General features: G+C 64.2%; 54 protein-coding genes (2 of these 54 running past the window's edge). 42 read left to right on the forward strand and 12 right to left on the reverse strand.

What is annotated here, in order from left to right; translation table 11 throughout:
• Both HQR01_RS13615 and HQR01_RS13620 read left to right on the forward strand, forming a co-directional pair.
• A protein-coding gene (locus HQR01_RS13615) for a nuclear transport factor 2 family protein (RefSeq protein WP_173215463.1) crosses the window boundary here: on the forward strand, positions 1–155 show its final stretch. 331 nt of this gene lie to the left of the window's left edge; the window shows 155 of its 486 coding nt (coding positions 332–486); the start codon falls outside the window, past its left edge; the stop codon is at positions 153–155.
• A 545-nt stretch (positions 156–700) separates the two neighbouring features.
• Positions 701–913, forward strand: a complete 213-nt coding sequence (locus HQR01_RS13620; protein WP_173215465.1) for a hypothetical protein — start codon at positions 701–703, stop codon at positions 911–913.
• A 150-nt stretch (positions 914–1,063) separates the two neighbouring features.
• Here HQR01_RS13620 and panB read toward each other — a convergent pair whose 3' ends face one another.
• Entirely contained in the window at positions 1,064–1,870 is an 807-nt protein-coding gene (gene panB, locus HQR01_RS13625; protein ID WP_173215467.1) for a 3-methyl-2-oxobutanoate hydroxymethyltransferase, read from the reverse strand.
• A gap of 259 nt (positions 1,871–2,129) precedes the next feature.
• Between panB and HQR01_RS13630 the strand changes: the two genes are divergently transcribed.
• The 19 genes from HQR01_RS13630 to HQR01_RS13715 all read left to right on the forward strand — a co-directional run bounded on the left by HQR01_RS13630 (position 2,130) and on the right by HQR01_RS13715 (position 21,584).
• Positions 2,130–2,708, forward strand: coding sequence for an OsmC family protein (locus HQR01_RS13630; protein ID WP_173215469.1), 579 nt, complete (start codon positions 2,130–2,132; stop codon positions 2,706–2,708).
• Positions 2,709–2,887: 179 nt separating this feature from the next.
• Positions 2,888–4,138: a flavin-containing monooxygenase gene (locus HQR01_RS13635; protein ID WP_173215471.1), complete on the forward strand. Its 1,251-nt coding sequence runs from the start codon at positions 2,888–2,890 to the stop codon at positions 4,136–4,138.
• An 11-nt stretch (positions 4,139–4,149) separates the two neighbouring features.
• Positions 4,150–5,310 carry an NAD(P)/FAD-dependent oxidoreductase gene (locus HQR01_RS13640; RefSeq protein ID WP_173215473.1) on the forward strand — a complete coding sequence of 387 codons (1,161 nt, stop codon included), beginning with the start codon at positions 4,150–4,152 and terminating at the stop codon, positions 5,308–5,310.
• Between the two features lie 82 nt (positions 5,311–5,392).
• Positions 5,393–5,740 (forward strand): group I truncated hemoglobin, encoded by a 348-nt coding sequence (locus tag HQR01_RS13645; protein WP_234030180.1) that lies wholly within the window; start codon positions 5,393–5,395, stop codon positions 5,738–5,740.
• Between the two features lies 1 nt (position 5,741).
• Complete coding sequence (locus tag HQR01_RS13650) at positions 5,742–6,788, forward strand: adenylate/guanylate cyclase domain-containing protein (protein WP_173215477.1); 1,047 nt, start codon at positions 5,742–5,744, stop codon at positions 6,786–6,788.
• Positions 6,789–6,802: 14 nt separating this feature from the next.
• Positions 6,803–8,689, forward strand: coding sequence for a hybrid sensor histidine kinase/response regulator (locus HQR01_RS13655; RefSeq protein ID WP_173215479.1), 1,887 nt, complete (start codon positions 6,803–6,805; stop codon positions 8,687–8,689).
• 1 nt (position 8,690) lies between these two features.
• A complete protein-coding gene (locus tag HQR01_RS13660; RefSeq protein WP_173215481.1) occupies positions 8,691–9,401 on the forward strand; it encodes a response regulator in 711 nt (236 codons plus the stop codon).
• A gap of 118 nt (positions 9,402–9,519) precedes the next feature.
• A complete protein-coding gene (gene cysK / locus HQR01_RS13665; protein ID WP_234030181.1) occupies positions 9,520–11,049 on the forward strand; it encodes a cysteine synthase A in 1,530 nt (509 codons plus the stop codon).
• On the forward strand, positions 11,046–12,455 hold the full coding sequence (locus tag HQR01_RS13670; protein ID WP_173215483.1) for a pyridoxal phosphate-dependent decarboxylase family protein: 1,410 nt from the start codon (positions 11,046–11,048) through the stop codon (positions 12,453–12,455). The genes cysK and HQR01_RS13670 overlap by 4 nt, the downstream gene beginning before the upstream one ends.
• 126 nt (positions 12,456–12,581) lie before the next feature.
• Positions 12,582–12,707, forward strand: coding sequence for a hypothetical protein (locus HQR01_RS15350; protein ID WP_267905493.1), 126 nt, complete (start codon positions 12,582–12,584; stop codon positions 12,705–12,707).
• Positions 12,708–12,883: 176 nt separating this feature from the next.
• Positions 12,884–13,498, forward strand: a complete 615-nt coding sequence (locus tag HQR01_RS13675; protein WP_173215485.1) for an outer membrane protein — start codon at positions 12,884–12,886, stop codon at positions 13,496–13,498.
• 65 nt (positions 13,499–13,563) lie between these two features.
• Positions 13,564–14,493, forward strand: a complete 930-nt coding sequence (locus HQR01_RS13680; RefSeq protein ID WP_173215487.1) for an AraC family transcriptional regulator — start codon at positions 13,564–13,566, stop codon at positions 14,491–14,493.
• Positions 14,494–14,609: 116 nt separating this feature from the next.
• Positions 14,610–15,152: a carboxymuconolactone decarboxylase family protein gene (locus HQR01_RS13685; protein ID WP_173215489.1), complete on the forward strand. Its 543-nt coding sequence runs from the start codon at positions 14,610–14,612 to the stop codon at positions 15,150–15,152.
• Between the two features lie 390 nt (positions 15,153–15,542).
• Complete coding sequence (locus HQR01_RS13690; protein ID WP_173215491.1) at positions 15,543–16,139, forward strand: uracil-DNA glycosylase family protein; 597 nt, start codon at positions 15,543–15,545, stop codon at positions 16,137–16,139.
• Positions 16,140–16,229: 90 nt separating this feature from the next.
• Positions 16,230–17,705, forward strand: a complete 1,476-nt coding sequence (locus HQR01_RS13695; RefSeq protein ID WP_173215493.1) for an amidohydrolase family protein — start codon at positions 16,230–16,232, stop codon at positions 17,703–17,705.
• A gap of 11 nt (positions 17,706–17,716) precedes the next feature.
• Positions 17,717–18,232, forward strand: a complete 516-nt coding sequence (locus HQR01_RS13700) for a hypothetical protein (protein ID WP_199800339.1) — start codon at positions 17,717–17,719, stop codon at positions 18,230–18,232.
• A 241-nt stretch (positions 18,233–18,473) separates the two neighbouring features.
• Complete coding sequence (locus tag HQR01_RS13705) at positions 18,474–19,388, forward strand: aldo/keto reductase (protein WP_173215497.1); 915 nt, start codon at positions 18,474–18,476, stop codon at positions 19,386–19,388.
• A gap of 124 nt (positions 19,389–19,512) precedes the next feature.
• Positions 19,513–21,012, forward strand: a complete 1,500-nt coding sequence (gene glpD / locus HQR01_RS13710) for a glycerol-3-phosphate dehydrogenase (protein ID WP_173215499.1) — start codon at positions 19,513–19,515, stop codon at positions 21,010–21,012.
• On the forward strand, positions 21,009–21,584 hold the full coding sequence (locus tag HQR01_RS13715; RefSeq protein ID WP_173215501.1) for an NADPH-dependent FMN reductase: 576 nt from the start codon (positions 21,009–21,011) through the stop codon (positions 21,582–21,584). The genes glpD and HQR01_RS13715 overlap by 4 nt, the downstream gene beginning before the upstream one ends.
• On the opposite strand, the gene HQR01_RS13720 is transcribed toward HQR01_RS13715, so the two are convergent.
• The 4 genes from HQR01_RS13720 to HQR01_RS13735 all read right to left on the reverse strand — a co-directional run bounded on the left by HQR01_RS13720 (position 21,581) and on the right by HQR01_RS13735 (position 25,798).
• The gene (locus HQR01_RS13720; RefSeq protein WP_173215503.1) at positions 21,581–22,243 is read right to left on the reverse strand and encodes a TetR family transcriptional regulator; all 663 of its coding nucleotides are present in this window, start codon (positions 22,241–22,243) and stop codon (positions 21,581–21,583) included. The two genes, HQR01_RS13715 and HQR01_RS13720, sit on opposite strands and share 4 nt — an antisense overlap.
• Positions 22,240–23,397, reverse strand: a complete 1,158-nt coding sequence (locus HQR01_RS13725) for a CaiB/BaiF CoA transferase family protein (protein WP_173216433.1) — start codon at positions 23,395–23,397, stop codon at positions 22,240–22,242. The genes HQR01_RS13720 and HQR01_RS13725 overlap by 4 nt, the downstream gene beginning before the upstream one ends.
• Positions 23,397–24,953: an acetyl-CoA acetyltransferase gene (locus HQR01_RS13730; RefSeq protein WP_173215505.1), complete on the reverse strand. Its 1,557-nt coding sequence runs from the start codon at positions 24,951–24,953 to the stop codon at positions 23,397–23,399. Before HQR01_RS13730 ends, HQR01_RS13725 begins: the two co-directional genes overlap by 1 nt.
• Positions 24,954–25,030: 77 nt before the next feature.
• On the reverse strand, positions 25,031–25,798 hold the full coding sequence (locus HQR01_RS13735) for an SDR family NAD(P)-dependent oxidoreductase (RefSeq protein WP_234030182.1): 768 nt from the start codon (positions 25,796–25,798) through the stop codon (positions 25,031–25,033).
• Positions 25,799–25,917: 119 nt separating this feature from the next.
• Here HQR01_RS13735 and HQR01_RS13740 point away from each other — a divergent pair, with 119 nt between their 5' ends.
• On the forward strand, positions 25,918–27,699 hold the full coding sequence (locus HQR01_RS13740; protein WP_173216435.1) for a tetratricopeptide repeat-containing sulfotransferase family protein: 1,782 nt from the start codon (positions 25,918–25,920) through the stop codon (positions 27,697–27,699).
• A 155-nt stretch (positions 27,700–27,854) separates the two neighbouring features.
• Complete coding sequence (locus HQR01_RS13745) at positions 27,855–30,290, forward strand: TonB-dependent receptor (RefSeq protein WP_234030183.1); 2,436 nt, start codon at positions 27,855–27,857, stop codon at positions 30,288–30,290.
• A gap of 56 nt (positions 30,291–30,346) precedes the next feature.
• Here the strand turns inward: HQR01_RS13745 and HQR01_RS13750 are convergent, their stop codons facing one another.
• On the reverse strand, positions 30,347–30,943 hold the full coding sequence (locus HQR01_RS13750; protein WP_173215509.1) for a TetR family transcriptional regulator C-terminal domain-containing protein: 597 nt from the start codon (positions 30,941–30,943) through the stop codon (positions 30,347–30,349).
• Between the two features lie 39 nt (positions 30,944–30,982).
• Here HQR01_RS13750 and HQR01_RS13755 point away from each other — a divergent pair, with 39 nt between their 5' ends.
• From HQR01_RS13755 to ftsH, 13 genes are all read left to right on the forward strand, one after another.
• On the forward strand, positions 30,983–32,149 hold the full coding sequence (locus HQR01_RS13755; RefSeq protein WP_173215511.1) for an aromatic ring-hydroxylating oxygenase subunit alpha: 1,167 nt from the start codon (positions 30,983–30,985) through the stop codon (positions 32,147–32,149).
• 5 nt (positions 32,150–32,154) lie between these two features.
• Positions 32,155–33,375: an FAD-dependent oxidoreductase gene (locus tag HQR01_RS13760; RefSeq protein ID WP_173215513.1), complete on the forward strand. Its 1,221-nt coding sequence runs from the start codon at positions 32,155–32,157 to the stop codon at positions 33,373–33,375.
• Positions 33,372–34,979: a phytoene desaturase family protein gene (locus HQR01_RS13765; RefSeq protein ID WP_173215515.1), complete on the forward strand. Its 1,608-nt coding sequence runs from the start codon at positions 33,372–33,374 to the stop codon at positions 34,977–34,979. Before HQR01_RS13760 ends, HQR01_RS13765 begins: the two co-directional genes overlap by 4 nt.
• A 62-nt stretch (positions 34,980–35,041) precedes the next feature.
• Positions 35,042–36,439 carry a M20/M25/M40 family metallo-hydrolase gene (locus HQR01_RS13770; RefSeq protein WP_173215517.1) on the forward strand — a complete coding sequence of 466 codons (1,398 nt, stop codon included), beginning with the start codon at positions 35,042–35,044 and terminating at the stop codon, positions 36,437–36,439.
• The gene (locus HQR01_RS13775; protein ID WP_173215519.1) at positions 36,436–37,701 is read left to right on the forward strand and encodes a metal-dependent hydrolase family protein; all 1,266 of its coding nucleotides are present in this window, start codon (positions 36,436–36,438) and stop codon (positions 37,699–37,701) included. The genes HQR01_RS13770 and HQR01_RS13775 overlap by 4 nt, the downstream gene beginning before the upstream one ends.
• A gap of 72 nt (positions 37,702–37,773) precedes the next feature.
• Positions 37,774–38,643 carry an HpcH/HpaI aldolase/citrate lyase family protein gene (locus HQR01_RS13780; RefSeq protein WP_173215521.1) on the forward strand — a complete coding sequence of 290 codons (870 nt, stop codon included), beginning with the start codon at positions 37,774–37,776 and terminating at the stop codon, positions 38,641–38,643.
• Between the two features lie 82 nt (positions 38,644–38,725).
• Positions 38,726–39,814 carry a CaiB/BaiF CoA transferase family protein gene (locus tag HQR01_RS13785; RefSeq protein ID WP_173215523.1) on the forward strand — a complete coding sequence of 363 codons (1,089 nt, stop codon included), beginning with the start codon at positions 38,726–38,728 and terminating at the stop codon, positions 39,812–39,814.
• 29 nt (positions 39,815–39,843) lie between these two features.
• Positions 39,844–41,259 carry an aldehyde dehydrogenase family protein gene (locus tag HQR01_RS13790; protein ID WP_173215525.1) on the forward strand — a complete coding sequence of 472 codons (1,416 nt, stop codon included), beginning with the start codon at positions 39,844–39,846 and terminating at the stop codon, positions 41,257–41,259.
• Positions 41,259–41,711 (forward strand): MaoC family dehydratase, encoded by a 453-nt coding sequence (locus HQR01_RS13795; RefSeq protein ID WP_173215527.1) that lies wholly within the window; start codon positions 41,259–41,261, stop codon positions 41,709–41,711. Before HQR01_RS13790 ends, HQR01_RS13795 begins: the two co-directional genes overlap by 1 nt.
• Before the next feature lie 76 nt (positions 41,712–41,787).
• Entirely contained in the window at positions 41,788–43,710 is a 1,923-nt protein-coding gene (locus tag HQR01_RS13800) for a DUF3604 domain-containing protein (protein WP_173215529.1), read from the forward strand.
• On the forward strand, positions 43,707–44,492 hold the full coding sequence (locus HQR01_RS13805; RefSeq protein ID WP_173215531.1) for a peptidyl-prolyl cis-trans isomerase: 786 nt from the start codon (positions 43,707–43,709) through the stop codon (positions 44,490–44,492). Before HQR01_RS13800 ends, HQR01_RS13805 begins: the two co-directional genes overlap by 4 nt.
• Positions 44,489–45,463 (forward strand): HupE/UreJ family protein, encoded by a 975-nt coding sequence (locus HQR01_RS13810; protein WP_173215533.1) that lies wholly within the window; start codon positions 44,489–44,491, stop codon positions 45,461–45,463. The genes HQR01_RS13805 and HQR01_RS13810 overlap by 4 nt, the downstream gene beginning before the upstream one ends.
• A gap of 81 nt (positions 45,464–45,544) precedes the next feature.
• Positions 45,545–47,500, forward strand: coding sequence for an ATP-dependent zinc metalloprotease FtsH (ftsH, locus tag HQR01_RS13815; RefSeq protein WP_173215535.1), 1,956 nt, complete (start codon positions 45,545–45,547; stop codon positions 47,498–47,500).
• 61 nt (positions 47,501–47,561) lie between these two features.
• Here the strand turns inward: ftsH and HQR01_RS13820 are convergent, their stop codons facing one another.
• Together HQR01_RS13820 and rpoZ are read right to left on the reverse strand one after the other, a co-directional pair.
• Complete coding sequence (locus HQR01_RS13820; protein WP_173215537.1) at positions 47,562–48,647, reverse strand: DUF3667 domain-containing protein; 1,086 nt, start codon at positions 48,645–48,647, stop codon at positions 47,562–47,564.
• 106 nt (positions 48,648–48,753) lie between these two features.
• Positions 48,754–49,098, reverse strand: a complete 345-nt coding sequence (rpoZ, locus tag HQR01_RS13825) for a DNA-directed RNA polymerase subunit omega (protein ID WP_173215539.1) — start codon at positions 49,096–49,098, stop codon at positions 48,754–48,756.
• A gap of 111 nt (positions 49,099–49,209) precedes the next feature.
• On the opposite strand from rpoZ, the gene HQR01_RS13830 reads away from it, so the two are divergent.
• Positions 49,210–50,397: a phospholipase D-like domain-containing protein gene (locus HQR01_RS13830; RefSeq protein ID WP_173215541.1), complete on the forward strand. Its 1,188-nt coding sequence runs from the start codon at positions 49,210–49,212 to the stop codon at positions 50,395–50,397.
• A gap of 1 nt (position 50,398) precedes the next feature.
• Here HQR01_RS13830 and HQR01_RS13835 read toward each other — a convergent pair whose 3' ends face one another.
• Positions 50,399–51,919 carry a replicative DNA helicase gene (locus HQR01_RS13835; RefSeq protein ID WP_173215543.1) on the reverse strand — a complete coding sequence of 507 codons (1,521 nt, stop codon included), beginning with the start codon at positions 51,917–51,919 and terminating at the stop codon, positions 50,399–50,401.
• Between the two features lie 176 nt (positions 51,920–52,095).
• Here HQR01_RS13835 and HQR01_RS13840 point away from each other — a divergent pair, with 176 nt between their 5' ends.
• The 4 genes from HQR01_RS13840 (at position 52,096) to HQR01_RS13855 (ending at position 54,757) form a co-directional block, all read left to right on the forward strand.
• Entirely contained in the window at positions 52,096–52,599 is a 504-nt protein-coding gene (locus tag HQR01_RS13840; protein ID WP_173215545.1) for a UPF0262 family protein, read from the forward strand.
• Between the two features lie 61 nt (positions 52,600–52,660).
• Positions 52,661–53,326: a glycoside hydrolase family 25 protein gene (locus HQR01_RS13845; protein WP_234030184.1), complete on the forward strand. Its 666-nt coding sequence runs from the start codon at positions 52,661–52,663 to the stop codon at positions 53,324–53,326.
• A gap of 10 nt (positions 53,327–53,336) precedes the next feature.
• A complete protein-coding gene (locus HQR01_RS13850; RefSeq protein ID WP_173215549.1) occupies positions 53,337–53,741 on the forward strand; it encodes a cytidine deaminase in 405 nt (134 codons plus the stop codon).
• Entirely contained in the window at positions 53,738–54,757 is a 1,020-nt protein-coding gene (locus HQR01_RS13855; RefSeq protein WP_173215551.1) for a S66 peptidase family protein, read from the forward strand. Before HQR01_RS13850 ends, HQR01_RS13855 begins: the two co-directional genes overlap by 4 nt.
• Here HQR01_RS13855 and HQR01_RS13860 read toward each other — a convergent pair.
• Positions 54,754–55,161, reverse strand: a complete 408-nt coding sequence (locus HQR01_RS13860) for an ArsI/CadI family heavy metal resistance metalloenzyme (protein WP_173215553.1) — start codon at positions 55,159–55,161, stop codon at positions 54,754–54,756. The genes HQR01_RS13855 and HQR01_RS13860 overlap by 4 nt on opposite strands.
• The gene (locus HQR01_RS13865) at positions 55,158–55,481 is read right to left on the reverse strand and encodes an ArsR/SmtB family transcription factor (protein ID WP_173215556.1); all 324 of its coding nucleotides are present in this window, start codon (positions 55,479–55,481) and stop codon (positions 55,158–55,160) included. Before HQR01_RS13865 ends, HQR01_RS13860 begins: the two co-directional genes overlap by 4 nt.
• A gap of 277 nt (positions 55,482–55,758) precedes the next feature.
• On the opposite strand from HQR01_RS13865, the gene HQR01_RS13870 reads away from it, so the two are divergent.
• Positions 55,759–55,932, forward strand: coding sequence for a hypothetical protein (locus HQR01_RS13870; RefSeq protein WP_173215558.1), 174 nt, complete (start codon positions 55,759–55,761; stop codon positions 55,930–55,932).
• Positions 55,933–55,947: 15 nt separating this feature from the next.
• Here HQR01_RS13870 and HQR01_RS13875 read toward each other — a convergent pair whose 3' ends face one another.
• On the reverse strand, positions 55,948–56,266 hold the 3' portion of the coding sequence (locus HQR01_RS13875) for a M14 family metallopeptidase (protein WP_173215560.1). The gene runs 821 nt beyond the window's last position; the window shows 319 of its 1,140 coding nt (coding positions 822–1,140); the start codon falls outside the window, past its right edge; the stop codon is at positions 55,948–55,950.

Consider the following 56,266-nt stretch of genomic DNA (forward strand, 5'->3'; position numbering starts at 1 on the left):
ATGCCATCGCTTATGGAGCGGAAAACCGAATACGAAAGGACGTGGAAGGCAACGAGGCATTGCGATGCCAAATCTGGACCGACACATGGCTTAAACGTGATGGGCGGTGGCAAATCATCGCTTCTCACGACACCGTTGTCACGTGTCCCCAATAATCAATGTCCGCTTTCCATCCACAATCGGACATTCGCGCCAAGAGGCTCGCTTCTCGAAAGCCGACCGGCAGCTAAAGGGCATATCTCACCAGAAGCGGGAATTCCGCTAACGACCCGGTTGCGGACATTAGGACTTGGTCAGCTGCGCCACCCTTATCGCGATACTCGCAAGCAATGCGCCTATCAGGGTCCCTATGGCTGACCACATCAAGATGAGAAGGACGTAAAACAACCATTCAATGATTGGTTGAAAAGGTGGGCCTACAAATACAGGCGATGCCAAAAGGGATGAAACAGCCAAGGGCCAAACCAGTCTAGGGCGGGCCTTCCTCCTCAATGCAGCCACAATGCAAAATGCGAACGCAATTATCACGCTGAATGGCAGGAGGAGGATGATCGAAAAGTCCACTCGCTTCCAATACCTTAAGGAACGTCCGCTTTCCACCCATCTGACGACGGTTTCACCGAGCTAGCAATGTGCCAAGAGCGGTCGGGCTGCTAACGACCCGATTGCGGACTGCGGCGAGGAAACGTATGCGCTCTCAATGACAGAAAACGAAGAGCGGCTGCTCGGCAAACTCGCATTGATGTGCGAACAGTACATCGGCGGCGGCCAAGCGGAGTTTCTTGACCACGAATGTATTAGCGCAGGGGAGCGCGCAATCGAAGTCCTCGCAGAGTACGGGTTAGTTGAGGTCACGTCCGTTCGAGGCGGGAAGTGGACCGACGCTGGAAGAGCGCTCTTAGATCGCGCCTAATAGATATGTCCGCTTTCCACCCACAACCGGACCTTCAACGATGAGTCCCGGATTCCAAAACCGGCCAGTCCGCCAGTGACCTGAAAGCTGTCCTCCTGAGTGGACGGCGCTGTCATTGAATAGCCTGCGCGAGAGCCCAAGCGCGGATATTCAATAGCAGTGCTGTTGGGTCGGGAATGCCTTGCCCCTGACAGCCTCGGCATAAGCAGCCGCTGCCTCGTCAATGCGCGTGGCGAAATCGTCGAAGCGGCGGACAAACTTCGGATTGCGGTCGAACATGCCCAGCATGTCGTCGACCACGAGCACTTGCCCGTCGCATTTCACCGATGCGCCGATCCCGATCGTCGGGCAGTTGATCGCTTCCGTAATCGAGATCGCCAGCTCTTCGACCACGGCTTCCGCCACGACCGAAAAGGCACCCGCCTCGGCCACCGCAATCGCGTCGTCCATGATGCGCGAGTAATCGAGGTTGCCCTTGCCGCGGGCGGCATAGCCGCCGAGCACATTGACCGCCTGCGGGGTCAGGCCGACATGCGCCATCACCGGAATGCCGCGCTGGGTGAGATAGCTGATGGTTTCGGCCATCGCCGTCCCGCCTTCGAGCTTGACCGCGCCGGCGCCGGTCCGATCCATGATCTGCGAGGCGGTGGCGAAGGCCTGCGCGGGGCTTTCCTCATAAGTTCCGAAGGGCAGGTCGACGACGACAAGCGCGCGGCTGGATCCGCGAACGACCGCCTCGCCATGGGCGATCATCATTTCGAGCGACGCAGGCAGGGTCGAGCCATGTCCGTAGATCACCTGCGCGACGCTGTCGCCGACCAGCAGGACATCGCAATGCCGATCGAGCAGTTCGGCCATCCGCGCCGTATAGGCGGTGAGCATGACGATCGGCTTTTCGCGCTTGCGCGCCATGATCTGGGGGGCGGTGATGCGCTTGGGCGGCTTCAGATAGGTCATGTCTTCACTCCGAACTGGATCGACGCTGCCTCCCGATACCCCAGCGCGGGGACCTCTAGGGTGCCCCGCCCAAATGAGCAACTCCTTGGCCGGCTGGCCCGCCATTCCGACCTGCCACGGCGATCCCGCCTGCCCTGAAACGATTGAAACCCAATTGGCGGCTGTGCGGTATCCTGCAGAAACAATCGCACTCCAAAACGCCCTTCGTTCTCCCGCCGTTGTGGCCGGGAAGCACGATGGATCAATTGGAGTAGATTGCATGTCCGAAGTTATGACCAAGCCCGCCCGCGTCGCCATGAACGGCGTCGACGTCCCCACTTTCATCGCCACCCTCGGCGCGGTCGACGCGCAGCGCGAAATCGCCCGCTTCACCTTCCGCGCAAATGGCCAGTGGCTGGCCGGCACGCACAGCCGCATCGCGTTCAAGGATTTCTACGGCGCCTGCGCCGAGAACGACCACCGCCAGCCCTACACGATCGAAGGCGATCACCCCGAAGTGCTGTGCGGCACCGACAATGCCCCGACCCCGGCCGAGCTGCTGCTCGGTGCGCTTTCGGCCTGCCTCACCGCCGGCATCGGCAACATTGCCTCGATGCGCCAGGTGAAGCTGGAATCGGTCGAATGCACCGTCGAAGGCGATATCGACCTCAACGGCATCCTCGGCCTCGACCCGCAGACCCGCAACGGCTTCCAGGGCGTTCGCGTCACCGTGGCGATCAAGGGCGATGCCGATGATGAAACGCTCGAGAAGATCGTGCGCCAGTCGGTTGCCCGTTCGGCAGTGTTCGACGTGATGACCAACGGCGTTCCGGTTGCGGTTGCCGCCAAGGTCGGCTGACGCCTCTCCCCCCGATACCTCTCCGTCAGCCCGGGCCCGTCGCACCTCGCGTGCGGCGGGCCTTCCTTTGGCGCTGCCGCGGCGGCTGAAACGATTGAAACGTAATTCCGCTGCGCACGGCACACGCCCGATACATTCGGCGGCGATAGCCGGGGGACGGAATTTACGGAGTTTGTCCCATGGCACAGTTCATCGATTGCCTGATTATCGGCGGAGGCCAGGCTGGCCTCGCGATGAGCCATTGCCTGCAGCAGGCGGGTGTCGAGAACCTCGTGCTCGAACGGGGCTCGATCGCGCATCGCTGGACCAGCGCCCGCTGGCCATCGCTGCGCCTGCTGACGCCCGGCTGGATGACCCGCCTGCCCGGACAGCAGCTGGCCGATGCGGCGGACGGCTTCCTGGGCGCGGGCGAGCTTGCGGCCCGGCTGCAAGGCTATGCCACCGGCCATTGCCTGCCGGTGATCGAGAATATCGACGTGCTCGCGCTAGAACCGCTGGGCGAGCGCTTTCGTGCCGTTACCTCGCGCGGGACCTGGGTTGCGCGCAGCGTGGTGATCGCCACCGGCGCCTGCGACCGCCCGCGCCTGCCGCGTTGGGGCGCACAGCTTTCGCCGGCGATCCACCAGCTCGTCTCAAGCGATTATCGCGGCGCCGATGCACTGCCGGAAGGTGGCGTGCTGGTCGTCGGGGCATCGGCAACCGGCGTCCAGCTCGCCAGCGAGATCGCGGCCTCCGGGCGCACAACCATGCTCGCCGCGGGCAGCCATGTCCGCTCGCCGCGCCGCTATCGCGGGCGCGACCTGTTCGACTGGCTCGATGCCAGCGGCTTCCTGACCGACCCTTCGCCTGCCAATCGCACCCCGGCACAGCTCATCGCGCAGCCTTCGATGCAGCTGGTCGGCAGCGACGACCACCGCGAGATCAGCCTTGCCGGACTTGCCGACCAGGGTGTCGCGATCGCCGGCCGCGCGATCGGCGCGCTGGGCTCGACCGTCGCATTCGCAGACGACCTGACGGCCAATATTCGCCGGGCCGAGCAACGTCGCGAAGGCCTGCTGGCGCGGATCGATGCCTATATCGCCGCCGAGAGGATCGATGCGCCGGAGGATGACGCCGCGCGCCGCCAGCACGGCGTGCTGGTCCCGTTCAGGGGCGCGGTCGACCTCAAGGCGCGCGGGATCTCCACCATCGTCTGGGCGACCGGTTACCGCCGCGATTATTCCTGGCTGCACTTCGACGCCTGCGACGCGCAGGGCGAGCTGCGCCAGGCGGGCGGCATCTGCGACATCCCCGATCTCTACGCGCTGGGCCTGCCCTTCATGCGCCACCGCGCTTCGAGCTTCATCGACGGCGTCGGCCGCGATGCCGAAGCGCTCACCCCCATCATCGCCGCCCGACTGGGCGCCACCAACAGCCTGCGGGCAGCCTGAGGAAAGCCGTCATGTCCATTGTCCACCAGACCCGAAGCTACGATGCCGTCATCGTCGGCGCGCGCTGCGCAGGCGCGGCTACCGCCATGCTCATGGCGCGCCACGGCGGCAGGGTCCTGCTGATCGACCGCGCGGAAGAGGGTAGCGACACGCTGTCGACCCATGCGCTGATGCGCGGCGCGGTGATGCAGTTGCAGAATTGGGGCGTGCTGCTGCCGATCATCGCGGAGAATACTCCGCCGATCCGCCGGACCTCCTTCATCTATGGCGAGGCGCCCGCGATCGATATCGACCTTTCGGAAAGCCACGGCACGCAGGCGCTCTATGCCCCGCGGCGGACCGTGCTCGACCGCAACCTCGTCCGCTGCGCGCGCGAGGCGGGCGTCGATACGCTGTTCGGCGTGACGATGACCGGCGTGATCAGGGGACCGCGCGGCAGCGTCCGCGGCGTCACCCTGCGCGACAAGGCGGGCGAACATGAAGTCCGCTGCGAGCTGGTGGTCGGCGCTGACGGGCGCAATTCGCCGCTCGCCCGCCATGTCGGGGCCGGGCTGATCAAATGCGGCACCAATGCCTCGCAGGTGGTGTTCGGCTATTTCTCCGGCCTGCGCGACTGCGGCTACCGCTGGTATTGGGGCAATGGCGCTGCGGGCGGGATCATCCCGACCAACGATGGCGAAGCCTGCGTCTTCCTCTCCGTCTCGCACGATGGCCCGCATGATTTGCTCGGCGCGATGCGCGGGGGCGATCTTGGCGCGATGGCGGACCGGCTGGTTCCGGCGATGGGGCGCGACCTTGCGGGCGCCAAGCTCTCGGGCAAGCTGCGCGGCTTCGCCGGACAGGTCGGGCACCTGCGCGAAGCCTGCGGCGACGGCTGGGCGCTGGTCGGCGATGCGGGATATTTCAAGGATCCGATCACCGCGCATGGCATCACCGACGCACTGCGCGATGCGCAGTTGCTGGCCGATGCCTGGTCGCGCAGCCGGCTCGACGACTATCCGGCGATCCGTGACGCGCTGTCGCGCGACATCTTCCGCCTGTCGGACAGGATCGCCGGGTTCGACTGGAGCATGGAGGAGGTCGCCTCGCTCCACCGCTCGCTCAACACCGCGATGCAGGCCAACCAGCACTGGATCGCGGACAATCTCTACCGCCGGCGCGAGGCCGCCTGAGCCCACGCCTTGATTTAACCGGCCTCCCGGCGCAGCATGCCCGGCAGGTGGGATGGAGTTTGCGAAAATGGCGCAACAGTCGATGTTCGACAAATACGGCGGCTTCTCGGTGGTCAGCAAGATCGTGCTCGACCTCTACGAGCGGCTGCTCGACGATGATGACCTTGGCCCCTTCTTCGACGATGTCGAATTCGCCAAGATCGTCGATCACCAGACCAAGTTCGTTTCGTCGGTCATGGGCGGCCCCGCAGCCTATACCGACAACCAGATCGAGAAGCTGCACAGCCACCTGGCGATCAGCGGCGGGCACTTCGACCAGCTCGCGGCGATCCTGGCGGAGGTGCTCAAGGACCACGGCGTGGCCGATGAGGATGCGGCCGAGATCGTTGGTGCCTTCGCCGCGCGGCGCCACCTGGTGGTGAACCGCTGAGATGTCGATCGAAGCCATCAACGAGCAACTGCTGCGCGCCATCGGCGTCGGTGTCGCGCTGCTGGACCTGTCGGACCTCAAGTTCCGCTTCTTCAACGACACCTTCAAGGAATGGTTTTCCGAGATCGAGCTGGGCCAGCAGCTGGGCGACGTCTTCCCCGATATCGATGCCGCCGGCGTGCGGCGCGCGCTCGACGAGGAGGGTCAGTTCACCGGCGAGGCGAGCTTCCGCGTGCGCCGAAGGACGATGACCATCGCCATGACGGTCAACCCCGCGCTCGACGGCAAGGAGCGCGTCGCGGTGCTGGTGTGCCAGAACATCAGCCGCATCAAGGAACTGGAATCGATGATCGATTCCTATTCGATGATGGTCGAGCGCAACACGCGCGAGATCAAGCGCGAGAAGGAGCAGGTCGAAAAGCTGCTGCTCAACATGATGCCGCGCTCGGTCTACGAGGAATACAAGACCTTCGGCGTGGTCACGCCGCGCACCTATGACCATGTCGCCGTGCTCTGCCTCGACTTCGCCGATTTCTCGGGAACGGTCGCGCGTCAGGACCCGGGCGTGATCGTGAGCGAGCTCAACGACATCTACACTGCCTTCGACCGCATCGGCGACCAGTTCGGCTGCGAGCGGATCAAGACCGTCGGCGACCTTTACATCACGGTTGCCGGGATGCCCGATCCCTCCGAACGGTCGGTCCAGTCGATCTCCGACGCCGCGGTGCGCTTCATCCGCTATCTCGAGCAGCGCAACCGCAGCCACCCGATCGACTGGAACTGCCGCATCGGCCTGGCGTCGGGTTCGGTGATCGGCTCGGTCGTCGGCGTGCAGAAATATATCTACGACGTCTTCGGTCCGGCGGTGGCGGATGCCATGCGCCTGCGCGAACACGCCGGGCTGATGGAGATCGTCGCGAGCGAGGATTTCGCCGCGCGGTTCGGTGACGACCACCCCACCGTTTCGGCGGGTGAGGGCAGGACCGCCGATGGCAAGTCCGTCAACCTGGTGCGCCTGCTCGCCGACACCGATGCGGTCGGACGCTGATCGACGCGCGCGCGATGGCGACCACGCGGCCTCGGAGAGACGGAAGCCAGGATGGGCTGTTCCGTGAACTGATCGACGGTTTCCCGCATGGCATCGCGCTGTTCGATGCCGATGCGCTGATGACCTACTGCAATCCGGCGCTGTTGCGGCTCAATCCGCGGCTTGAAGACATCATCGAAACCGGCCTGTCGTGGGATCGCCTGCTGGTCGAAATGGTCGCGCGCGGGGTAATGGACCGCACCGCGCAGCAACGCCTGTCGCAGATGGAAAGCAATCTCGACGAGAGCGATCGGTCGAGCCCCCGCCTGGTCGTGGAGATGCGCGACCAGGGCTATCACGAGATGCTGCTGGTGGCGGTCACCGGCGGCGGCTTCGTGCTCGACCAGCGCGACGTGACCAAGCGCGAGATGGCGGAGGAGCAGGACCGCGAGGCCGATGCGCTGCTGCGGCAGGTGATGGAGGCATGCCCCGCCAACCTCGTCATGTCGCGGATGGACGACGGACAGATCATCTACCGCTCCCCGGCCGCACGCGAAGTCCTGGGCCCGGGCAAGAAGGTCAACGAACACTTCGTCAACCAGGCGGACCTTGCCGATTTCGTCACCGCGCTGTTGCCGCAAGGGCGGCTGGACGAGGTCTTCGCGACGCTCAGGGATACGGAGGGCACCACCTTCCCGGCGCTCGTTTCCTCGCGCCTGATCGAATATCGCGGCGAAGACGTGGCGGTATCCTCGCTGGTCGACATCACCAAGGAAGTGGAGATGCGCAAGATGCTCGCGGCGCAGCGCGAGCGGATCTTCGAGACCGAGAAGATGTCTGCGCTGGGCGAGCTGCTGGCCGGCGTCGCGCACGAGCTGAACAATCCGCTGTCGGTGGTGGTCGGGCATGCCCTGATGCTGCGCGAGGAGACCGACGACCCGGAGATCATGCGCCGGGTCGAACAGATCGAAGCGGCGGCGGAACGCTGCGCCAAGATCGTCAAGAGCTTCCTCGCCATGGCGCGCGAGCAGAAGGTGGAGAAGCAGTCGCTGGCGCTTGGCGACCTGCTCGACAATGCGCTGCGCACGATCGGCGAAGGCGACATGGAATTCGGCCTGGCGGTGCAGCGCGACATCCCCGCCGATGCACCCCAACTGTGCGGCGATGCCGCGCAGCTCGAGCAGGTCTTCACCAATTTGCTGGTCAATTCGCAGCAGGCGGTGACGAAGTCGGGGAAGGCCGGCACCGTCACGATCGCGGCCCGGCCGGATCGCGGCCGCAGGTTGATGGTAATCGATTTCCGGGACGATGGACCGGGGATCCCCGCGCATATCGGCAAGCGCGTTTTCGAACCGCTGTTCACCACCAAGGAGGTCGGGCAGGGCACCGGCATCGGGTTGGCCTTCTGCCATCGCGTGCTGACCGCGCATGGCGGCTCGATCGAACTGATCCCGTCGGAAGCGGGTGCGCATTTCCGGATCCACCTGCCGTTGGCCGAAGGAGAACTGGACGATGGAGAGGAGAGGGCGGGGCATGCCAGCAGCAATGGCCGCGGGCATGTTCTGGTGATCGATGACGAACTCGACGTCGCGGAACTGATTGCCGAAATCCTGCGCCGCGACGGTTTCACCGTCGATATGGTCCATTCGGGGGAAGAGGGCCTCGAAGCCCTTGCGCGTAGTGACTATGACGCGCTGCTCGTCGACATCAACATGCCGGGGATCGGGGGGCGGGGCTTCCTTGATCGGATCAAGGCCGATCGACCCGAGCTGGTCGGGCGCATCGCCTTCGTTACCGGCAGCACGATGAGCCCCGATTCACGCGGTTTCCTCGACAACTGCGGTTGCCCCTACCTCGAAAAGCCGGTGGCACCGGCCGATGTCCGGGCCCTGGCGCAGCAGATCGTATCTGGGGGAGAGTAAGATGGACCAGCGATCCCTTGTCTGCATCTGCGACGACGAGCAGCCGCTGCGCGAAATGCTGGCGGAATATCTCGGCAAGAACGGGTTCGAGACTGTCGAGGCCCACGATGCGACGAGCCTGCGCACGGTGCTGGAGGAACGCGAACCGCAGGTCCTGCTGCTCGACATCAACATGCCGGGCGAAGACGGCTTGTCGGTCCTCCGTTCGCTGCAGGGTGACGATCGCGCGCCGCGCGTGATCATGCTCACTGCCGCGGGGGAAACGGTGGACCGGATCGTCGGGCTGGAGATGGGCGCCGACGATTATCTCGCCAAGCCGGTCGATTTGCGTGAGCTGGTGGCCCGCGTGCGCGCGGTGCTGCGCCGCTCTTCGCGCAAGGAAGTGGAAGATCCGCAGGCCGCCAAGGGCCGCCTGCCCTTCGGCAAGGCCTGGCTCGATCTCGAGGCCGCCAAGCTGTTCGACCTCGAAGGCGAACAGATCCCGCTCACCTCGATGGAATACAATTTGCTCAAGCTGTTCGCCAAGAACCGCGGGCGTGTGCTCAATCGCGACCAGATCCTCGAAGGCGCGCATGATCGCGAGTGGGATCCCTTCGATCGCAGCATCGACATCCGCATCTCGCGCATTCGCAAGAAGATCGAACACAACCCCACCAAGCCGGCGGTGATCCGCACGGTGCGCGGGCTCGGCTATATCTACGATCCCGAATAGGCGCCGCTGCGCGGCCCTCGCGAAACAATTGAAACACTAAACGCCGCGCCGCGATATCCGGCTGAAACGCGCGGGGGCCAGTGTCCGGGCATCGAAACACAGCCCCAGGACCCGTGCCATGACCGCCCATCTCCCTCTCCCCAACACCCCCCGCCCGATGATGGGTGGTCGGCACGGGTCCGTCCTTGATCTCATCGGCAACACGCCCGTCGTGCTGGCCGAAAAGCTCTCCCCCCCGGGCCGCGAGGTCTGGGTCAAGCTGGAGAGCGCCAACCCGCTGGGATCGGTCAAGGACCGGCTGGCGCTGGGCCTGATCGAGGCCGCCGAACGCGACGGCTCGCTGAAGCCCGGCCAGACCGTGGTCGAAGCGACCAGCGGCAATACCGGCATTGGCCTGGCGCTGGTCTGCGCCCGCAAGGGCTATCCGCTGGTCATCGTGATGGCCGAAAGCTTCAGCGTCGAACGCCGCAAGATCCTGCGCTTCCTCGGCGCCAAGGTCGTGCTGACGCCCGCCTCGCTCAAGGGCACGGGCATGGTCGACAAGGCACGCGAACTGGCCAGGGAGCACGGCTGGTTCCTGCCGCGCCAGTTCGAGAACGAGAACAATGCGCTGACCCATGAACTCACCACCGGCATGGAGATCGTCGCCGATTTCGCCGATGCGCCGCTCGATGCCTTCGTCAGCGGCCTGGGCACCGGCGGCACCATCGCCGGCGTCGGCCGCGCGCTCAAGAAGCATAGCCCGCAGACCCGCGTGATCGCCTGCGAACCGGCCAATTCGGCGGTCCTCAGTTCGGGTATCGCGCAGGCCTATGCCACGGACAATTCGCCCGTGGGCAGCCACCCGGTCTTCCGCCCGCACCCGATGCAAGGCTGGGCGCCCGACTTTATCCCGCATGTCACGCAGCAGGCCATCGACCAGGGAGTGATCGACGAGATCCGCCTGGTCAGCGGCGATGAGGCGATGGAATGGTCGCGCAAGCTAGCCTGCGAGGAAGGCATTTTCTGCGGCATCACCTCTGGCGCGACCTTCGCCACTGCGCGCAAACTCGCCAGCGAATTGCCGCCCGGTTCGCGGGTGCTGGCGATGGTCGCCGATACCGGCGAACGCTACATGTCGACCCCGCTCTTTGCCGATATCCTCGAGGATATGGACGAAGGCGAGATGGAGATTTCGCGCTCGACACCCGGTGCCCGCTTCGACGCCCCGGCCCCGATGCCTGCAGCCCCGGCCGCGCCTGCCCCCGAACCGAGCGCCGAGGCGCTGGATCACGTGAAGGCGCTGATCGAGGGCGCGGGCGCCCCGCTGGTGTTCTTCTCGCTCGAATGGTGCGAATTCTGCTGGTCGGGCCGCAAGCTGCTCGATGCGATGGGCGTGGCCTATCGCGAGATAGCGCTTGATGGGTCCGAATATGCCGACGTCGAATGGGCCGCGGACGTGCGCCGCGCGCTGGGCAAGATCAGCGGTGCGCCCACCGTGCCGCAGGTCTTTATCGCTGGCCAGCACATAGGCGGCGCGACCGAACTGTTCGATGCGCATAATGCCGGCGATCTCGCCGGGTTGCTCGACGACGCCGGGGTGGCGCATGGCCCATCGGGCATCGACAACGCCTATTCGCTCCTCCCCAAATGGCTCCAGGCCCGGTGAGCGCGGACCCCGACTGCTTCGCCGCGAACGAGGCGCTAGAGCTGGCTGCACAGCTGGCGCTGGAATACCGCAGCGGGGCTGCGGCGCTCGATCCGGGTGCAGCGCCTCGCGCGGAAGCCTCGGGGTTCGATATCCCGTTGCCACGCCGCGGTCGCGAGGCGCGCAAGGTCATCGCGGCGCTCGATGCCGCCGCCAGGCCGGGACTGACTGGTTCGACCAAGCCGGGCTTCATGGGCTGGGTCATCGGCGGCTCGCATCCCGCGGGGATCGCCGCGGACTGGCTCGCCGCGACCTGGGGCCAGAACGCCTGCCTCTATGACAGTTCACCCGCCGCGGCGCAGGCCGAGGCGGCGAGCGCAGCCTGGCTGCTCGATGTGCTCGACCTCCCGCGCGAAGCCTCGGTCGGCTTCACCACCGGGGCGACCATGGCGGCCTTCACCGCGCTCGCGGCGGCGCGGCTGGCCGTGCTCGAGCGCGCGGGCCACGATTTCGAGACCAAGGGCCTGTTCGGCTGTCCTGAGGTGGCGATCTACATTTCCGACGATGGCCATGTGACCAATTACTCGGTGCTGCGCTATCTCGGCTTCGGCGATGAACAGATCCGCCGGATTCCCTCGCTGGCGGACGGGACCTTCGATTGCACTGCGCTCGAACAGGCGATGCGCAGCGACCGGGTCGAGGCGCGGATCGTCATCGCGCAGGCGGGGCAGATCATGTCCGGCGGGTTCGACGACTTCACCCGCGTGTCCGCGCTTTGCCGCGAATTCGGGGCCTGGCTCCACGTCGACGGCGCCTTCGGGCTGTGGGTGCGCGCCAGCCGCCGGCTGCGGCACATCGCCCACAATATCGACCTCGCCGACAGCTGGTCGGTCGATGGCCACAAATGGCTGCAGATTCCCTACGATTGCGGCTTCGCGATCGTGCGCGACCAGCGCTGCCACCGGCGCGCCATGGCGATGCAGGCGGGCTATCTTCCCGACATGCGCGATACGCGCAACAATGCGGACTTTGTCCCCGAACTCTCCCGCCGCGCCCGCGGCTTCGCCGTCTGGGCGGTGATGCAGAGTATGGGGCGGCTTGGCATCGAGCGGATGGTCGAAGAGCATTGCAACGCGACCCACCTTCTCGCCCAATCGCTGCGCCACCTGCCGGGCGTCGACGTGGTGAACACGGTGTACCTAAACCAGCTCGCGGTTGCGTTCACCCATGAGGATGCCGACCTGACGGAGATGGTTGCGTCGCATTTGAATGCGACCGGCCGTTACTTCGTCCGCACTGCCGATTGGCGCGGGCGCAAGCTGCTACGCTTCTCGATCACCTGCGGGGCAACGACCGATACCTTCATCCGCTCTCTGGTCGGAGATGTCGAGCGGTTCTGGCTGGATCTCGCACGCCGCGCCGCATGATGCGGACCTACGGTTGCAAGCAACAATTGAAACCTTTTGCCCCTGAGCGTGAAATACGCCCGATACCGAGCTCTCCTATCCATCTCTTGTCGCCGCAGTGGCGACAAGCTTGGAAAGGAAATCGAGATGTTTGAACTGACTCAGGAAACCGCCCGCGAGAAAGCCGCTATCGCTCTCGCATCGCTCGCCAGCACGTTTGGCACTGTCGGCTTTACGCTGGCTCTCTTCGCAGCCCAGGGACCGATGGTCTGAACCATCGGTCCTTGACCCATTTGCGTGGCCTTCGCGTTGACACGAGGAAACTTTGCACATCGTCCCGCGTGAATTGCATGCTGTCCTTATCTTGACGAGTGCGTTTGCATTCCGTCTTACAATCCCAACAAAGTGGCGGCGCCCAGATGGAGCGCGAACCAAAAAAGGGATTGAATATGACTACCAGACTTGGCGCTCTCTTTATCGCGTCGATTGCCTTTGCATCGTTCGCCACACCCGCGATGGCAGAGGAATTTGAGGGACCGTTCGTCGGTGTGGCTGCGGGCTACAACCGTGACGAGATCGACTTCGAACTGAACGACGGTGTCGGACTGCCGGACGAATTCTCGCAAGATTCGGCCTATTTCCAGCTGTTTGCAGGCTATGATTTCGCCGTCGCACCGCGCGTGCGGCTTGGCGTCGAAGCCGCCATTGGAGTCGGCGCCGACGACCAGTTCGGACTGAGCGACAGCACTGCGTCGATCGACCTGGACCCGGACTATACCTACGAAGCAACCGGCCGCATCGGCTATCTTGTGAGCGAAAACGCGATGGTCTTTGCCCGCGGCGGCTATCAGGTCAATCGCGTCGAGGTCGCCTTGGCGGAAGCGGGAAATTCGCCGTTCACCGGCACAGGCGATATCGACGGCTGGCTCGTCGGCGGCGGCGTTGAGTACGCGTTTGGGTCGAAGCTGCGCAGCCGTATCGAGTATCGCTATTCCGATCTGAAGAACGGCGGTGTTAGCTGGGATCGCCACCAGGTTCTGGCCGGCGTTCTCTGGAACTTCTAAAAGGTTGGCGGCGTCGGACCCAAGGTCCGGCGCCGCTTGCCCAATGGGTTGAATGGAGTGGTTCGATGGATTTGCTGAGCGACATTCTCGACTCGCTATCGCTGCAGGGGCAGTTCTATTTCCGCACCTGCTTCAGCAACCCGTTCTCGATCAATGTGCCCGACTATGCGTCGGTGATCCGTTTCCACTATGCTGTCCAAGGTGATTGTTACGTTCGCACGGGTGACGATCCGCCAGTTTTCCTGCGCCAGGGCGATCTGGTCCTCGTTCCAGGCGGGGCGGCCCACATCCTTTCCGATACGCCTGATCGCGAGCCTGCACCGCTTGATCAAGTCAAGGCCGACAATGAATATGACGGCGGTCCGGTGTTCGTCGTGGGTGAAGGTTGCGAGAACGCCGCGACCCACCTGATGTGCGGGCACTTCGATTTTGCTGTGGGCGGTAGCCATCCATTACTGCGATCGCTCCCCAAACTGCTTCACGTCAGCGCCAGCATGCGCAGCTCGGCGTTCTGGCTGGACGAGGCGCTGCGCCTGATGGCCCGGCAGATGGCAGAGGACAATCCCGGCTCGATGGCGGTCGTGCGGCGGATGTCCGAGATAATCTTCATCGAAACCGTCCGGTCCTCGGCACCGCAGTCGCCTCAGCTGGCGGGACTGATGGAGGCCTTGGGCGATCCCAAGATCTCGCGGGCCCTGCAGGCGATGCATCACAACGTCGCCGCCAACTGGACGGTCGAAGCGCTCGCCGGCGAGGCAGCGATGTCGCGCAGCCGCTTTGCCGCACGCTTCCAGGAGCTCGTCGGCTGCGGTCCACTCACCTATCTTGCGGAATGGCGCCTGCAGAAGGCCTGTGCGCTTCTGCGGCAGGGGCAAGTCTCAATTCAGGAAGTCGCGGGACGAATCGGCTATCAGTCGCCCGCCGCATTCACGCGCGCCTTTGCCAACATGTTTGGTGAATCGCCGACCAGTTTTCGTGCACGCCTTGCGGCGTAGCTTTGCAGAACGTCTACTTCAGTTAGCAGGAAATCCCAATAACAGGCCGGTCCCTTGCTCAATTGTCTTGCCCTGCGCATCTCCGCCGCGTCCAAACGCAATTACGGAGATAGAACATGCAAAGGATCGAAGCACTTCCCCTCGACACCCAGGATGCGGCTGTCGCTGGGCTCTTCACTGCCATCAAGGGCAAGATGGGTGGCGTGCCCAACATCATGCGCACCATGGCTCAGTCGCCTGCCGCGCTCGAAGGCTACCTCGGCTTCAGCGGCGCCCTCGGCAACGGCCGCTTCACCGACGCCCAGCGCGAACTCGCTGCTCTTGCCGCTGCCAGCGCCAACAGCTGCGACTACTGCGCTTCGGCTCACAGCGCGCTTGGCAAGATGGCTGGCCTCGACGCCGCCGATATGCAGACCGTCATCAGCGGCGGCCAGCTCGCTTCGGCCGACGGCAAGATCGTGGAAACCGCTCGCAAGATCGTCAACCAGCGCGGCGTGCTGAGCGACGCCGACGTTGCTGACTTCTATTCGGCTGGCTTCGACGCCGGTCACCTGGTGGAACTCGTCGCGGTTACCGCGCTGAACATCTTCACCAATTACTTCAACCACATCGCTGCGACCGAGATCGATTTCCCGGTCGTTTCGACAAAGGCTGCCTAACCGGCAGGGGCGTGTGTGACGCCGCCTTCACGGTGGTGTCTCGTGTGCCTTCCAGTCGGACCGGACGGGCAGGGTCGCCCATGTCCGGTCCGATTGGTCCAGAATTTACAGCCTGGCAGTTGCGTTGTCATGACGCCCTGCCGATGGCGGCGATCGTTTCTGAAACCTCCCAACCCCCACAGCGGATGCGGTCGTCGCCATCACTTTTTCAGGGCAATCCGGTTTCGGTGCCCAACTATGGTAACCGCAGCATATCTTTCGCCGAAGCTGTGGTTGGGTCTCCAGAATTGCGGCGCGCATAGCCGCCGGCGATCTAGCGACTTGCCACGGTGCTCTCGTATCGATGCGCAAGGCCCGTAACCGGATGAGTACAAGCAGGGGGACCAGCAGATGACAGACGAAACGGACACGAGCGATGCGGCATTGCTTGGTGCTATCCGTTCCTGCAGCACCTGCGATACTCTGCCATTGGGCCCACGCCCGATCCTGCAATGGAACCGGCGGGCTCCCATCCTGATTGCCGGCCAGGCGCCAGGCAGCCGCACACATCACAAGGGAATTCCCTTCGACGATCCGTCAGGCGACCGGCTACGCCAATGGCTGGGGATCGACCGTGATGCATTCTACGACAGTTCGCTGTTTGCCGTCGTCCCGATGGCCTTTTGCTTCCCAGGGTCCGGGGAGCGGGGCGACCTTCCACCGCCCCCGCAATGTGCCGCTCAATGGCGCAGCAGGCTGCTGGATCGGATGGACGGTGTACAGCTGACGATCGTCCTCGGGCGCTATGCGGCGAGTTGGCACGGCTTCGACAAGAAGGAGACACTGGCGAACTTGACGGGCCAGTGGCGTGAGACGTTGCCATCCGCCATCGTCCTGCCCCACCCCAGTCCGCGAAACCGCATGTGGTTCACCCGCAACCCTTGGTTCGAAGCCGAAGTGATCCCGGCCTTGCGCGAACGAGTGCACGCACTGATCGCTGCGGCCTAGCAAAGCTATCGGCGAGTGTAACCGACCGCACACCTCGCACGAAACAGGTCCAGGATCCGGGGGGCCGTTGTGATTTCGAAAATTCTTGCTTTGACCGCCGGTGCCGCCGTCGCGCTGGCTTGGTCCGTGCAGGCGCGTGCAAGTTCGACAAACGACGCGCAGCCGTATGCCTGTGGATCGGCAGGTGAAAGCTTGCTTATCGAAGGCGTGACGACCGTCGATTTTCGCGGCGAAAGGCCGGACGTCCGGTCCGGCGTCTCGGTCTTGGTGCAGGGTGGCCGGATCGCGCGGATCGTCGACCACGCGAGCGAGATCGACGACGACGTCACAGTCGTCGATGGCACGGGCCTCACCATGATCCCCGGCCTCTATGACATGCATGCCCATGTCTGGGATCAGACCGAGCTGGCGGCGCAGTTGATGCATGGCGTCACCACGGTGCGCAATCTTTCGGGCATGCCGTTCCACCTGCGCCTCAGCCAGCAGGTTGAGCAGGGTGAAGTCTGCGGAGCAAGGCTGCTTACGTCGGGTCCGATCCTCAACAGCGCCGGGCCCGATGCCCAGATCTACCACCAGATCGTCAGCACCGCCGAAGAAGCACGCGCCGCCGTGCGCCAGCAGTATCAGGTCGGGTACCGTCGGATAAAGGTCTACTCCAACCTCGCTCCCGATGCCTTTGCCGCCGCCAGCGACGAAGCTGCCGGTCTCGGAATGGCCATCACCGGGCATACCCCCGAAGGCAAGCGGACGTTCGACACTAACGGCCATATTTCGTTCGAACTCGATTTCGAGAAGGTCATGCAGGTCCCGTTCGAAACCGTCGAACATGTGGAATCGCTGGCCTGGCACGGGCTGCACGGCGAAATCGATCCTGCGGGTGCGCGGAGCATTGCCCGCCAGCTCGCGGAGAAGGGGCAAACCGTCACGCCCACGCTGATCGCCCACCAGAACCTGGTAGAAGTTGCGCAATCGGGCGGCGCCTATGCCTATCGCGCGGGTATCGGCACCATGTCACCGCTGGCGCGCCTGGTTGCGGGTCAGTCGATCGCCCGCTGGTCGCAGGAGGACCCCCGGCGTGAGCGCGAGCGTGCCGAATTCTACCAGGCTTTCACCCGCATGCTCGATGAAGAAGGCGTCCAGATCGTCGCCGGAAGCGATTCCGGTATCTTCGTCAATGTGCCGGGCCTGTCGCTGATCGAAGAGGTCGAGCTGCTGGCGGAGGCCCTGCAGTCGCCATTCAAGGCGATCAAGGCAGCGACCGCGACGCCAGCCAGCGTACTGGGCCTTGCCGGCCGATCCGGCTGCGTTGCGGCAAGTTGTGCCGCCGACCTGGTCCTTTATCGCTGCAATCCGCTCCAGGACCCTCGCTGCCTGCGCCAGCCCGAAGCGGTGATCTTTCGCGGGCATCTGATCGATGCCGAGGAATTGCGCGGCCAAACCGGGTTAGCGTCGCTGGCCAATGCGCACGACAATGAGCGGACATTCGCCAACGTCTTCGAAGGCTTTGCCGCCCAGGGCAATCCGATCACCCCCGAGCAGCTGGGCGCCGCAATCGGCGGCAAATGAGGTTGGGCCAAGTGCAGACTATAACTCAGCCGAGTTTCGGCAGGATCAGCTTCCATCGGCTGGAAGAGATCCCGCGTGCAGTGCTGCTCGACCATATGCGCGACCCGCGGATCGCCAAACACCTGCCCCTGCTCACGGGTGAGTGGGATCTTGCGACCGTGGATGGGTTTGTCGCAGCCAAGGCAAAATGCTGGGATGACGACGGCCTGGGCCATTGGGCGATCCACTATGATGGCGAATACGCCGGCTGGGGAGGTTTCCAGAAGGAAGGGCGCGACTGGGATTTCGGTCTCGTGCTGCATCCCGACCATTTCTCGAAGGGTCGAGAGATCGCCGCAGCCTCGTTCGATTGGCTCGCGCGCGAAACGACCGTGAACGAGGTGACCTTCCTGCTGCCATTGAGCCGCTCGCCGCGTGCGCTGATGCGCATGGGTGCCCAGCCGACAGGCATTGTGGAGCACGCCGGGGTGCAATTCACCAGGTGGGCCTGGCAGGTTGGTGCAAGGCAGGAGCTGCACTGCAAGTAAGTCAGGCGCAAGGGTTCAGATAAACCGCAGTAGCGTCCACATTGCCTGGATTTGGCACTCTCAGCTACGCGCGTGGCGTCCCTAAGCAGGCGTGGGCCGGGCGCAATCACCGCTTGCAGCCGGTGCCCGCACGGATATCGTCGGCGATCGCACCTCTCCGCGACGGCAAGCAAGGCAGGGACCGGCGTCTGCCGTACCATCACATGGAGCGCGCCCCGTTTCGTACACCCAGGGACAACGAATGACGCAACTACCACCACCGCCTACATCGCGTCTACTCGGCGGGAGCGCTATCGAAATCAGCCCGTTCGCCTGGGGTATGTGGCGCCTGACCGAGAATGGCCGCACCGTCGCAGAAGCGGCAAGCCTGGTGCACGCAGCGCTCGACGCCGGGATCACCCTGCTCGATACGGCCGATATCTATGGCTTCAATGGCAAGGACGGCTTCGGCGACGCGGAAGCCTTGCTTGGCGAGGTACTGGTTGCCGAACCCGCGCTGCGCGGCCGCATGGTGCTGGCGACCAAGGGCGGGATAATGCCGCCACTGCCATACGATCAGTCGGCCGCGTACCTGCCAGGGGCGATTGACGCGTCGTTGCGACGGCTACGGGTCGATACAATCGACCTCTACCAGATCCATCGCCCCGATATCCTTGCACACCCACAGGAGGTAGCTCGCACGCTGGAGGATGCGGTGTCGGCGGGCAAGATCCGCGCGCTCGGCGTTTCCAACTTCACTCAGGCGCAGATTGAGGCGCTGGCGCATTTTCTCGACACGCCACTGGCTGCGAGCCAGCCCGAGATTAGTCCGCTGAAGATCGATTGCTTTGAGAACGGCGAACTCGACCAGGCGATGCGCCTTGGCTTCACGCCGCTCGCCTGGTCGCCAATCGGCGGCGGGCGGTTGCTTGCCCCAAAGAGCGAGCGCGACAAGGCGGTAGCCAGCGAACTCGACAGGATTGCCATGGAGCAGGGCGTCACCCGTCCGGTCGCGGCGTACAGTTGGTTGATGGCACATCCGGCGGGGATTGTCCCAATCATCGGTTCGCAGAATGCCGCGCGGATCGCGGAGTGCGTGCAGGCGTTGGCCATGCGCTGGACTAGGCAGGATTGGTATGCCGTCCTCGTTGCTGCGCGAGGCGCGAAGATGCCCTAACGAAGATCGGGCGCAACGCGGCCTTTATTCCGCAGCCCTATCGTCATAGGACCGCGAAGCACGTGTTCCCCGGACACTGCGATAGTTCCATCCCATTTCCAGCACGGACCGCTCCCATTCTGACATGAAAGCTGACGACGTCCCCACAATTTACGATGTCGCCGTGATCGGTGGCGGCATCAACGGTTGCGGCATTGCCCGCGACGCTGCCGGGCGTGGGGCCAGTGTAGTGTTGCTCGAAGCCGGCGACCTGGCGCGGGGAACTTCCTCCGCCTCGTCGAAGCTGATCCATGGCGGACTGCGCTATCTCGAACATTACGAATTCGGGCTGGTGCGTGAATCACTGTCGGAGCGCGAGCGCCTGTGGGCAATCGCGCCGCACATCATCTGGCCGATGCGCTTCGTCCTGCCCTATGTGCAGGGCCTGCGCCCGCGCTGGCTGCTGCGGCTGGGCCTGTTCCTCTATGACCACATCGGCGGCCGCAAGGAGCTGAAGGCGACCGAAAGCATCGCCCTCGATCGCCATCCGGCCGGGGCACCGCTCAAACCCGAATTCGTCAAGGGCTTCGTCTATTCGGATTGCTGGGCCGACGATGCGCGACTGGTGGTGCTGAATGCCCGCGATGCGGCGAACCGCGGGGCGGAGGTGCGCACGCACTACCGGGTGACGAGCTTTAAGCGCGAAGGCGATATCTGGCATGTCGAGGCCGGGGGTGAGACCTTCCATGCCCGTGCGCTGGTCAACGCCGGCGGCCCCAGCGCGCTCGACGTGCTCAAGGCGGGGCAGGTGCCCGATGCCAGCAAGATGCGGCTGGTGCGCGGCTCGCACATCGTGGTGCGCAAGCTGTTCGACCACGACAATGCCTACTTCTTCCAGCTGCCCGATGGGCGGATCTTCTTCGCCATTCCCTATGAGGAGGATTTCACCTTGATCGGGACGACCGATGCAGACCATCACGGCCCGCTGGACCATGTCGAGGCGAGCGCGGAGGAGATTGCCTATCTCTGCGAAGGCGCCAACCGCTTCTTCCGCCACCAGATTGCGCCTGCGGACGTGATCTGGAGCTATGCCGGGGTGCGTCCGCTGGTCGAAGATGGATCGGGGCGGCCAGAGGCCGCGACGCGCGGCTATCGCCTCGAACTTTCGGACCGGCACGAAGGCGCGCCATTGCTCAATGTGTTCGGCGGAAAGCTGACGACATACCGCCATCTGTCTGAGGAAGCGGTCGACCTGCTGGGCGAAAGGCTGGAGCTTGAGGACCGCTCGGGCTGGACGGGCGACGTGGCGCTGCCGGGCGGCGATTTCGTGCATGGAACGATCGATGCGCTGATCGGCCGAATTGCCGCACGCTATCCCTTCCTCGAACCGCAGAGCGTTCGCCGCATGGCACATGCCTATGGCACGACGACCTTCGAAATCCTCGGCGATGCCGCCAGCCTTGCCGAATGTGGTACGCATTTCGGCCATGGGCTTACCCAGCGCGAAGTCGACTACCTGTGCAACAGGGAATGGGCGCGCTCGGCGCAGGACATCCTCTGGCGGCGTACCAAGCTGGGTCTGCGCCTATCCCCCCATGAGGCCGCGGTGTTGGCCGACTATTGCAACGAAAGGATTGCGGCATGACGCTGCGCATCGTCGCCATCGGCGGCACGGTCTATCCCGGCAGCACGACCGAAATGGCGCTGCGCTATGCTGCGCGCCCCTCGATCGAGGCCGGGGCCGAGGTAACCGTCTTCGGCGGTGAATACCTCGGCGCGCTACCGCACTATCGCGGCACCGGCCATGGCGAGACGAGCGGCACCGAACTGGTCGAAGCGGTTCGTTCAGCCGATGGCCTGATCGTCGCGGCGCCAGGCTATCACGGGACAATCTCGGGCCTGGTCAAGAATGCGCTCGACTATCTCGAAGACCTCTCGAAGGACGAAAGGCCCTACCTCCATGAACGCCCGGTGGGCCTTATCGCCACCGCCTATGGCGACCAGGCGGCGATGGGAACCCTGCTGACCATGCGGGGGATCGTCCACGCGCTGCGCGGCTGGCCGACTCCTTTGGGGGTGACGCTGCGCACGGCGGAACAACTCTTCTCGACCGACGGCGAATGTATCGATGACCGTGCGCGCGAACAGCTGCGTTTGGTTGGCGAGCAGGTGATTTCAGCGGCGGGCAAGTTCGCTGCGGGGAGCAACTATGCCTAGCTGTTGCCGCGAGTGGCAAGGGCCTGCGGCGACAATACCCCTCGCACCACGAGCTCGGCGGTGCTGCGTCCGAACCGCTCGACCATTTCGCAGTCGAGCCGATCGATACCAAGCACGACTGCCCGCGAAGCGGCTGAGGTGAAAATCTGTGCGCAGGCGCCCTCCAGAGCGTGCGCGACAAGGAATGGATCGACGGCGCGGAAGCAGCCCTGCGCCATCCCGTCGTCGAGGATTGCACGCCGCGCGTTGTAGACTGGGCGGACGAAGAATTCGCCGACCAGCGTCGCAGTCTCGCTCGACCCTTCGCGCAGCAGCTTGTGCAGCAGTCGATGGAGATAGGGTCGCCGCTGGTAGGCACGCACCACGCCGAGGACATGCGCGTAGAGCTTCTGGTCGGGCGACATCGATGCGGCGAGCAGCCTGTCCATGTCGGCGATCAGTTCATCGGCATCGGCGCGGGCGATCGAGACCATCAGCCCTTCGCGCCCGCCGAAGTGGTAGCTAACGGCCGCGATATTCGCTTCGGCCCGCTCGGTAATCTCGGCGATCGAAATGTCGAGGTGGTCGTGCTCGATCATCAGTTCGCGCGCCGCTTCGATGATCCGCATGCGGGTCTTGTTGGGCGCGCGCTTCGCCTCGCTCACCGCGATCCGGGTCACCGACCCAGCTCCGCATTGTGTTCGCCCAGCCGCGGGGTCGGCGCGTGGTCGGGAAAGTCGAAATCGCCAAAAGCGAAGGGCGGATGCATTTCCACCACCGTGCCTTCGCTGGGGTGGTTCCGGCGTCGGAAGAAGCCGGTTGCCGCCAGGTGCGGATCGTCGAGGATATCGCCGATATCGCGCACCGGCTGTGCCGGGACGTCCGCCTGTTGCAGCAGTGCGAGCAGTTCCTCGGTGGTGAAGCCCGCCGTCAGCCGGGCCATCTCGCGATAGAGCCCCTCGATATTGCGAAAGCGCGAAGCGGTATCGGCATATTCGGGCCGTTCGAGGATGCTGCTGTCGCCAAGCAGGTCGAGCACCTTCTGCCACGAGCCGTCGATATAGGGGACGATCGAGATATAGCCGTCCTTTGTGGGGAAGGGCTGGCGATCGGGTTCAATCTGGCGCTTGTAACACACCGGCGCATTGGGCGGATCGAAGGTCAGCCCGCCGAGGTGTTCCAGCAACATGAAGCTGGTGAAGGTCTCGAACATCGGCACTTCGACATGCTGCCCGCGCCCCGTGCGCAGCTTGTGCACGATCGCGGCGAGCGCCGCGTGCGCGGCATGGAGGCCCGCAACCTTGTCTGCGATCAGCGAGGGTAGGTAGCGGGCGCGCGGGTCGCCGTCGACGCGCGGCAGCAGCGTGGCGGTGCCGCTGGCCGCCTGGATTACGTCGTCATAGGCCTGCAGGTCGGCATAGGGGCCATCCTGCCCGAAGCCCACGCAATGGACGTAGATCAGTTCAGGGTTGATCGCACGCAGGCTTTCGTAGTCTAGTCCAAGCCGCTCCATCGCCTTGCCGCGGACATTGCACACGAAAACGTCCGCGTCGCGCAGCAGGTCGAGCATCGTCGCCTTGTCGGCTTGGTCCTTGAGGTTGAGCGTGACCGATTTCTTGCCGCGGTTGATGGCGATGAAGCCCGGGCCCATGCCCGGGGTCGCCGCGGGTGGGCTGGCATAGCGGAAAGGATCGCCGATCTGCGGGTTCTCGACCTTGGTCACCTCGGCGCCGAGGTCGGTCAGCATCTGGGTGCAATAGGGGCCGAAGACCACGCTGGTGAGGTCGACGACCTTGATGCCGGTCAGCATCTTCTGGCCATCGCCGGGTGCCATCACGCCGCCTCTCCCAGCGCGGCGATGGTGTTGATCCCATCGCGCACTTCCACCCGCACCGTTCGGCCCACCGCATCGCGGGCCGCCAGTTGGGCAAGTATGGCGGCATCGTCCTTGCCCGTGCGCGCCAGGATGCGGCCCTTGTCACTCGCGCCGATAACATAGCCGCGCGAGGGCTGGCCCGATTTGTAGACCACGGTGTAAGTTTCGACGGTGGCGTTGCAATCCTCGGCCAGCAGCGGCGGCGCGGTCTGCGCATCGACCTGGGCCTGGATCGCCGCGCTCGATTGTGGCGCCCATTGCGCGGGCGGTTCGGTCGAATAGACCCCGGCCGCTTCCTTGGTCAGGAACCCGCCATTGGCGAGGATCAGGCCATAGTCGCCGGGCCGCTCGCGCAGGCGCTCGACCATGGTGGCGATGGCGTGGAGCGAATAGTTGTTGCCCGGCCCGCCGAAGAAGGGGAGCCCGCCGGTCAGCGTGGCGGGCATTGCGCGCCAGTCGAGCCCCAGCGCCTCGGTCGCCAGTAGCACCGCGACGGGGAAGCAGCTGTAGAGGTCGAACAGCGCAATATCACCGACCTGCTTGCCGCTGGTTTCGAGTGCCTGCTTCAGCACCAGTTCGATCGGCGGCGAGCGCGAGAGGTCGGCGCGTTCGGTGACCATCGTATCCTTGGCCTTGGCATGGCCGTGAAGGAAGACCCATTTCGACCGGTCGATGCCCAACCGCTCGGCTTCTGCGACCGTGGTGATCACCACCGCCGCCGCCTGGTTCACCGCGTCCTGCGCGACGTGCCATTTCAGATAGGGATCGGCGATCGGGTAATTCCCCGCGCTGGGGGTCGAAAGGTAATCCGCCGAATGCGCTTCGGGGAATTGCGAGTGGGGATTGGCCGCGGCCACCTTGGCGAAGCCGGCCCAGAGTTCGGACATCAGCCGCATATGCTGTTCGCGGGTATGGCCCATGCGGACCCGCAGCGCGTGTTCAAAGGCGGGATAGGTCTGCGTCGGCGAACCCAGCCCATTGGCGATCTCGTAGGGCGAGAGCAAGGCGCCGCCGAAGCCGCGATCTTCCATCTCGCCTTCCGCAGAGCGGGTCCAGTCGAGCGCCATGCCCTTGCGTGCCGCGAATTTGAGCGCGCGGGTTGCCTCGGCCCCGACCAGCAGTGCCGCGCGCGTCTCGCCCGCATGGACCGCAGCAGCGAGTTCGTTGACCAGCGACTGCGGCTGGTCGCCTCCGAGCTGCGAATAGATCCCCCGCGCGCCGGCGATGCCCAGATCGGCGGCGACGGTGGCGGGCGGATTGGCGCAGCGCCCGAAGGGCTGCGGCGCGCCGGGGATCGAATCCGGGGTGGTGCGCACGGCGACGACCAGGTCGATCGCGCCACGCAGCGCGTCCTCCTGTCCGCTATCGGCTAACGCCAGCGCTGCGGCATCGCGGCGCAGGTCCTGCGGCGAGGGTGCGCTCGCCGCGTCTTCGCCCGCCCAGTGGCTGGTGACCTGTCCCGCGCCCACCAGAACCGGCGTGCGTCCATCTATCGGCTGGCTGGCCTCTACCATTGCATCTGCTCTCCCCAGAGTTGCAAACGCATATTTGAAATGATCGTTTGATTCGTCAAGCGGCGTTCGTCGCCGGTTTAGAGCGACTGGCCGTCATCGACCGTCAAATCCGCCCCGGTGGTGTTCTTCGCCGCGTCGGAAAGCAGGTAAAGTACCGCACCGTCGAGCCCGTCTTCTTCGACCAGGCGGCGGCGCGGGAAGCTCTTGAGATGACGCTGGCCGCCTTCGCTGGCGAACCAGTCGGCCACCATGTCGCTGGCGATATAGCCGGGCGAGATGCAGTTCACATTGGGTCCCGTGCGTGCCCATTCGCGCGCCAGCAGCCGGCCCATGTGGCTGACCGCGGCCTTGGATGCGCTATAGGGCGCGATCCCCGGCGCGACGCTATGCGCGGTGATCGAGGAGACGAGCAGCACCCTGCCGCGTTCGGCCACCCCGGCGGCGATCATCCGCCGCGCCGCTTCGCAGGCGGTCAGGAACACGCCCTTGGCATTGACCGAGAAGACCGCGTCGAAATCCTCGGCGGTGAGCGTGAGTGCGGGTCCGGATTTCTCGACCCCGGCATTGGCGATCACGCTGTCGACCGGCCCGAAGCGCGCCTCTGCCGCGTCGAAGGCGGCGGCGATCGTGGCCGGGTCGGTGACATCGAGCGGGATCGCCAGCGTGGGCTGGCCCTGTCCCTCCAGCTCCGCCGCGATAGTCTCCAGCCGTTCGGTCCGTCGCGCACCGATCACCACCCTGGCTCCTGCAGTCGCGCAAATCCGCGCGAAATGTTCGCCCAGTCCGCCCGAGGCGCCGGTGATGAGGACGGTCCGGCCGTCCAGTCGAGATCCTGCCACAGTCACTGCTTGAAATTCCTCATCCCTGTCGCCGGGTTTGTGCGCGGATGGTGGGAGGGCGTCAATCCACCGGGCCAAGCCGTGGCAGGTGTTTGACAGCATCGGGCAGCGTGTTAGGCGACGCCATGGCCAGCGGCGCACCCACAACCAAGCCAGTTTCCATCGCTGCGCTCGTCGAGAGCGATCCGGTCGCGGCGGTCGAGCGGCTTCACGCCGCGCTCACCCGTGATCCAGGCAATGCGCCCGCGCACCGGCTGATGGGCCGCGCGCTGCGCAAGCTGGGCGATGTTGAGGCGGCCGAGGCGGCGGAACTGGCGGCCATCCGCGCAACCACCCAAGATCCGCAGATGATCGGCATCGCCGTGGCGCTGGCCGACGGCAAGTTGGGCGAAGCCGAAACCATGCTGCGCCAGCGCCTGTCGCAGCAGCCCACCGATGTCGCTGCGATCCGCCTGATGGCAGAACTGGCGGCGCGCATCGGGCGGTTGGGCGATAGCGAGAAACTGCTCAGGCGGGCGCTTGAACTCGCCCCGGGCTTCACCGCCGCACGGGCCAATCTCGCCAATGTGCTCTACAAGCAGAGTCGCTACGAAGAGGCCGCCAAGGTTCTCGACGAAGTGCTTGAGCGCGATCCGGCGAGCCCCGGCAATCGCAACCTCATGGCCGCCACGCTTGGCCGGATCGGCGATTATGACGAGGCGCTCAAGCTCTATGGCGAACTGACTGAGACCTTCCCCGATCATGCCAAGCTGCAGATGAGCTACGGCCACATGCTCAAGACCGTGGGGCGGCAGGAAGAAGGTGTCGCCGCCTATCGCCGCGCGCTGGCGGTCCAGTCGGACCTTGGTGAAGTCTGGTGGAGCCTCGCCAACCTCAAGACGGTCAGCTTTTCCGATGAGGACGTCGCCGCGATGGAGGCGGCGCTGGCGGGTGAACCTGCGCATGAAGACGCGCTGCACCTGCACTTCGCACTGGGCAAGGCCTATGCCGATCGTAGGCAGGCCGAACCAAGCTTCAAGCACTACGAACGTGGCAACGCACTGCGCAGCGAAGAACTGGGTTACGATCCGCAGGCGATCACCGATCAGGTCGACCGGATGATCGCGGTACTGACCCCGGAATTCATTGCGGCCAATAAAGGCGTCGGCGACCCGACGCCCGATCCGGTTTTCATCCTTGGCCTGCCGCGCGCCGGGTCGACGCTGCTCGAGCAGATCCTCGCCAGCCATAGCCAGGTCGAAGGGACCATGGAACTGCCCGACATCCCCGCCATGGCCATGCGCGAGGCGAAGAAGTCAGGCGGCGAGCTGCGCGACTGGCCCGATGCCGTGGCGGAGATGCCGAGCGAACGCTTCGCCGAACTGGGCGCCGAATTCCTCGAACGCACGCGCGTGCAGCGCAAGACCGGCAAACCGTTCTACATCGACAAACTGCCCAACAATTGGAGCTATGCCGGCTTCATCCACCTGATCCTGCCCAATGCGAAGATCGTGGATGCGCGGCGGCATCCGCTGGATTGCTGCTTCTCTAACTTCCGCCAGCACTTCGCCAAGGGACAGGGCTTCTCCTATTCGCTCGACCATATCGGGCGCTACTATGCGGACTATATCCGGGCGATGGATCACTATGATGCAGTGTTGCCGGCTCGCATCCATAAGGTGATCCACGAGCAACTGCTGGACGATCCGGAGGCCGAGGTGCGCGCGCTGCTGGCCTATCTTGGCCTGCCCTTCGAAGACGCCTGCATGGAGTTCCACCGCAACGAGCGTGCCGTGCGCACGGCGTCTTCCGAACAGGTCCGCCGGCCGATCAATCGCGACGGGGTTGGCCAGTGGGAGCCCTATCGCGCCTGGCTCGGACCTCTCGAAACCGCATTGGGTGATTTGCCGCAAACATACGCGCGCTAGCGAGAAAATACCGCGTGACGGCATGAAGTCGTTGCAAAAACGCCATAGGTTCGACGGAAAGCTGTGGGGATTCGACGCACGGCATGCCTCAAGGCTTGGCAAGCGCGCCAGAAAGTGGCGGATAGGTAACAGGGACGCAATCCAAGGAGGGAACTATGGCATTCGAGCACTCGACCCGTCGCCTCAGCATGGCGGCGAGCTTGCTCGCCGGGACCGCACTGACGGTCGCTGGTCCGGCCTTCGCGCAGGACGCAACTGACGCGGCGCAGGGCGCAGCCGATCGCAACGTGATCATCGTGACCGCCAACAAGCGCGCGCAGGATCTGCAGGACGTGCCGGCATCGATCACCGCACTCAGCACCGAAACGCTCGACCAGCTGCAGGTCAGCGAGCTGCAGGACGTTGTGAAGTTCCTGCCTTCGGTTACCATCCAGACCGCCGCACCGGGCTTCAGCCAGGTCTATTTCCGCGGTGTCGCCAGTGGTGAGAACGCGAACCACTCGGCCTCGCTGCCGACGGTGGGCACCTATCTCGACGAAATGCCGATCACGACCATCCAGGGCGCGCTCGACATTCACGCCTATGACCTTTCCCGCGTCGAAGCGCTCGCGGGTCCGCAGGGCACGCTCTATGGCGCAAGCTCGATGGCCGGTACCATCAAGCTGGTCACCAACCAGCCCGACTATGGCGACAATTACGGCGCCATGGACGTCGAGCTGAACAGCGTTGCCCATGGCGATATCGGCGGCACGATCGAGGGCTTCTACAACTTTGCCCTGTCCGATCGCGCTGCGCTGCGCGTCGTCGGCTGGTACCGCAAGGACGGCGGTTACATCGACAATATCGCCGGAAGCCGGACCTATCCGACCTCGGGCATCACCCAGGACAATTCCGAATTCGTCGAAGACGACTATAACGACGTCGATACCTATGGTGCACGCGTTGCCCTGGGCATCGAACTGGATGACGACTGGACCGTTCGTCCCACGGTCATGGGCCAGGTGCAGACCGCGCATGGCAGCTTCGCGCAAGAGCGTTCGACCGCGGTCAATGGCGACCTGCAGACGGTGCAGTACAATCCCGAATATTCGAAGGACAAGTGGCTCCAGGCCGCGCTGACCATCGAAGGCAAGATCGGCAACTGGGACCTGGTTGCTACCGGCGGCCACCTGTGGCGCCGTGACCGGACCGATGCCGACTATTCGGATTACGCCTATTTCTATGATGCGCTGTATGGCTACGGGGCCTATTTCTACGACAACAACTACGACCTCGTCAGCCCGAACCAGTACATCGAGGGCGGCGACAAGTACCGTCGCTATTTCGGTGAAATTCGCGTTTCGAGCCCGCAGGATGCGCCGATCCGCTTCATCGGCGGCCTGTTCGCGCAGCGTCAGAAGCACGAGATCGAGCAGAACTACATCATCGACAACATCGTCGATTTCTTCACCGTGCCAGGCACGGAGAGCAATATCTGGCTGACCCGCCAGGATCGCGTCGACCGCGACTATGCGGCCTTCGGTGAACTCAGCTTCGACATCACCAATAACCTGACCCTGACCGGCGGTGCCCGCGTCTACCGCTACAAGAACTCGCTGGTCGGCTTCTTCGGTTACGCGCGGGACTTCTCGTCACGTACCGGTGTTTCGGGCTGCTTCACCACCGACGGTACGCCGCTTAACCAGAACCCCACCGGGACGCTGGCTCCGCCGATCGTGGACGGTACGCCGTGTACCAACCTCGACAAGGTCACGTCTGACACCGACGCGATCTACAAGCTCAATGCGACCTATACGATCAACCCGGATGCGCTGGTCTATGTGACCTGGTCGCAGGGTTTCCGCCCGGGCGGCATCAACCGCCGCGGCGATGTCGACTATGGTCCGGACTCGCTCGACAACTACGAGTTCGGGTGGAAGACGCGCTTCGGTGATGTCACCTTCAACGGTGCGATCTACCAGGAAGACTGGAATGACATCCAGCTGTCCTTCCTGGGTCTCAACGGCCTGACCGAGATCCGTAACGCCGGCATCGCGCGCATTCGCGGTGTCGAATCCGACCTGACTTATCGCGCCAATGGCCTGACCCTGTCGCTTTCGGGCAGCTACAACGATGCCAAGATCCGTCGCGACTTCTGCGCGATTGCGAACGAGGACTTCGACTGTACGGTCCCTGACGGAAATTCTTTGCTGGCGCCGTCGGGTACGCGGCTGCCGATCACTGCGAAGTTCAAGGGCAATGCCATCGCTCGCTACGAATTCCCGCTGGGAGGATGGGACGCGCATGTGCAGGGCGCACTGGCGCATGTCGGCAAGCGCCGGAGCGATCTGCGGCCGTTCGAGAACGACCTCAAGGGTACGTTCGGAGCCTATACCACCTTCGACGCCAGCATCGGCGTGAAGAAGGACAACCTCCGCTTCGAACTCTTCGCGACCAATCTGTTCGACAGTCGCGGCGTGATCAACAGCGGCGTGCAGTGCCTCGAAACCACTTGTGGCGACCCGGATGGCATCAGCTCCACCGGCGGCGTGTTCTACGACGTGGTGATCAAGCCGCGGATCGTGGGCATCAAGGCCGGCTTCGACTTCTAGGTCGAAGCGCAGGATTCACCGTGAATGGGCCGGGGGAAACCCCGGCCCTTTTTTCGTCACCCGCACAGACTGTCGAGCCAGCGTTCGGCCAGCGCGCTGGCCTGCGCGGCGGTGAACGGCGCGTCACCCAGCGAAAGTTCAAGCCACAACCCGTCGATCAGCGCAGTCAGGGCGATTGCGGTCAGTGGGGGATCGGCCAGGTCGGGGCGCCATTGCGCCAGCAGCGCTTCGAGGCGAACGCGATAGTCGCCGTAAACTTCCGCTCGCACCGCGGCTACCGCCGGATCGCTGCGGGTCAGGCTCCAGAAAGCGATATAGCTCGCGAGCAGGTCGGGGGTGGCGATAGGAGGGCGGAAGCTGGCGGTAAGATAGGCCAGAATGCGCGCGCGCGGGTCGGTTCCGGCCTCCGCCACGGCCGCATCCAGCGCCTCGCCGATGCGCTGGCCGGTCCAGCGATAGGCTTCGGCGATGGCATCTGAAACCCCGGCGAAATAGTGGCGCAGCAGCCCGGGGGAGACACCCGCCTCGGCGCAGATCGCGCGGACCGAGATACCCGCTGCGCCTTTCTCGCCCAGCACGCGGGCAGTCGCCTCGATCAGGCTCTGGCGGCGCTCATCCGGATCGGCGCGGGTAAAGGCGGGTTGTGCGCTCATGGTCAGCTTGTTATACGATCGTATAGTAAGGAGCAGGCGATGGCAACGCAGAGGATCGAGGAAGTCGCGGGTGACCCGCTTGACGGGTGGAGCCTGCCGGCCTGGACCTACCACGACGAGGAATTCTACCGCCTCGAACTCGACCGCGTGTTCCGGCCGAGTTGGCAAGTCGTCTGCCATGAAAGCGACGTCCCCAACCACGGAGATTGGCACACGCTCGACTATTGCGGAGAGAGCGTGATCGTGGTGCGCGGGAAGGACGATGTCCTGCGTGCTTTCACCAATGTCTGCCGCCACCGCGGATCGCGACTGGTCGACGGCGCGGTGGGCTGCGCGAAGAAGCTTGTGTGCCCCTATCACGCATGGACCTATGACCTCGACGGTCGGCTGACCGGTGTGCCCGATAGCGCCAGCTATCCGACGCTCGACAAGGACCGCGCGGGGCTCGTCTCTGTCGAACTCGAAATCTGGCGCGGTTTCGTCTTCGTCCGGTTGCAGGACGATGGCGGACCGAGTGTCGCCGAGATGATGGCGCCCTACGAGGCGATGGTCGAACCCTACCGGTTCGGGGAACTATCCGCCTTGGGCCGCGTCACCCTGCGGCCGCGCTCGGTCAATTGGAAGAACGTTGGCGACAACTATTCCGATGGCCTGCACATCCCGGTCGCGCATCCCGGCCTAACCCGCCTGTTCGGCAAGAGCTACGGCGTCGAGGCGGAGGCGAATGTCGACCGCATGTGGGGCGATATGGTCGACCGCGAGAGCGCCAACTGGTCCGAGCGCATGTACCAGAAACTGCTTCCGCCGGTGCCGCACTTGCCCGAGCAGAGCCAGCGCCACTGGCTCTATTTCAAGCTGTGGCCGAACGTCGCCTTCGACATCTATCCCGACCAGGTCGATTTCATGCAGTGGCTGCCGACCGGTCCCACGACCTGCCTGATCCGCGAGATCAGCTATGTCCTGCCCGATGATCGCCGCGAGATGCGCGCCGCGCGCTACTGCAACTGGCGTATCAACCGGCAGGTCAATGCAGAGGATACTGCCCTGATCACCCGCGTGCAGGACGGCATGGCATCGCGCAGCTTCTCGATGGGCCCGCTCTCCGACAAGGAGGTGTGTCTCAAGCACTTCTGCAAGCGCATGCGCGAAATCATTCCCGAGGCACGTCTCGAACAGCAACCCCCTGTTGGCTGGAGCCGGGGCTAGCTGCAATGGGCAAGGTGCTCCCCGTCGTAATCGTCGGTGGCGGTCCGGCCGGGATGATTGCCGGCCTGCTGCTGGCTCGAGCCGGGGTCCAAGTTACGGTGCTGGAAAAGCATGCGGACTTCCTGCGCGATTTTCGCGGCGACACGGTCCATCCCTCGACGCTGGAATTGTTCCACGAGCTTGGCCTGCTCGACGAGCTGCTGTGCCTGCCGCACTCGCGTCTGGACACCGCCACGCTCGACCTGCTCGGCAAACGGTATACGATCGGGTCGCTCAGGCATCTGCCCGTAGCCGCACCGTATATCGCGATGATGCCCCAGTGGGATCTGCTCGACTTCATCGCGCGCCACGCTGCCCGCTTCTCGACTTTCGACCTGCGCATGTCGACCGAAGCTGTCGGTGTCACCAGCAATGCTTCGGGCCGGATCGATGGAGTTACGCTGGCCGGTGGCGGAGCGATTCCTGCACGCCTCGTCATCGCGGCCGATGGCCGCCGTTCGGTCCTGCGCGAGGCCGCAGCCCTGCCGCTCGAAGACCTGGGCGCGCCGATGGACGTGCTGTGGTTTCGCGTTCCAATGCCCGAAACCGGTGAGAGTGCCGATGTACCGCTGGGTACGATCAATCGGCAGGCGATGATCGTCGCGATTCCCCGCACTGGTTATTGGCAATGTGCACGCATTATCGAGAAGGGGGCCTTTCCCGCCATCGAGGCGCGCGGGATCGAGGCCTTCCGCCGCAGCACAGTGGCGGTCGTCCCCGGCCTCGCCGCGAGCATCGAGTCCATCCGCAGCTTCGATGACGTCAAGCTGCTGTCGGTCTCGCTCGACCGGCTAACGCGTTGGTGGTGTCCCGGTCTGCTCGCCATTGGCGACGCTGCCCACGCGATGTCGCCGGTCGGCGGGGTTGGCATCAACGTGGCGGTCCAGGACGCAGTTGCCGCAGCCAACATACTTGCCGCACCACTCGCCGCCGGAGAGGATCCCGACCCGCTCCTGGCGAAGGTCCAGGAAAGGCGCTGGTCGGCGGTGGTGCGCATGCAAGCTCTCCAGCGCGCGGCCCATAGGCGCGTTATTGCGCCCATGCTGCGCGGGGCCGTGAATCAGGTTCCGCTGGCTGTGCGGATGCTCAATGCCATACCGCTGTTGAGGCGCATTCCGGGCCGGATCATCGGCCTCGGTTTTGGCCGACAGCACATCCAATCCCCTCTCGCGAAAGAGTTTGCATGACCAAGCAATACGACGCCGTGATCATCGGTGCGGGCCACAACGGGCTCGTCTGTGCTTTCTATCTGGCCCAGGCAGGGCTCAAGGTTCGCATTGTCGAGCGGCGCGATGTCGTCGGCGGCGCGGCGGTGACCGAGGAGTTCCACCCCGGATTCCGCAATTCGGTGGCGAGCTATACCGTCAGCCTGCTCCAGCCCAAGGTCATCCGCGACATGCGGCTGCACGACCATGGCTATCGCGTGATCGAGCGGCCGATCTCGAATTTCCTGCCCCAGGAAGACGGCGGCTATCTCAAGCTCGGTGGCGGGCTCGAGCGCACGCAGGCCGAATTCCGCAAGTTCTCTGACCGCGACGCCGACGCGTTGCCCGCCTATTACGACGCGCTTGAAGGCGTGGCCGAGGTGCTGCGCGACCTCGCGCTAAAGTCGCCGCCGAATGTCGGCGAAGGGTTGCGCACGCTGCTGGCCGGTGCCTCGCAAGGCTGGGGCATGGCCAAGCTGGGGCTGGAAGCGAAGCGCGATATCCTCGATCTCTTCACCAAGTCGGCGACCAGCTTCCTAGGCCAATGGTTCGAGAGCGAAGCGGTCAAGGCCGCCTTCGGCTTCGATGCCGTTGTCGGCAATTACGCTTCACCCGATACGCCCGGCAGCGCCTATGTCCTGTTGCATCACGTCTTTGGCGAGGTGAACGGCAAGAAGGGCGCCTGGGGGCACTCGATCGGCGGCATGGGCACGATCACCCAGATCATGGCCGACGTCTGTCGTCAGTGCGGGGTCGAGATCAGCCTCGAAGCGCCGGTTGCCGAAGTATTGGTCGACGGCGATGCGGTTGCCGGGGTCAAGCTTGAGAGCGGCGAGGAGATCGCGGCCAAGCGCGTGATCGCCAATGTCGGGCCCAAATTGCTCTACGGCAAGATGCTCGACGAGAGCCACCAGCCTGACGATTTCCGCCGCCGGATGCGTGGCTTCAAAGCTGGTGGGGGCACCTTCCGCATAAATGTGGCGCTGAGCGAGCTGCCTAAGTTTACCTGCCTGCCCGAGCCGGGCGAACATCACCAATCGGGGATCATCCTGGCGCCCACGCTCGACTACATGGACAAGGCCTTCCTCGACGCGAAGGCGCATGGCTGGTCGAAGAAGCCGATCGTCGAAATGCTGATTCCCAGCACAGTCGATGACAGCCTCGCCCCCGAAGGGCAGCATGTCGCCAGCCTGTTCTGCCAGCAATTTGCGCCGGAACTGCCTGATGGTCGCGACTGGGACGACGAAGAAAATGCCGCCGCCGATACGATCATCGACACGGTGGAGGCGCACGCGCCCGGTTTCCGCGCCTCGATCCTGGGGCGGCAGGTGCTCAGCCCCAAGGGCCTCTACAAGAAGTTCGGCCTGGTCGGCGGCGATATCATGCATGGGCACATGAGCCTCGACCAGCTGTGGTCGGCACGTCCGGTCTTGGGCAACGGCGCCTATCGCGGGCCGGTCAAGGGGCTCTACATGTGCGGTGCCGGCACCCATCCCGGCGGTGGGGTTACCGGTGCGCCCGGCCACAACTGCGCGCGCGAAGTCATTTTCGATCGCGGCAACTGGCGCCGTTTTTCCACGATTTAGCCCCTTCGACGGCACCGCTAGCGGTGCTACGCCTACCTGAAACCGAGAGAGGATTCCCGACCATGCGTGCCACCCTGATTGCTGCCAGCCTGATCGCCGTCGCTGCCGCAACGCCTGCCGTTGCCAAGAGCACGCCGGCGGCCGTGCAGCAGGTGATCGACCTGTCGAAGCAGGCAATTGGCATGAGGTCGGTCCGGGGTGAGGGGAACGAAACCGGCAAGGTCGCCGAGCTGTTCCGCGACACTCTGGTCAAGGCAGGCTGGTCTCCGGACGAAATCGAGATCGTGCCGGTCGACGACACGGCATATCTGATCGCGACCTGGCAAGGCAGCGATCCCACGCTGGGCCCGATCGTCATCTCCGCGCATATGGACGTGGTCGAGGCCAAGCCCGAGGATTGGGAGCGCGATCCCTTCACCGCGGTCGTCGAGAATGGCTACCTCTTCGGACGGGGCGCCAGCGATACCAAGTTTGACGCCGTGCAGGCGATGGTTTCGGTGATCGAGCTGCGCAAGCAAGGCTTCAAGCCCAAGCGCAGCATCGTCCTTGCCTATTCTGGCGATGAAGAGACGACGATGATCACCTCCAAGATGATCGCCGAGCGGCTGAAGAATGCCAGGCTGGTGCTCAACGTCGACGGAGCTTCGGGCTCGCTCGATGAGGAGACAGGCAAGCCCGCCTATTGGAGCTGGCAGGGGGCGGAGAAGACCTACGGCGACTTCAAGCTGGAAGTGACCAATCCGGGCGGCCACAGTTCCACCCCGCGCGACGAGAACGCCATTGCGCAACTGGGTGCTGCGCTCGCACGGATCAATGCCTACCGGTTCCAGCCTGAAGTGAACGACATCACCCGCGACTATTTCACCAAGGCCGCCGATTTCGAGGGCGATCCCCTGTTGGCTGCTGCCATGCGTGCCTTCGCCAAGGATCCGACCGACAAGGCGGCGATTGCGGTGCTCCGCGGCAATCCGGCCTATATCGGCAAGATCGGCACCACCTGCGTACCGACGATGATCGAGGGCGGCCACGGGCTCAACGCACTGCCGCAGCGCGCCACCGGCTACGTCAATTGTCGCATATTCCCGGGCCATTCGAAGGCCTCGATTATCGCCGAACTCAAGAGTGTCGCTGACGAGCCTGCGTTGACGATCGAGGAGATCAATGCGGAGTATGTCGTGGAGGCCGATGCTTCGCCTTACGACAAGACCTTCGTCGACGCGGCGACCAAGGCTGTCCGCGCGGCATTCGGCAATGTCCCGATCATTGCTTCGCAGGCGTCGGGTGCATCGGATTCGATGTGGTATCGCGCACTGGGCGTGCCCAGCTACGGCGCCAGCGGCACCTTCACCAAGGACAGCGACGATTATTCGCACGGCCTCAATGAGCGCATGCCGATCGGCAATATCGACAAGAGCATAGATTATTATCACGTGCTGCTGACTGAACTGGCCTCGAAATGAGGGCGCTCGCGCTCGCCGCGGCACTCGTTGCCACGCCCGCCTCGGCCGGATCGCTCTATGTCGAGGCGGGGAAACTGCTCGATGTCGAGACGGGCGTCGTCGCACATGGGCAATGCATCCTGGTCGAGGGTGAGAAGGTTGCTCGAATCGAGCCTTGCGGCACGACTCCCGACGGGGCGGAGCGGGTCGATTGGTCGGCCTATACCGTCCTGCCCGGCCTGATCGATCTCCACACACACCTGGCCGATGCGGGGCAGGACGCCGATGTCGCGCTGCCGCTCAAGACCTCGCCCCAGCTCACTGCGTTGAACGGCGCACACAATGCGAAGATCACGCTTGAGGCGGGTTTCACCACGGTGCGCGATGTTGGCACCTATCGCGGCCTGACCGACGTGGCGCTGCGCGATGCGATCGATCGCGGGCTGGTACCGGGTCCGCGCATGTTCGTGGCGGGAGCCTATCTGACCCATCCGGGCGGCGGTGGCGAATTGAACGGCGTGGTGCCCAACGATCAACTGCCCATCGATATGCGGCTTGGCGTGCTGACCGGTTCCGCCGAAGCAGCTGAGAAAGCGACATTCCTGTTCGATAACGGGGTCGACTTCCTCAAGATCCTCGCCACCGGCGCAGTGCTGGCGATCGGTACCGAGCCCGGCGAACCCGAGGTGACCGAGGATGAGATGCGCGCGGCTATCGCGGTCGCTGAAGCGCGTGGTTCTTACGCCACCGCGCATGCGCATGGTGCTGAAGGGATCAAGGCTGCCATTCGCGCCGGCGTGCGCAGTATCGAGCATGCCAGCCTGATCGACGAGGAAGGCCTGCGGATGGCCCGGGATCACGGCGTCTGGCTGGTGATGGACGTCTTCAACGGTGACTGGATCGACGAGGTTGGCACGCGTGAAGGCTGGCCCGAAGAATATCTGCGCAAGAACCGCGAGACGACGCAGATCCAGCGCGACAATTTCCGCCGCGCGGTCGAACTCGGCGTGCCGCTCGCCTTCGGTAGCGACAGCGGAGTCTATCCGCACGGGATCAATGCGCGCCAGTTCGCCTATATGGTCGCCAATGGCATGACGCCTGCGCAGGCGATCCGCGCCGCCACGCTGAGTGCGGCGACGGTGGTTGGGCATGCGGACATGCTTGGCTCGATCGCGCCGGGCAAGTTCGCCGACATGATCGCGGTAGAGGGCGACCCACTGGCCAACGTGCGCGTACTGGAAAGCGTGGCGCATGTGATGAAGGGTGGCGCGCTGGTAAAGTAGCCGCCCTGGCCCTTGCAATCGTCGCGCAAAAGCTGTGTGGCATCGGGCAAGAGCTGGAGAGAGGTTCTCGCGATGAAGATGCGGTCATGGCTGTTCGCCCCCGGCGACAGTGAGCGGAAGATGCAGAAGGCGGTGGAGGGCGCCGCCGACGTGGTCATCTTCGATCTCGAAGATGCTGTCGCTACCGACAACAAGCCGGCCGCGCGCGCGTTGATCCGCAGCTTTCTCGACGCCAACCCTGCCGCGCGCAGCCGCATCTTCGTGCGCGTGAATCCGCTCGACGGCCCTTACACGCTGCAGGATCTTGCCGCGATCATGCCCGGCAGGCCCGGTGGGATCATGCTGCCCAAGGCCTATGGCCGGCAGGATGTCGAGGCGCTCGACAAGTACCTTTCCGCGCTAGAGGTCGCCAATGGCATCGACTGCGGTTCGACCCCGGTGATCGTGCTGCTCACCGAGGTCGCCGAATGCATGTTCCACGCCGGCGACTTCAAGGGCGCGCCGCGCCTCGTTGCGCTGACCTGGGGGGCGGAGGACCTGGCCGATTCGATCGGTGCGCAGAGCAACCGCAATCCCGATGGCAGTTTCGCCTTCACTTACGAGCTTGCCCGCAGCCTGTGCCTGCTGGGTGCGGCGACGGCGGGCGTCCCGGCGATCGAGACGATCCAGGCCGATTTCCGTGACAGCGATGGGCTCAGGACCCGAGCGGAGGGCGTGCGCCGCGCCGGTTTCCGTGGGATGCTGGCGATCCACCCTGCACAGGTCGAGGTGATCAACGAGGCATTCACCCCCGGCGAGGACGAAATCGCCCACGCGCGCGAGATCGTCGACCTGTTCGAAGCCAATCCCGGCGCAGGGACGATCGGCTGGAAGGGCGGCATGCTCGATCGGCCGCACCTTTCGCGCGCGCGCCAGCTGCTTTCGCAGGTCGATTGGGACTGAAGCAGAGGCGAATTCGCGTTCGCAATTGCAACCCATCGCGCGGCTTGGCATGCAGGCCGCACGCAAAGGGAGAGATGAGCGCATGACCGATTCCACAAGCAAGGGCCCGCTGACCGGGCTCAAGGTGGTCGAATTCCAGGGTATCGGGCCGGGGCCGCACGTCGCGATGCTGCTGGCCGACATGGGTGCTGAAGTGGTGCGGATCGAGCGCGAGGGGCATGTTCCCATGAACACGGTGGTTGAGCGCGCGCGCCATCGCGCCGCGGTCGATCTCAAATGCGCGGACGGGATTGCCTTCGTCAAGGATGCGTTGAGCAAGGCCGATGTTCTGATCGAGGGCTTTCGCCCGGGGGTCATGGAGCGCCTCGGACTGGGCCCGGGCGAGATGCTCGCGGCCAATCCGCGGCTGGTTTACGCCCGGATGACCGGATGGGGGCAGGAAGGTCCGCTCGCCATGGCCGCGGGGCATGATCTCAACTACATCGCGATCACCGGCGCGCTCGATGCGATCGGCAAGCGCAACGATCTGCCCGTTCCGCCGCAGAACCTCGTCGGCGATTTCGGTGGCGGTTCGATGTATTGCGCGCTCGGAATCCTCGCCGCGCTGTGGGAACGCGAGCGGAGCGGCAAGGGCCAGGTGGTCGATGCGGCCATCGTCGATGGCGTGACCAGCCTGATGAGCTTCTTCTATGGCCAACCGCACAGCGCGCTGCGCACCACCACCCGCGGGGCGGGCCTGTTGGGCGGGGCGGCACATTTCTACCGTTGCTACACGTGCAAAGATGGCAAAGAAATCAGCGTCGGCGCGATCGAACCGCAGTTCTACGCCGAACTGCTGCAACGCGCCGATGCGCCCGAGAAGCTGCGCGAAGGCCAGATGAACCCCGCGAATTGGGATGATTATGCCGAAGACCTCGCGGCGATGTTCGCGACGAGGACGCAGGCCGAGTGGTGCGAACTGCTCGAAGGCACCGATGCGTGCTTTGCGCCCGTGGTCCCGCTGGACGAGGCGAAGGATCATCCCCACATGAAGGCGCGCGGCGCCTTCGTCGAACACGGCGGGCGCTGGCACACCGCACCTGCCCCGCGTTTCGATCGCACGCCCGGAACCATCCGGGATAGTGCCGTGGATGGCGAAGCAGTCGTTGAGCGCTGGTCGAAGGAAGGCTAGAGCCGCTGGCCGAGAAGGAGAGTCCCCCCATGTACGAGTACACGCAGTTTTACATTGATGGCCAGTGGGTCGACCCGGTCACCCCGAACACCGTGCCGGTCGAAAATCCGGCGACCGAACAGACCATCGGCCATATCTCGCTCGGCAGCGCCGCCGATGTCGACAAGGCCGTTGCGGCGGCACGGCGTGCCTTCGAAAGCTGGCAGTTTTCGACCAAGGCCGAACGGCTCGACCTGATGCGCGCGATCCTGGCCGAGATCGACAAGCGCAAGGAAGACCTCGCCCGCGCGGTGAGCGACGAAATGGGCGCGCCGATGAGCCTGGCCAGCGGCCCACATACCGGCCTGCTTTCGGGCCACCTCGCCACTGCCATCGGCATCCTCGAGAACTTCGAGTTCGAAAAGACCAACGGCAACACCACGCATCTCTACGAACCGATCGGCGTCGTCGGCATGATCACCCCGTGGAACTGGCCGCTTAACCAGATCGCCTGCAAGGTCTTCCCGGCGCTGGCGACCGGTAACACCATGATCCTCAAGCCGTCCGAAATCGCACCGTTCGATGCGGCGATCTTCACCGAGATCCTGCATGCCGCGGGCGTGCCTGCAGGCGTCTTCAACCTGATCAACGGCGACGGCCCCGGTGTCGGCACTGCCATGTCTGGCCATGAGGACATCGACATGATCAGCTTCACCGGTTCGACGCGTGCCGGTATCGCCATCGCTGCCAATGCCGCCAATACGGTCAAGCGTGTGGCGCAGGAACTGGGCGGCAAGAGCCCCAACATCATCCTCGACGATAGCTCGTTCACCCGCTCGGTCGCGCGCGGTACCACCGCGATGATGGGCAATTCGGGCCAGACCTGCACCGCGCCCAGCCGCATGTTCGTGCCCAAGGCGCGGATGGAGGAAGCCAAGGCCGCCGCCAAGGAAGCCGCCGAAAGCGTCATTCCGGGCGATCCCAAGGGCAATGCCACGATCGGCCCGGTCGTCTCCAAGGCGCAGTGGGACAAGATCCAGGGCCTGATCAACAAGGGTATCGAAGAAGGCGCGACGCTGGTCGCGGGCGGACCCGGCAAGCCCGAGGGCCTCGAAGTGGGTCACTACGTCAAGCCGACCGTCTTCGCCGATGTCACCAACGACATGACCATCGCGCAGGAAGAAATCTTCGGCCCCGTGCTCTGCATCCTTGGTTACGAGGATTACGACGACGCCGTGCGTATCGGCAACGATACCGAATACGGCCTGGCCGCGCATATCATGGGCGAGGATACCGAGGTGGCGAAGCAGCTTGCGCGGCGTATCCGCGCAGGCCGTGTCGCGATCAACGGTGGTTACGACATGAATGCCTCGTTCGGTGGCTACAAGAAGTCGGGCAACGGCCGCGAATGGGGCGTCTTCGGCTTCCACGAGTTCCTCGAGGTCAAGTCGGTCATGGTCGCCTGATGGCAGGACGTTTCTTCGACGAATGGCAGGTTGGCGACCGGATCACGCATGAGATCCGTCGCACGGTCACCGAGACCGACAACCTGCTGTTCACGACCATGACGCACAACCCGCAGCCTTTGCACCTCGATATCGAGGCGGCAAAGGCCAGCGAGTTTGGGCAAATCCTGGTCAACGGTACCTTCACCTTTTCGCTGATGGTCGGGTTGAGCGTGGGCGACACCACGCTCGGCACGCTGGTGGCGAATCTCGGCTACGACAAGCTGGTGATGCCCAAGCCGGTGTTCATCGGCGACACGCTGCACGCCACCAGCGAGGTCGTGGGGCTCAAGGAAAGCAAGTCGCGGCCCGATGCCGGGATCGTCACCTTCCTGCACGAGGCGATCAACCAGCGCGATGAAGTGGTTTGCCGGTGCGAGCGGGCCGCGCTGCTGCATCGCAAACCCGGCTAGTCCCCCGCGACGATCGGTTGACGCTCGCCAGTCGCTGGCGCAAACCCGGTTTCAAGGAGAAACCGGGAGGGGATAAATGCGCAAGGCTTTGCTGGTTGCGTTCGCATGCACCACGCTGGCAGGCTGCGGTTCGGGAATCGGGCCGAGGGCTAGCGAGGCGCAAAAAGGCGATGGCGAGAACACGATAGAGCTCGCCGAGTTTCCCGACCGGCCTTATTGGGGCGATACCCACCTCCACACCGATATCTCGGTCGATGCTTTCGGGTTCGGCGTGCGACTGGGCCCTGAAGATGCCCTGAAGTTCGCGCGTGGTGAAAAGGTGGTGGCTACCACGGGCCTCGACGCCCAGCTCGACCGCCCGCTCGACTTCCTCGTCATCTCTGATCACTCGGATGCGATGGGCGCGACCCGTCGATTGCACGATGCCCCGCGCCTGCTGATCGGCGATCCGACTTTGCGCCGCTGGCACGACATGATGCGTGAGAGCCCCGAACAATCGCAGCGAGCGGTTGCCGAGCTGATTACTGCGGCGGCGAATGACCAGATACCCGAGGCAATGCGCGATCCGGTGCAGCAGGCCAAGGCAACGCGCGACCTATGGACCAATCACGTTGCATTGCTCGATCGCTACAACGAGCCGGGCAAGTTCACCGCCTTCGCTGGCTTCGAATGGAGCCTGATGCCCGATGGAAACAACCTTCATCGCGTGATGATGTTCAGGGACGGCAGCGCGAAGACCGGTCAGGTGGTGCCTTTTCCCGGCCTCGACATGAAGGTCGAACAGCTGTGGGATTACATGGATGCCTATGAAAAGAACACGGGCGGCCACGTCCTGGCAATTCCACACAATTCGAACCTGTCGAATGGGCTGATGTTCGAGATGACCGCACCTGGCGGTGTGCCGATGACAGCCGAGTTCGCCAGGCGCCGCGCCGGTCATGAACCCGTTGTCGAAGCGACGCAGATCAAGGGAGACAGCGAGACCCACCCGCTGCTTTCGCCGAACGATGAATTCGCCGGCTTCGGCGTTGCTGGCTGGGAACTGGGCAACCTGCCACTTACGCGCAAGTCTACGCCCGATATGCTGCCGGGATCCTACGTCCGCTCGGCTCTGCTCCGGGGACTAACCTTGGAACAGCGGCTGGGCGTGAATCCCTATGCCTTCGGCCTGATCGGTTCGACCGACAGCCACACGGCACTCGCGACCGGCGACGAGGACAACTTTTTCGGCAAGCATACCGGGGTCGAGCCGCGACCGGGACGCGCGCTGGAGCCGCAGAATCTTGGCACGCGCGAGGGGCGCTACGGTTGGCATTACCTCGCGGGCGGCTACGCTGCTGCCTGGGCACGCGGCAACACGCGGGCAGAGATCTTCGACGCGTTCAAGCGACGCGAGACCTATGCCACCACCGGCCCGCGCATGGTCCTGCGCCTGTTTGCCGGATTCGACTTCACTGCCAGCGACTGGGACGGTGACTGGGTGCGCACCGGCTACACTCGCGGGGTGCCGATGGGCGGTGACCTGGTAGATACCGGCAAGGCGCCGGTCTTCCTGATCTCCGCCCTCAAGGATCCCGACGGGGCCAATCTTGACCGCATGCAGGTGGTCAAGGGCTGGATCGATGCCAATGGCGAGGCTCAGGAGAAAGTCTACGACGTCGCCTGGTCGGACATGGACGGCAAGCGCGCGCCTGTCGCCGGGAGGATTCCGGCAGTCGGCGACACGGTCGACCGGGCCAATGCCAGCTACACCAACACGATCGGTTCTGCGCAGCTACGCGCGACCTGGACCGACCCCGATTATCGCGCTGGCCAGCGCGCATTCTACTACGTCCGCCTGATCGAAATCCCGACGCCGCGCTGGGTGCTGTTCGACGCCAAGCGGTTCGGCCTCAAACTGCCGAAGGAGGTTATCGAAGCGTCGGTCACGCAGGAACGCGCCTATAGTTCTCCGGTGTGGCTGCGGCCCGCCGCCAAGGCAGGTACGGGTAAGACGTGATCCGCAGCTGGCTGCGCGAACCGCTGGTCCACTTCCTCCTCGCAGGTGCGGCGATCTATGTGCTGGTCGGCTGGTTTGGAAATCCCTACGGCCCGACCGATCGCACGATCGTGCTTGGCGCAGATCGAAAGGCGGAGATTGCCGCCGGCTTCGAGCGGATGATCGGCCGCGCGCCGACCGATTCAGAGCTGGATGGGCTGATCGAACGCTGGTTGCGCGAGGAAATCCTCTATCGCGAGGGCCTACGGCTAGGTCTCGACGCAGATGATCCGGTCGTCCGGCGACGGTTGGCGACCAAGATGGACGAACTTGCCGCCGCCAGCGCCGAAACTGCCGATGTGTCCGATGCCACGCTCGAAGAGTGGCTCAAGAGCCATCCCGAACGCTTTATCGACGGCGGAACGGTCAGCCTGGATCAAGTCTGGTACGCCAGCGAGGAAACCGCGCGTGCGGCGCTCGCTTCGGGGAGGGTGACCGGCAATCCGATCAGCTTGCCACGCAGTGTCGAGGCAATGCCGCGTGCGGAAATGCGCGAAGTCTTCGGCCTGCAATTTGCCCAGGAACTGGCGAAGCTCGCCCCCAAACCTGAATGGCAGGGCCCGATCCCTTCGGGCTTCGGCTGGCATCTCGTGCACCTGCGTGCTCGCGATTTGGGAAGTGTTCCGCCGCTGGCCGAGATCCGCCAACAGGTCGAAGCCGATTGGCGAAGCGAGACAATCGCCGAACGGCGCGAGCGTGCCTATCGCCTGTTGCGCGACGCCTATGTGGTGAAGAAGCGGTGATCCGCTGGCTTGCCGTATTGCTACTTGCGCTGATGGGGGCCTCGCCGGCCTTGGCGGACGAGCTGCGTCCGGTGTCGATCCAGTTCGAGCAGCGCGATGCCAATGGCTGGCGAGTTGCCTGGAAGCAGCCCTTGAGCAGCCCGGCCGACGACCGCTTCGTTATGCCCACCCTACCGCGAGATTGCCGGATTACGAGCGAGCCCAAGCGTGAGATGGCCGCATTGGCGGTGCTTGGCAGTGCCGAGGTTGCCTGTGCCGGAGAAGTTGCTGGCCAACCGATCGGGTGGCCCAACCTCGTCGGGCAAGGCGACGCGATCCTGCGCATCGTCCCGCTCGACCGCCCCGAACAGGTCTACCGCCTCACGGCGGGACAACCGACTGCGGTGTTTGCGGCCCGGCCCGCCGCGGCGCAGGTCTGGCGAAGCTACTTCGTGATTGGGGTCGAACATATCCTGGCGGGCTGGGATCATCTGCTGTTCGTCATTGCGCTGGTCCTGCTAGTCGAGAAGCCCGGGCCGGTGGTGAAGGCTGCGACTGCCTTCACCATCGCGCATTCGCTCACCCTGGCTGCAGTGACGCTGGGCTTCGCTGGCCTGCCGCAGCGCCCGGTCGAGGCGCTCATCGCGCTGAGCATCGTATTCCTCGCGGTCGAAGTGGCGAAGGACGGGCGCAGCACGCTGGCGCGTCGCCTGCCTTGGTTCGTGGCGTTTGTGTTCGGCTTGCTCCACGGCTTCGGTTTTGCCGGGGCACTGCATGAGATCGGCCTGCCCGAAGGCGAAGTGCCTGCCGCGCTGGTGAGCTTCAACCTCGGGGTCGAGGCCGGCCAGCTGCTCGTGATCCTGGGCGTGCTGTTACTGCGCGCGGCTCTGCGTCGCAGCGCACCGAGAGTTGAAACGCCGGCCCTCCGACTGGCAACCTATGCGATCGGCATTACCGGTAGCTTCTGGCTGATCGAACGGATCGCTGGCTGAAGCCGGAAATTCTGCACCTACGGTCAACTTGCCATTCACCCGGTCCATCCTACATAATCGGGAACGAAAGGACCCCTGCGCATGAGCGAGCAGAACCCACAGCAAGAGCCCGAAGGCAACGGACCCAATCCCTGGGTCAGGAGCCTCATGATCTGGGGAGGGATATTCCTCGCCCTGCTGATGGTCGTCTCGATCTTCGGCGGTGGGGCCGCGGGTGGCGGAACCCCGATGGAATATTCCGACTTCAAGGCCAAGGTCGCCGAAGGCACGGTCAAATCGGTAGAGATCTCGGAAAAGTCGATTGTCGGAGAACTCAAGAGCGGTGAGACCTTCTCGACCGTTCCGGTCCCGAGCGACAGCTCGCTTGCCCGGCTGCTCGACGAGAATGGCGTGAAATATTCGGGCAAGACCGCAGAAACCAGCCTTTTCCTGTACCTCCTCGTTCAGATCCTGCCCTTCGTCCTGCTTTTGGGTATCGCGGCGTTCGCACTGCGCCAGGTGCAGAAGGGCGGTGGGGCCGGCGGAGCCATGGGCTTCGGCAAGTCCAAGGCCAAGCTGCTCACCGAACGCCAGGGCAAGGTCACTTTCGACGATGTCGCGGGCATCGATGAAGCGCGCGAAGAACTCGAAGAGATCGTCGAGTTCCTGCGCGATCCGCACCGTTTCTCGAAACTGGGCGGACAGATCCCCAAGGGCGCATTGCTGGTGGGCTCGCCGGGTACCGGCAAGACCCTGCTAGCGCGGGCTATCGCGGGTGAGGCAGGCGTGCCGTTCTTCACCATTTCCGGCTCGGACTTCGTCGAGATGTTCGTCGGCGTTGGTGCCAGCCGCGTGCGCGACATGTTCGAACAGGCCAAGAAGAACGCGCCCTGTATCGTCTTCATCGACGAAATCGACGCCGTCGGTCGCCACCGCGGCCACGGCCTCGGCAACTCGAACGACGAGCGCGAGCAGACGCTGAACCAGCTGCTGGTCGAGATGGATGGCTTCGAGGCCAACGAGGGCATCATCATCATTGCTGCGACCAACCGGCCCGACGTGCTCGATCCGGCGCTGCTGCGCCCGGGCCGCTTCGACCGTCAGGTCGTGGTGCCCGTGCCCGACATCGACGGGCGCGAAAAGATCCTCGGCGTGCACATGAAGAAGCTGCCGCTGGCGCCCGACGTTAACCCGCGCACGATCGCGCGCGGCACGCCGGGCTTCTCCGGCGCGGACCTCGCCAATCTCTGCAACGAGGCGGCGCTGCTGGCAGCGCGCCGCAACAAGCGGCTCGTCGCGATGCAGGAGTTCGAGGACGCCAAGGACAAGGTCATGATGGGCGCCGAGCGCCGCAGCATGGTGATGACCGACGACGAGAAGAAGATGACCGCCTATCACGAGGCGGGCCACGCGCTCGTCTCGATCAACGAGCCGGCCTCCGACCCGATCCACAAGGCGACCATCATCCCGCGCGGTCGCGCGCTGGGCATGGTGATGCGCCTGCCCGAACGCGACAATTACTCGTACCACCGCGACAAGATGCACGCGAACCTCGCGGTCGCCATGGGCGGACGCGTGGCGGAGGAAATCATCTTCGGCCACGACAAGGTCTCAAGCGGCGCGAGCGGCGATATCCAGTATGCCACCAGCCTGGCGCGCAACATGGTCACCCAATGGGGCATGTCCGACAAGCTTGGTCCGCTCCAGTATGAAGAGACCCAGGAAGGCTATCTCGGCTATGGCGGCAGCCAGCGCACTTTCCGTTCGGGCGAGACCAACAAGCTGATCGACGCCGAGATCAAGGAACTGGTCGAAGGCGGGCTGAAGCGCGCGACCCAGATCCTGACCGAACAGGAAGACAAGCTCCACCTGCTGGCGCAGGCGCTCCTCGAATATGAGACCTTGAGCGGCGAGGAAATCGACCAGCTGATGAAAGACGGTCGGATCGACCGCCCCGATCAGCCCAAGGGCCCGGTCACGGTCAAGCCGGTGGCGGGCGGCCTTGTCCCCAAGGCAGGCAAGCGCTTCGGCGGCGAAGGCGCCCCGCAGGGCGCGTGAGGCCTGCCCATTGACGAGTGCGAAGGGCGCCCCCGCTGGGCGCCCTTTTGCTATCTGCGGTCTAGAATGCCCCGAGCACCAGCAGCAGCTGGAGGAACAGGCTCAGGACAATGATGATAAACACGCTGAGCATGCAGAGCCGCCAAAGTGCGGAGAAGCGGGACAGGCCATAGGCACCGCGCAACTGCTTGTAGATATGGATCGGCGGGACGAGGCAGAGCATGGAGACCCATACGGCTTCGCTCACCCCGAACTTCACTGCCACCGACACTGCGATGAACAGCAGCGACATGAAGGCGATCGAGTAGGTCACGAAGATTGCGTGGTCATAGGCGCGGAAGCGGGGCTTCCAGAGGAACAGCAGCCACATGAAGGGGATGGAAAGCGGGATCAGCAGCCAGCTGAACTTGTAGCTGTTCGTTTGCAGCTTGTAGAGCATCAGCCCCGGGTTGCTCCGCCATTTTTCGATCGCCTGATCGATGAAAGGGACGCCGATGCCTGTCTCGCCCAGCCGCTCTATGTCCTCCTCGTCCGCTACGAGCGTACGGGCTTGTTCGAGGCCTTTGAGGTTCTCTTCGTCGCGCGCCAACCGGGCCTTGGCGTCGGCAAGGTTCGGGCTGTCGGGCGACATCGCCGCAACGCGGGCTCGTTGGTCTTCGGTCTGCTTCTTCGCGTTGGCATAGACGTCCTGCATGTTCGACTTGAGCACGTCTGACGTGGTGATCTCGGTCGGAGCGCTAATGCCCACCGCCTGGAACACTGCGAACATCAGGAAGATCGAAAACAGGAAAAGTGCCATCGGGCTGACGAAGCGCGCGCGTTCACCCTCGATATAGCGGCGGGTCAGCTGGCCGGGTTTAAAGACCAGCAGCGGCAACGTCTTCCACGTCTTGCCGTCTAGGTGCAGCGCGCCGTGAAGCAGGTCGTGGCCGAAGGCACCAAGGGTTCGGTGCAAATGCGCCCTCTGGCCGCAGGCATGGCAGTGTTCGCCGATTAACTGCGTGCCGCAGTTGAGGCACGCCCCTTCGGCGAAATGGCCTTTCTCCAGCGCAGGCGTGTCGGGCAGCGCGTTCTTGCCGCGCCCCACTGCCTTAGCGAACAGCCCGCCTTCGACTGCTGTACCCAGCGCATCGCCTATATCGCTCATGTGCCCTCCCGTTCCCGCAAGAATAGGGCGTGCGAGACCATTGCTGCAATGCAAAAAGGCCGCCCAACGGGCGGCCTTTCCACGTTTGCGTATCTGTCAGAGCGGCTTAGCCGTCGTAATCGCCGCCGATCGAGGTCGAGCGGGTCGGTGCCGAGGCGGTGATCCGCAGCGCTTCTGCCGACTGGCTGAGCGAGCCGACTTCATCCATTTCGTCGTCATCGTCCGGCAGGATCTTCTGCAGGTTGGTGACGGCCGCTTCGTGCAGGTCGCCCGGCTTAATCGTCTGCTCGGCGATTTCGCGCAGCGCCACGACCGGGTTCTTGTCGCGATCGCGATCGATGGTCAGTTCGGCGCCGCCCGAAATCTCGCGAGCGCGCTGGGCAGCCAGCAGCACGAGATCGAAACGGTTGGGAACCTTATCTACGCAGTCTTCAACGGTAACGCGCGCCATTCGGGCACTCCGGTCATCTGAATGATTCTGGGAAAGCGCGCCAAATAGGGGGCGCGGCCGCCACAGTCAAGGATTTGCGCGGAGGCGCGGGAGCGGTAAGGCTGTCTGCCAATGGGAGACGAGAACCTCTGCGACAGTCCGATCGACTATAGCGATCCGCCGCCCTTCGCGATGCAGGCGCAAGGCCAGTCGCTGACCTTCTACCCCTCCGGGGCAGATCGCCGCGTCGCCTTGCTCAAGCTGGTCGAGAACGCGCGCGAGTCCCTCGATATCTGTTTCTACATCTTCGCCGAGGATGCCGTGAGCACCGCACTGCGCGACGCGCTGGTCGAAGCGGCACGGCGCGGCGTGGCGGTGACGCTGATTGTCGATCGGTTCGGCGCCTCGGTAACCGATGCCTTCCTGGCGCCGCTGGTCGAAGCGGGCGGGCGAACCTTCTTCTTCAGCCCGCGCTGGGGTTTCCGCTACCTCATCCGCAACCACCAGAAGATGGTCATCGCCGACAATCGCCGGGCGCTGTTCGGTGGCTTCAATATTGCCGACGACTATTTCGCGCCTCCGGAAGAGAACGGCTGGAACGACCTTGCGATCCAGATCGAGGGCGAGGCGGTCGCTGGCCTGACCCAATGGTTCGCGTTGCTGGTGGGCTGGACCGACCAGATGCATGCGCCGTTCCGCGCGATCAACCGGACTGTCCGGCAATGGGAGTGGCGTTCTGCCGACGGCAAGGTGCGCTGGCTGGTTGGTGGCCCGTCGCGCGGTCTGTCGAGCTGGGCGCGCTGTGTCACTCGCGACCTGTTCGAAGGTGACCGGCTGGACATCTTCATGGCCTATTTCTCCCCACCCTACTCGCTCCTGCGACGCATCGGACGGGTCGCGCAAAAGGGCGAAGCCAGGCTGCTGATGGCGGCGAAGAGCGATAATGGCGCGACCCTGGGCGCCACCCGGTCACTCTATCACTACCTGCTGAAGCGCGGGGCGCGGATCTGGGAATTCACCCCCTGCAAGCTGCACACCAAGCTGCTGGTGCTCGACGATGCGACCTATATGGGCAGCGCCAATTTCGACATGCGCAGCCTCTACCTAAATCTCGAGATCGTCTTCCGGGTCGAGGACCCGGCGCTGGCAGAGACGATGCGCGGCTACATCACACGGCATATTGCGGCGTCGGAAGAGATTACGCCGAACGTCCATCAACAGCGCCGCACGCTGTTCAACCGCATGCGCTGGTGGCTGGGCTGGGTGCTGGTCTCGGTGATCGACTATACCGTGACGCGGCGGCTGAACCTGGGGATCTGAGTTACTCGTAATCGTCGTAATGCCGCACGTCGGGGCTCGAGAACTTGGTGAACTCGCTGTGGAACAGCAGCGGGACGTTGCCGGTCGAACCATGGCGTTGCTTGGCGACGATCAGCGTGGCCTTGTTGACCAGTTCGAGGTGCCTCGCTTCCCACTCGGCATATTTCATCCGCACGTCTTCGGAACTGGTCTCGTCCGGCGTGTCGGGCTTGAGCGCGTTGTGATAATATTCGGCGCGGTAGATGAACCACACCATATCCGCGTCCTGCTCGATCGAGCCGGATTCCCTGAGGTCGGACAGTTGCGGACGCTTGTCTTCGCGTTGTTCGACCTGACGGCTGAGCTGCGACAGCGCGACCACCGGGACATGCAGCTCCTTGGCCAGCGTCTTCAGGCCGCGGCTGATCTCGGAAATCTCGTTGACGCGGTTGTCGCTTGCACGACCAGACCCTTGCAGCAGCTGCAGGTAGTCGACGATGACGAGGCCGATATCGTGCCGCCGCTTGAGCCGTCGCGCGCGGGTGCGCAGCGCGCCGATCGTCAGCGCGGGGGTATCGTCGATGTAGAGCGGCAGGTCGGTCAGCTCCTGGCTGGCGAAGCTGAGACGCTGGAACTCGTCGCGGCTGAGGCGGCCCGAACGCAGCTTCTCGCTGGAGATTTCGGCCTGCTCGGCAAGGATACGCGTGGCCAGCTGGTCGGCGCTCATTTCGAGACTGAAGAAGGCGACACCCGCGCCAGGCGATTTCTCGCGCTCGATTCCCGCCCGCAGGTCGTCCATCAGCCGGCGCGCGGCATTGAAGGCGATATTGGTCGCCAGCGAGGTCTTGCCCATTGCCGGGCGGCCCGCGAGGATCACCAGGTCCGAATTGTGCAGGCCGGAGGTCTTTTCGTTGATCGTGTCGAGTCCGGTGGTCTTGCCCGAAAAGCGCCCGCCCGAATTCATAGCCGCCTGCACCACCTGCAGCGCGCCGAAGGCGGCGGTGCGGAAGGTCTGCGCTTCGCTCCCCGTGCTGGCACCTTCGGCCACGCGGTAGAGATCGGCTTCGGCCTGCTCGATCTTCTTTAGCGGTTCGACTTCGTCCGAAGTGTCGAGCGCGCCTTCGACCAGGTTGCGGCCCACGCTGACCAGTTCGCGCAGCAATGCGAGGCTGTAGATTTGCTCGGCCAGCTCGCGCGGGTGGAGCAGGCCCTGTCCATCGGCGGTAAGCTGCGCGAGATAGGTCGTCCCGCCCAACTGCTTCATCGCCTCGTCGCTCTCGAAATAGGGCTTGAGCGTGACGGGGGTGGCTACCGAATTGCGGTCGAGCAGCTTGAGCACGCGTTCGAAGATACGCTGGTGTACCGGCTCGTGGAAATGCAGCGGGCTGAGCGGCGTCTGCAGCTCTTCGATTACCTTATTGTCGATCAGCACCGCACCGAGGAACGCCGCCTCCGCTTCGAGGTTGGCGGGCAGCTGCGGACCGGCGCTGCCGATAGCGGCGGCCGAATCGGCAGTGCGAAGAAGGAGATCGGTGTCGGCCATAGCGGAACCATGCGGGAAGCGGATTCGGCTGTGAAGTCGGTTTCCAAACTCGCCGAGGATAGGTCTGTGGAAGCCTGAGGAATTTTTTCGCTTTCAGATTCCCGTCGCAGCCAGGTGAACAAAATTCCGTCCCACCTTGCCCCGCATCGCCGCAGTTGCGAAAGCGTTACATAGGCATGACCGAATCCGCTTCCCCTCCTGGCGACCACCGCATCGCGCATATCGAGCTCGACGAGGCGACGATCATCTGGCGCAACGCCGATATCGAACAGGAACGCCGCATTGCGATCTACGACCTGATCGAGGACAACGTGTTCAAGCCGTTGCGTGCGGCGGAGCGTGGAGCGACGGGCCCTTATAACCTGCGCTTGGCGGTGCAGGACGGGCGGCTGCTGATGACCATTGCCGACAAGGACGACCAGTTGCTCGAGGAGCTGTTGCTCGGTCTCGCCCGCTTCCGTCGCCCGATCCGCGAATATTTCGCCATCTGCGACAGCTATTACCAGGCGATCCGCAAGGCGACGCCGATGGAGATCGAAACGATCGATATGGCGCGCCGCGGGGTCCACAACAATGCTGCCGAACTGTTGCTCGAGCGCCTCGAAGGCAAGGTCGAAACCGATTTCGCCACGGCGCGACGATTGTTCACGCTGATCTGCGTGCTGCACATCAAGGGTTGAGGCGATGGCGCGGCGCAAGCGAAGCCGGCGCAGGCCCTTTCGCCTGTCGCGCGGAATGAAGATGGGGTTGTTTCTGTTGCTGCTGATCGGGGTAGCGGCAGTCTATGCAGCATACGAGGGCCGCAGCTGGCGGCCCGATGAGTCAGTGTGGCCCGATCAGGGTGCGCTGGTTTCGGCAGCCGATGGCCCGGTGGCGTTCGATACGCTGCATGGGCTGGGCGGCAAGTTCGTCTATCTCGAAGCGAGCGAAGGCAGCACGGGCCATGATATTGGCTTTGCCCAGAACATGGTCCGCGCGCGGGCTGCCGGGCTGGAGGTCGGTGCCGTGCATCGCTTTGATCCGTGCCAGGCCGCAGACGGGCAATCGGCCAATTTCGTGACCATGGTTCCGCGCGATCGCGACCTGCTGCCGCCTGCAATCCTGCTCGAGGATACGACCGAGCACTGCGCTGAGCACGTCTCCAAGGCTGCCGTGCAGAGCGAGCTGATCACGCTGGTCAACCAGATCGAGGCGCATACCGGGAAGCCAGTGATCCTCGCGCCGATTGAGGAGTTCGAAGCGGCCTATGGTGTGTCGCAGCGGATCGATCGCCAGCTCTGGTTGACGCGGAGCTGGTTCGAGCCCGATTACGCGGCGCGGCCCTGGCTGATGTGGACCGCCAATCGCTGGTACAAAAGTGAGGCCGCTGGCCAGCCACTGCGTTGGGTGGTGGTACGGCCGTTGTGAGGAAGTGCACATGACCGACCAAGAGCTGATCGCCGCCGCTCGAGACGCCGCTGCAAACTCCTATTCGCCCTATTCGAACTTCGGGGTCGGCGCCGCGTTGCTGTTCCAGGATGGCAGTGTGGTCACCGGCACCAATGTCGAAAACGCGAGCTACGGTCTCGCGCTATGCGCGGAAACGGTGGCGGTGGCCAAGGCGATGGCGGATGGCGTGCGTGGCGGGCTCGAAAAGGTCGCGGTGACCGGCCCCGGTGCTGAGCCGATCACGCCCTGCGGTCGATGTCGCCAGGTACTCAATGAACTTGCACAGCTTGGCGGGACCGATCCTGAGATCCTTTGCGTCGGGCCGGATAGCGTAGCCCGTGTGCGCTTGTCGCAGCTGCTCCCCCACGCCTTCGGGCCCACCAGTCTCGCATGATCGATCGTCGGGCGGCGCTTGGCGGGATTGGCGCCTTGGCCGCTTTCGTCGCGTTGCCTGCACCGGGATTGGCCGCCGCATCGCGCAAGCCGCCCCGGCTGCGGTTGGGTGACACGGTCGGGCTTGTCGCCCCGGCTAGCGCGGTCACCTTGCCCGACGAGCTCGATCGTGCGGTCTATTGGATCGAGGCGATGGGCCTCGTGCCCAAACTCGGCACTCATGTCACCGAACAGGACGGCTATCTCGCTGGAAGCGATGCGGCTCGCGCGGCCGACCTCAACGCCATGTTCGCCGATCCGGAAGTGCGTGCGCTCTTCGCGGTGCGAGGCGGCTGGGGCGGGGCGCGTGTGCTGGAGCTGCTCGACTGGTCCTCGATCTGTGCCCATCCCAAGCTGTTGATCGGATACAGCGATACGACGGCGCTGCATCTCGCAATCGCCGCGCGCGGTGGCTTCCCGACGATCCATGGTCCAAACGGCGCGAGCCGCTGGGAAAAGGCGAGCTGGGAGAGCCTGTGGCGTCTCGCTTTCACCGGCGAAGCGCCCGTACTAGGGGGCGAAGCGATGGAACAGGTGGTCGGTCGGCCGGGCCGCACAATCACCGGTGGGCGGGCTAGCGGACGGCTGCTCGGCGGCAATTTGACGATCATCTCGACGCTGATGGGTACACCCTGGTTGCCCGACTTTACCGGAGCGGTGCTGTTCCTCGAAGACGTCAATGAAGCCGAATACCGCGTCGACCGGATGCTCCTGCAGCTCAAGCTCGCGGGTGTGCTCGATGCGCTGGCAGGGGTGGTTTTCGGCCAATGCACGCGCTGTAGTGACAGCGAACCGGGTGCCGTCGGCTTTACGCTGGACCAGGTGGTCGATCACCACCTCGCGCCGCTCGGCATCCCGACCTTTGCCGGGGCGAACATCGGCCATATCACCAACCAGCTTTGTCTGCCCTCGGGCGTGCGGGTCGAACTCGATGCCGATGCGCGCACGCTGAGGGTGCTGGAGCCGATGGTCGACTAAGCTTCGTTGCGCAGCTCGGCGAAGGCTGGTCCGGCGCCGTAATCGACCGAGTCGCCGATGGTGAGGAATGTCTCCCACACCACGCCTTGCGGATCGGCGGCCCATTGCTTGCGCGAGCGTGCATAGCAGCAGGTGGTTTCCTTCTCCTCGATCACCGGCCGGTCGGCCTCCTGAAGTCGGGCGAAGACCTCGGCCAGTTCGGCCTCGTCCTCGACCTGGATGCCGAGGTGTTCGACCCCGTGCGCCGCGCGCTGCGAGATGGCGAAGTTGACCCGCGGATCGTCGAGCATCCACTTGGCGTAGTCGGGTTTCACGACACTCGGTTCGGCAGCGAACAAGGTCGAATAGAAGCCGATCGAATGTTCGAGGTCGGCGACGCCGACGTGGACATGCAGGCGTTTCATGCGGAAATCTCCTTGGTCGGGTCGGCGGTGCAGCCATCGGCCTCGCAGCAGTTTTCGAGAAGGTAGCCGACCAGTGTTTGGATCGCGGCGAAGTCGGCGCGGTAGATGATCGTGCGGTGTTGGCGTTCTTGGGTCACCAGCCCGGCCTGGCTCAGCTGGGCGAGGTGGAACGACAGCGAACTGGGGGCGAGGCCGATCGCTTCGGCAATCGCGCCCGCGGCCATGCCGGTCTTTCCCGCGCGGACCAGCTGCCGAAGGGTAGCCAGCCGGTGATCCTGTGCCAGGGCTCCGAAGGCGGCAATGGCGTCAACGTCGTTCATGCGCAGCAGTCCTTCTTGGGTCTTGGGACGTCGAGCATGTGGGAGGGGATGTTGCCCACCGCATGATGGCAACACAGCTGGAGCTGTCGCGCTATCGTGGCGAGCCACCTGTCGAGACGAGAGGGTTGGGTCATTTCGAGAATCCTTCAATTCGATGATGATCGAAATGAAGGATTGCATTACGCCTGTCAATGACGTTTTGATGAAAATCGAAATGAGAATGTCCGTGTGTCCCGGCGCGGGCGGTGCTAGACCGCCCCCGTCAGGAGAAACTCCCATGAAATTCGTGTCGCTTAAGTCCCGCGGGGGCGACTATCTCGTCGTCGCCAGCAATGTCGCATGGTTGCGTACCGGCGAAAACGGCCAGACGCTGGTCGGTATCGTCGGCAGCAGCCCGCTGCTGGTTACCGGGAGTATCGAAGAGGTGGCCCGCCAGATCCAGGAGGACTGACGGGCCGGCCGGGTTTCAGGCGTCCTTGCCGTCGAGCCATTCGAGTAGCGCGGCGAGGCAGTCGCGCGCCAGCATCTTACAGCGTTCGGGGCTCCAGCCCTGCTCAGGCTCAGGCTTGGCCGGATTGTCCTTGTAGGGCATTTCCAGCGTCATCGAGGTGGCGCCGAAACGTTCCGCGACCTGCGTGGTGCTCATGGTCATGTTGGCCCCACCACGCTTGGCCTTGGCATAACCCTGCTCGGTCTGGAAATCGGGGGTGCGGCGGTCGAGGATACGCTCGTAGCGATAGAACCGCTCGCCATGTTCCTCGGTCCAGCTGGGAATGCCCTCATAG

Origin of the sequence: Erythrobacter mangrovi (assembly GCF_013260645.1) — a bacterium.
GTDB classification, from domain to species: domain Bacteria; phylum Pseudomonadota; class Alphaproteobacteria; order Sphingomonadales; family Sphingomonadaceae; genus Qipengyuania; species Qipengyuania mangrovi.

What these genes read in the sequence shown, in the direction of transcription:
- HQR01_RS13645 (WP_234030180.1), top strand. Translation starts at nt 5,393, where the DNA reads ATGTTCGACAAATACGGCGGCTTCTCGGTGGTCAGCAAGATCGTGCTC.
- HQR01_RS13705 (WP_173215497.1), top strand. Translation starts at nt 18,474, where the DNA reads ATGACGCAACTACCACCACCGCCTACATCGCGTCTACTCGGCGGGAGC.
- HQR01_RS13715 (WP_173215501.1), top strand. Translation starts at nt 21,009, where the DNA reads ATGACGCTGCGCATCGTCGCCATCGGCGGCACGGTCTATCCCGGCAGC.
- HQR01_RS13775 (WP_173215519.1), top strand. Translation starts at nt 36,436, where the DNA reads ATGAGGGCGCTCGCGCTCGCCGCGGCACTCGTTGCCACGCCCGCCTCG.
- HQR01_RS13725 (WP_173216433.1), bottom strand. Translation starts at nt 23,397, where the DNA reads ATGGCACCCGGCGATGGCCAGAAGATGCTGACCGGCATCAAGGTCGTC.
- HQR01_RS13860 (WP_173215553.1), bottom strand. Translation starts at nt 55,161, where the DNA reads ATGAAACGCCTGCATGTCCACGTCGGCGTCGCCGACCTCGAACATTCG.
- panB (WP_173215467.1), bottom strand. Translation starts at nt 1,870, where the DNA reads ATGACCTATCTGAAGCCGCCCAAGCGCATCACCGCCCCCCAGATCATG.
- HQR01_RS13730 (WP_173215505.1), bottom strand. Translation starts at nt 24,953, where the DNA reads ATGGTAGAGGCCAGCCAGCCGATAGATGGACGCACGCCGGTTCTGGTG.
- HQR01_RS13685 (WP_173215489.1), top strand. Translation starts at nt 14,610, where the DNA reads ATGCAAAGGATCGAAGCACTTCCCCTCGACACCCAGGATGCGGCTGTC.
- ftsH (WP_173215535.1), top strand. Translation starts at nt 45,545, where the DNA reads ATGAGCGAGCAGAACCCACAGCAAGAGCCCGAAGGCAACGGACCCAAT.
- HQR01_RS13755 (WP_173215511.1), top strand. Translation starts at nt 30,983, where the DNA reads ATGGCAACGCAGAGGATCGAGGAAGTCGCGGGTGACCCGCTTGACGGG.
- HQR01_RS13780 (WP_173215521.1), top strand. Translation starts at nt 37,774, where the DNA reads ATGAAGATGCGGTCATGGCTGTTCGCCCCCGGCGACAGTGAGCGGAAG.
- HQR01_RS13840 (WP_173215545.1), top strand. Translation starts at nt 52,096, where the DNA reads ATGACCGAATCCGCTTCCCCTCCTGGCGACCACCGCATCGCGCATATC.
- HQR01_RS13675 (WP_173215485.1), top strand. Translation starts at nt 12,884, where the DNA reads ATGACTACCAGACTTGGCGCTCTCTTTATCGCGTCGATTGCCTTTGCA.
- HQR01_RS13785 (WP_173215523.1), top strand. Translation starts at nt 38,726, where the DNA reads ATGACCGATTCCACAAGCAAGGGCCCGCTGACCGGGCTCAAGGTGGTC.
- HQR01_RS13680 (WP_173215487.1), top strand. Translation starts at nt 13,564, where the DNA reads ATGGATTTGCTGAGCGACATTCTCGACTCGCTATCGCTGCAGGGGCAG.
- HQR01_RS13640 (WP_173215473.1), top strand. Translation starts at nt 4,150, where the DNA reads ATGTCCATTGTCCACCAGACCCGAAGCTACGATGCCGTCATCGTCGGC.
- HQR01_RS13770 (WP_173215517.1), top strand. Translation starts at nt 35,042, where the DNA reads ATGCGTGCCACCCTGATTGCTGCCAGCCTGATCGCCGTCGCTGCCGCA.
- HQR01_RS15350 (WP_267905493.1), top strand. Translation starts at nt 12,582, where the DNA reads ATGTTTGAACTGACTCAGGAAACCGCCCGCGAGAAAGCCGCTATCGCT.
- HQR01_RS13790 (WP_173215525.1), top strand. Translation starts at nt 39,844, where the DNA reads ATGTACGAGTACACGCAGTTTTACATTGATGGCCAGTGGGTCGACCCG.
- HQR01_RS13795 (WP_173215527.1), top strand. Translation starts at nt 41,259, where the DNA reads ATGGCAGGACGTTTCTTCGACGAATGGCAGGTTGGCGACCGGATCACG.
- HQR01_RS13660 (WP_173215481.1), top strand. Translation starts at nt 8,691, where the DNA reads ATGGACCAGCGATCCCTTGTCTGCATCTGCGACGACGAGCAGCCGCTG.
- HQR01_RS13865 (WP_173215556.1), bottom strand. Translation starts at nt 55,481, where the DNA reads ATGAACGACGTTGACGCCATTGCCGCCTTCGGAGCCCTGGCACAGGAT.
- HQR01_RS13750 (WP_173215509.1), bottom strand. Translation starts at nt 30,943, where the DNA reads ATGAGCGCACAACCCGCCTTTACCCGCGCCGATCCGGATGAGCGCCGC.
- HQR01_RS13745 (WP_234030183.1), top strand. Translation starts at nt 27,855, where the DNA reads ATGGCATTCGAGCACTCGACCCGTCGCCTCAGCATGGCGGCGAGCTTG.
- HQR01_RS13740 (WP_173216435.1), top strand. Translation starts at nt 25,918, where the DNA reads ATGGCCAGCGGCGCACCCACAACCAAGCCAGTTTCCATCGCTGCGCTC.
- HQR01_RS13855 (WP_173215551.1), top strand. Translation starts at nt 53,738, where the DNA reads ATGATCGATCGTCGGGCGGCGCTTGGCGGGATTGGCGCCTTGGCCGCT.
- HQR01_RS13760 (WP_173215513.1), top strand. Translation starts at nt 32,155, where the DNA reads ATGGGCAAGGTGCTCCCCGTCGTAATCGTCGGTGGCGGTCCGGCCGGG.
- HQR01_RS13630 (WP_173215469.1), top strand. Translation starts at nt 2,130, where the DNA reads ATGTCCGAAGTTATGACCAAGCCCGCCCGCGTCGCCATGAACGGCGTC.
- HQR01_RS13620 (WP_173215465.1), top strand. Translation starts at nt 701, where the DNA reads ATGACAGAAAACGAAGAGCGGCTGCTCGGCAAACTCGCATTGATGTGC.
- HQR01_RS13820 (WP_173215537.1), bottom strand. Translation starts at nt 48,647, where the DNA reads ATGAGCGATATAGGCGATGCGCTGGGTACAGCAGTCGAAGGCGGGCTG.
- HQR01_RS13845 (WP_234030184.1), top strand. Translation starts at nt 52,661, where the DNA reads ATGGGGTTGTTTCTGTTGCTGCTGATCGGGGTAGCGGCAGTCTATGCA.
- HQR01_RS13835 (WP_173215543.1), bottom strand. Translation starts at nt 51,919, where the DNA reads ATGGCCGACACCGATCTCCTTCTTCGCACTGCCGATTCGGCCGCCGCT.
- glpD (WP_173215499.1), top strand. Translation starts at nt 19,513, where the DNA reads ATGAAAGCTGACGACGTCCCCACAATTTACGATGTCGCCGTGATCGGT.
- rpoZ (WP_173215539.1), bottom strand. Translation starts at nt 49,098, where the DNA reads ATGGCGCGCGTTACCGTTGAAGACTGCGTAGATAAGGTTCCCAACCGT.
- HQR01_RS13830 (WP_173215541.1), top strand. Translation starts at nt 49,210, where the DNA reads ATGGGAGACGAGAACCTCTGCGACAGTCCGATCGACTATAGCGATCCG.
- HQR01_RS13690 (WP_173215491.1), top strand. Translation starts at nt 15,543, where the DNA reads ATGACAGACGAAACGGACACGAGCGATGCGGCATTGCTTGGTGCTATC.
- cysK (WP_234030181.1), top strand. Translation starts at nt 9,520, where the DNA reads ATGACCGCCCATCTCCCTCTCCCCAACACCCCCCGCCCGATGATGGGT.
- HQR01_RS13765 (WP_173215515.1), top strand. Translation starts at nt 33,372, where the DNA reads ATGACCAAGCAATACGACGCCGTGATCATCGGTGCGGGCCACAACGGG.
- HQR01_RS13650 (WP_173215477.1), top strand. Translation starts at nt 5,742, where the DNA reads ATGTCGATCGAAGCCATCAACGAGCAACTGCTGCGCGCCATCGGCGTC.
- HQR01_RS13635 (WP_173215471.1), top strand. Translation starts at nt 2,888, where the DNA reads ATGGCACAGTTCATCGATTGCCTGATTATCGGCGGAGGCCAGGCTGGC.
- HQR01_RS13870 (WP_173215558.1), top strand. Translation starts at nt 55,759, where the DNA reads ATGAAATTCGTGTCGCTTAAGTCCCGCGGGGGCGACTATCTCGTCGTC.
- HQR01_RS13655 (WP_173215479.1), top strand. Translation starts at nt 6,803, where the DNA reads ATGGCGACCACGCGGCCTCGGAGAGACGGAAGCCAGGATGGGCTGTTC.
- HQR01_RS13800 (WP_173215529.1), top strand. Translation starts at nt 41,788, where the DNA reads ATGCGCAAGGCTTTGCTGGTTGCGTTCGCATGCACCACGCTGGCAGGC.
- HQR01_RS13850 (WP_173215549.1), top strand. Translation starts at nt 53,337, where the DNA reads ATGACCGACCAAGAGCTGATCGCCGCCGCTCGAGACGCCGCTGCAAAC.